Origin of the sequence: Microbacterium sp. JZ37, from assembly GCF_035188445.1 — a bacterium.
Classification (GTDB): domain Bacteria; phylum Actinomycetota; class Actinomycetes; order Actinomycetales; family Microbacteriaceae; genus Microbacterium; species Microbacterium barkeri.
The window spans coordinates 281,967-339,027 of the sequence record NZ_CP045253.1 but is presented as its reverse complement, the minus strand read 5'-3'; the positions used below and the strand labels follow the sequence as shown (position 1 = coordinate 339,027).

Annotated in this window: 49 protein-coding genes (2 of these 49 only partly in view); 14 read left to right on the top strand and 35 right to left on the bottom strand. The window is 72.2% G+C overall.

Annotated elements, in window-relative coordinates; all coding sequences use genetic code 11:
* Positions 1-1,221, top strand: partial view of a family 78 glycoside hydrolase catalytic domain gene (locus GC092_RS01560; protein WP_324013689.1) — the 3' end only. Its footprint begins 1,392 nt before the window's first position; the window shows 1,221 of its 2,613 coding nt (coding positions 1,393-2,613); the start codon falls outside the window, past its left edge; it ends in the stop codon at positions 1,219-1,221.
* A 31-nt stretch (positions 1,222-1,252) separates the two neighbouring features.
* Here GC092_RS01560 and GC092_RS01555 read toward each other — a convergent pair whose 3' ends face one another.
* Genes GC092_RS01555 through GC092_RS01545 form a run of 3 tightly spaced genes read right to left on the bottom strand, consistent with a single transcriptional unit; the run spans position 1,253 to position 3,061 of the window.
* Positions 1,253-1,720, bottom strand: a complete 468-nt coding sequence (locus GC092_RS01555) for a hypothetical protein (protein WP_324013688.1) — start codon at positions 1,718-1,720, stop codon at positions 1,253-1,255.
* Between the two features lie 34 nt (positions 1,721-1,754).
* Positions 1,755-2,666, bottom strand: a complete 912-nt coding sequence (locus GC092_RS01550) for a sugar phosphate isomerase/epimerase family protein (RefSeq protein WP_324013687.1) — start codon at positions 2,664-2,666, stop codon at positions 1,755-1,757.
* Complete coding sequence (locus tag GC092_RS01545; RefSeq protein ID WP_324013686.1) at positions 2,663-3,061, bottom strand: C-glycoside deglycosidase beta subunit domain-containing protein; 399 nt, start codon at positions 3,059-3,061, stop codon at positions 2,663-2,665. Before GC092_RS01545 ends, GC092_RS01550 begins: the two co-directional genes overlap by 4 nt.
* 88 nt (positions 3,062-3,149) lie before the next feature.
* Between GC092_RS01545 and GC092_RS01540 the strand changes: the two genes are divergently transcribed.
* Positions 3,150-3,605, top strand: coding sequence for a nuclear transport factor 2 family protein (locus GC092_RS01540; RefSeq protein WP_324013685.1), 456 nt, complete (start codon positions 3,150-3,152; stop codon positions 3,603-3,605).
* 192 nt (positions 3,606-3,797) lie between these two features.
* Here the strand turns inward: GC092_RS01540 and GC092_RS01535 are convergent, their stop codons facing one another.
* The 5 genes from GC092_RS01535 to GC092_RS01515 form a co-directional block, all read right to left on the bottom strand.
* Complete coding sequence (locus tag GC092_RS01535; RefSeq protein WP_324013684.1) at positions 3,798-5,351, bottom strand: GMC oxidoreductase; 1,554 nt, start codon at positions 5,349-5,351, stop codon at positions 3,798-3,800.
* Entirely contained in the window at positions 5,348-6,907 is a 1,560-nt protein-coding gene (locus GC092_RS01530) for an MDR family MFS transporter (protein WP_324013683.1), read from the bottom strand. Before GC092_RS01530 ends, GC092_RS01535 begins: the two co-directional genes overlap by 4 nt.
* A gap of 146 nt (positions 6,908-7,053) precedes the next feature.
* Positions 7,054-7,971, bottom strand: a complete 918-nt coding sequence (locus tag GC092_RS01525) for an alpha/beta hydrolase (RefSeq protein ID WP_324013682.1) — start codon at positions 7,969-7,971, stop codon at positions 7,054-7,056.
* A 1-nt stretch (position 7,972) separates the two neighbouring features.
* Entirely contained in the window at positions 7,973-8,728 is a 756-nt protein-coding gene (locus tag GC092_RS01520) for a hypothetical protein (protein ID WP_324013681.1), read from the bottom strand.
* Positions 8,725-9,765, bottom strand: coding sequence for a Gfo/Idh/MocA family protein (locus GC092_RS01515; protein ID WP_324013680.1), 1,041 nt, complete (start codon positions 9,763-9,765; stop codon positions 8,725-8,727). Before GC092_RS01515 ends, GC092_RS01520 begins: the two co-directional genes overlap by 4 nt.
* 103 nt (positions 9,766-9,868) lie before the next feature.
* Here GC092_RS01515 and GC092_RS01510 point away from each other — a divergent pair, with 103 nt between their 5' ends.
* The 4 genes from GC092_RS01510 (at position 9,869) to GC092_RS01495 (ending at position 14,240) form a co-directional block, all read left to right on the top strand.
* Positions 9,869-11,134 (top strand): ROK family protein, encoded by a 1,266-nt coding sequence (locus tag GC092_RS01510; RefSeq protein ID WP_271172990.1) that lies wholly within the window; start codon positions 9,869-9,871, stop codon positions 11,132-11,134.
* Between the two features lie 66 nt (positions 11,135-11,200).
* The gene (locus tag GC092_RS01505; protein WP_324013677.1) at positions 11,201-12,085 is read left to right on the top strand and encodes a ThuA domain-containing protein; all 885 of its coding nucleotides are present in this window, start codon (positions 11,201-11,203) and stop codon (positions 12,083-12,085) included.
* Entirely contained in the window at positions 12,082-13,455 is a 1,374-nt protein-coding gene (locus GC092_RS01500) for a restriction endonuclease subunit R (protein ID WP_324013676.1), read from the top strand. Before GC092_RS01505 ends, GC092_RS01500 begins: the two co-directional genes overlap by 4 nt.
* A gap of 11 nt (positions 13,456-13,466) precedes the next feature.
* Entirely contained in the window at positions 13,467-14,240 is a 774-nt protein-coding gene (locus tag GC092_RS01495; protein WP_324013674.1) for a nuclear transport factor 2 family protein, read from the top strand.
* Positions 14,241-14,307: 67 nt separating this feature from the next.
* Here the strand turns inward: GC092_RS01495 and GC092_RS01490 are convergent, their stop codons facing one another.
* The 20 genes from GC092_RS01490 to GC092_RS01395 all read right to left on the bottom strand — a co-directional run bounded on the left by GC092_RS01490 (position 14,308) and on the right by GC092_RS01395 (position 38,713).
* Entirely contained in the window at positions 14,308-15,309 is a 1,002-nt protein-coding gene (locus GC092_RS01490) for a sugar phosphate isomerase/epimerase family protein (protein ID WP_271172994.1), read from the bottom strand.
* Positions 15,310-15,360: 51 nt separating this feature from the next.
* Positions 15,361-15,792 (bottom strand): C-glycoside deglycosidase beta subunit domain-containing protein, encoded by a 432-nt coding sequence (locus tag GC092_RS01485; RefSeq protein ID WP_324013671.1) that lies wholly within the window; start codon positions 15,790-15,792, stop codon positions 15,361-15,363.
* A gap of 11 nt (positions 15,793-15,803) precedes the next feature.
* Positions 15,804-16,838, bottom strand: coding sequence for a sugar phosphate isomerase/epimerase family protein (locus GC092_RS01480; protein WP_324013669.1), 1,035 nt, complete (start codon positions 16,836-16,838; stop codon positions 15,804-15,806).
* Positions 16,835-17,941: a sugar phosphate isomerase/epimerase family protein gene (locus GC092_RS01475; protein WP_324013667.1), complete on the bottom strand. Its 1,107-nt coding sequence runs from the start codon at positions 17,939-17,941 to the stop codon at positions 16,835-16,837. The genes GC092_RS01480 and GC092_RS01475 overlap by 4 nt, the downstream gene beginning before the upstream one ends.
* Entirely contained in the window at positions 17,938-18,336 is a 399-nt protein-coding gene (locus tag GC092_RS01470; protein WP_271172998.1) for a C-glycoside deglycosidase beta subunit domain-containing protein, read from the bottom strand. The genes GC092_RS01475 and GC092_RS01470 overlap by 4 nt, the downstream gene beginning before the upstream one ends.
* A gap of 100 nt (positions 18,337-18,436) precedes the next feature.
* The gene (locus GC092_RS01465) at positions 18,437-20,002 is read right to left on the bottom strand and encodes a c-glycoside 3-oxidase CarA (protein ID WP_324013665.1); all 1,566 of its coding nucleotides are present in this window, start codon (positions 20,000-20,002) and stop codon (positions 18,437-18,439) included.
* Positions 19,999-20,793 carry a TIM barrel protein gene (locus tag GC092_RS01460; RefSeq protein ID WP_324013663.1) on the bottom strand — a complete coding sequence of 265 codons (795 nt, stop codon included), beginning with the start codon at positions 20,791-20,793 and terminating at the stop codon, positions 19,999-20,001. Before GC092_RS01460 ends, GC092_RS01465 begins: the two co-directional genes overlap by 4 nt.
* A 99-nt stretch (positions 20,794-20,892) precedes the next feature.
* Positions 20,893-23,475 (bottom strand): type 1 glutamine amidotransferase family protein, encoded by a 2,583-nt coding sequence (locus GC092_RS01455; RefSeq protein WP_324013661.1) that lies wholly within the window; start codon positions 23,473-23,475, stop codon positions 20,893-20,895.
* Complete coding sequence (locus GC092_RS01450) at positions 23,472-25,601, bottom strand: glycoside hydrolase family 3 N-terminal domain-containing protein (RefSeq protein ID WP_324013660.1); 2,130 nt, start codon at positions 25,599-25,601, stop codon at positions 23,472-23,474. Before GC092_RS01450 ends, GC092_RS01455 begins: the two co-directional genes overlap by 4 nt.
* Complete coding sequence (locus GC092_RS01445) at positions 25,598-27,106, bottom strand: family 43 glycosylhydrolase (protein WP_324013659.1); 1,509 nt, start codon at positions 27,104-27,106, stop codon at positions 25,598-25,600. The genes GC092_RS01450 and GC092_RS01445 overlap by 4 nt, the downstream gene beginning before the upstream one ends.
* Positions 27,103-27,939, bottom strand: coding sequence for a carbohydrate ABC transporter permease (locus tag GC092_RS01440; RefSeq protein WP_271173004.1), 837 nt, complete (start codon positions 27,937-27,939; stop codon positions 27,103-27,105). The genes GC092_RS01445 and GC092_RS01440 overlap by 4 nt, the downstream gene beginning before the upstream one ends.
* 1 nt (position 27,940) lies before the next feature.
* Positions 27,941-28,915: a carbohydrate ABC transporter permease gene (locus GC092_RS01435; protein ID WP_271173005.1), complete on the bottom strand. Its 975-nt coding sequence runs from the start codon at positions 28,913-28,915 to the stop codon at positions 27,941-27,943.
* A 26-nt stretch (positions 28,916-28,941) separates the two neighbouring features.
* Positions 28,942-30,231, bottom strand: coding sequence for an ABC transporter substrate-binding protein (locus tag GC092_RS01430; protein WP_271173006.1), 1,290 nt, complete (start codon positions 30,229-30,231; stop codon positions 28,942-28,944).
* Between the two features lie 176 nt (positions 30,232-30,407).
* The gene (locus GC092_RS01425; protein WP_324013658.1) at positions 30,408-31,700 is read right to left on the bottom strand and encodes an ABC transporter substrate-binding protein; all 1,293 of its coding nucleotides are present in this window, start codon (positions 31,698-31,700) and stop codon (positions 30,408-30,410) included.
* 159 nt (positions 31,701-31,859) lie between these two features.
* The gene (locus tag GC092_RS01420) at positions 31,860-33,335 is read right to left on the bottom strand and encodes a C-glycoside deglycosidase beta subunit domain-containing protein (RefSeq protein WP_324013657.1); all 1,476 of its coding nucleotides are present in this window, start codon (positions 33,333-33,335) and stop codon (positions 31,860-31,862) included.
* A 130-nt stretch (positions 33,336-33,465) separates the two neighbouring features.
* On the bottom strand, positions 33,466-34,479 hold the full coding sequence (locus tag GC092_RS01415; RefSeq protein WP_282978854.1) for a sugar phosphate isomerase/epimerase family protein: 1,014 nt from the start codon (positions 34,477-34,479) through the stop codon (positions 33,466-33,468).
* 17 nt (positions 34,480-34,496) lie between these two features.
* Complete coding sequence (locus GC092_RS01410; RefSeq protein ID WP_324013656.1) at positions 34,497-35,579, bottom strand: Gfo/Idh/MocA family protein; 1,083 nt, start codon at positions 35,577-35,579, stop codon at positions 34,497-34,499.
* Positions 35,569-36,681, bottom strand: a complete 1,113-nt coding sequence (locus GC092_RS01405; protein WP_282978855.1) for a Gfo/Idh/MocA family protein — start codon at positions 36,679-36,681, stop codon at positions 35,569-35,571. Before GC092_RS01405 ends, GC092_RS01410 begins: the two co-directional genes overlap by 11 nt.
* A gap of 38 nt (positions 36,682-36,719) precedes the next feature.
* A complete protein-coding gene (locus GC092_RS01400; RefSeq protein WP_324013655.1) occupies positions 36,720-37,484 on the bottom strand; it encodes a sugar phosphate isomerase/epimerase family protein in 765 nt (254 codons plus the stop codon).
* 176 nt (positions 37,485-37,660) lie between these two features.
* Positions 37,661-38,713 carry a substrate-binding domain-containing protein gene (locus tag GC092_RS01395; protein ID WP_271173013.1) on the bottom strand — a complete coding sequence of 351 codons (1,053 nt, stop codon included), beginning with the start codon at positions 38,711-38,713 and terminating at the stop codon, positions 37,661-37,663.
* A gap of 155 nt (positions 38,714-38,868) precedes the next feature.
* Between GC092_RS01395 and GC092_RS01390 the strand changes: the two genes are divergently transcribed.
* The 3 genes from GC092_RS01390 to GC092_RS01380 all read left to right on the top strand — a co-directional run bounded on the left by GC092_RS01390 (position 38,869) and on the right by GC092_RS01380 (position 42,616).
* Positions 38,869-40,344 (top strand): sugar ABC transporter ATP-binding protein, encoded by a 1,476-nt coding sequence (locus tag GC092_RS01390; protein WP_324014824.1) that lies wholly within the window; start codon positions 38,869-38,871, stop codon positions 40,342-40,344.
* Positions 40,341-41,351 (top strand): ABC transporter permease, encoded by a 1,011-nt coding sequence (locus GC092_RS01385; protein ID WP_324013651.1) that lies wholly within the window; start codon positions 40,341-40,343, stop codon positions 41,349-41,351. The genes GC092_RS01390 and GC092_RS01385 overlap by 4 nt, the downstream gene beginning before the upstream one ends.
* Before the next feature lie 86 nt (positions 41,352-41,437).
* Positions 41,438-42,616, top strand: a complete 1,179-nt coding sequence (locus GC092_RS01380) for an ROK family transcriptional regulator (protein ID WP_324013649.1) — start codon at positions 41,438-41,440, stop codon at positions 42,614-42,616.
* Positions 42,617-42,984: 368 nt separating this feature from the next.
* On the opposite strand, the gene GC092_RS01375 is transcribed toward GC092_RS01380, so the two are convergent.
* A complete protein-coding gene (locus tag GC092_RS01375; protein ID WP_324013648.1) occupies positions 42,985-45,204 on the bottom strand; it encodes a beta-glucosidase family protein in 2,220 nt (739 codons plus the stop codon).
* 105 nt (positions 45,205-45,309) lie between these two features.
* Here GC092_RS01375 and GC092_RS01370 point away from each other — a divergent pair, with 105 nt between their 5' ends.
* On the top strand, positions 45,310-46,284 hold the full coding sequence (locus tag GC092_RS01370) for a LacI family DNA-binding transcriptional regulator (RefSeq protein ID WP_324013647.1): 975 nt from the start codon (positions 45,310-45,312) through the stop codon (positions 46,282-46,284).
* A gap of 3 nt (positions 46,285-46,287) precedes the next feature.
* Here the strand turns inward: GC092_RS01370 and GC092_RS01365 are convergent, their stop codons facing one another.
* On the bottom strand, positions 46,288-47,100 hold the full coding sequence (locus GC092_RS01365; RefSeq protein WP_282978863.1) for a M56 family metallopeptidase: 813 nt from the start codon (positions 47,098-47,100) through the stop codon (positions 46,288-46,290).
* Positions 47,101-47,111: 11 nt separating this feature from the next.
* Positions 47,112-47,471 (bottom strand): BlaI/MecI/CopY family transcriptional regulator, encoded by a 360-nt coding sequence (locus tag GC092_RS01360; RefSeq protein ID WP_271173019.1) that lies wholly within the window; start codon positions 47,469-47,471, stop codon positions 47,112-47,114.
* Between the two features lie 164 nt (positions 47,472-47,635).
* Here GC092_RS01360 and GC092_RS01355 point away from each other — a divergent pair, with 164 nt between their 5' ends.
* The 4 genes from GC092_RS01355 to GC092_RS01340 are packed head-to-tail and all read left to right on the top strand — an operon-like array spanning position 47,636 to position 54,735.
* The gene (locus tag GC092_RS01355) at positions 47,636-49,213 is read left to right on the top strand and encodes a cytochrome ubiquinol oxidase subunit I (RefSeq protein ID WP_271173020.1); all 1,578 of its coding nucleotides are present in this window, start codon (positions 47,636-47,638) and stop codon (positions 49,211-49,213) included.
* A gap of 20 nt (positions 49,214-49,233) precedes the next feature.
* Positions 49,234-50,271, top strand: a complete 1,038-nt coding sequence (gene cydB / locus GC092_RS01350) for a cytochrome d ubiquinol oxidase subunit II (RefSeq protein ID WP_324013642.1) — start codon at positions 49,234-49,236, stop codon at positions 50,269-50,271.
* Positions 50,268-53,768 (top strand): thiol reductant ABC exporter subunit CydC, encoded by a 3,501-nt coding sequence (cydC, locus tag GC092_RS01345; protein WP_324013641.1) that lies wholly within the window; start codon positions 50,268-50,270, stop codon positions 53,766-53,768. The genes cydB and cydC overlap by 4 nt, the downstream gene beginning before the upstream one ends.
* Before the next feature lie 40 nt (positions 53,769-53,808).
* Positions 53,809-54,735: a GlxA family transcriptional regulator gene (locus GC092_RS01340; RefSeq protein WP_416383301.1), complete on the top strand. Its 927-nt coding sequence runs from the start codon at positions 53,809-53,811 to the stop codon at positions 54,733-54,735.
* 7 nt (positions 54,736-54,742) lie between these two features.
* Here GC092_RS01340 and GC092_RS01335 read toward each other — a convergent pair whose 3' ends face one another.
* From GC092_RS01335 to GC092_RS01320, 4 genes are all read right to left on the bottom strand, one after another.
* A complete protein-coding gene (locus GC092_RS01335; protein WP_324013640.1) occupies positions 54,743-55,738 on the bottom strand; it encodes a PHP domain-containing protein in 996 nt (331 codons plus the stop codon).
* A gap of 242 nt (positions 55,739-55,980) precedes the next feature.
* Entirely contained in the window at positions 55,981-56,499 is a 519-nt protein-coding gene (locus tag GC092_RS01330) for a DUF1697 domain-containing protein (RefSeq protein ID WP_324013639.1), read from the bottom strand.
* On the bottom strand, positions 56,496-56,837 hold the full coding sequence (locus GC092_RS01325; protein ID WP_324013638.1) for a hypothetical protein: 342 nt from the start codon (positions 56,835-56,837) through the stop codon (positions 56,496-56,498). The genes GC092_RS01330 and GC092_RS01325 overlap by 4 nt, the downstream gene beginning before the upstream one ends.
* Positions 56,838-56,959: 122 nt before the next feature.
* A protein-coding gene (locus GC092_RS01320) for a TetR/AcrR family transcriptional regulator (protein ID WP_324013636.1) crosses the window boundary here: on the bottom strand, positions 56,960-57,061 show its 3' portion. 489 nt of this gene lie beyond the right edge of the window; 102 of the gene's 591 nt are visible here — the last part of the coding sequence; its start codon lies off the right edge, out of view; its stop codon occupies positions 56,960-56,962.

Sequence of the window (57,061 nt, the reverse complement as noted above, 5' to 3'; positions counted from 1 at the left end):
ACGGGCGACCTGATGGCCTTCGCGCCGACCGCCGCGTACCTCTACGACACGTCGGGGATGCTCACGGGATGGCTCGCCGACCTCGCCGCCGACCAGCACGACGACGGCAACGTGCCGGTGTACATCCCGTGGGCCGACGTCGACCCGAACATGCCGCCGCTCGGGGCCGAGGCCGGCTGGGGCGACGCCGCGACGGTCGTGCCGTGGACGCTCTACGAGCGCTTCGGCGACGTCGAGATCCTGCGCCGCCAGTGGGGTTCGATGACCGGATGGGTCGAGGCGCTCGCCGCGCGGGCGGGCGACGCCCTCGACTTCTCCAGTGGAGGGTTCTCGTTCGGCGACTGGCTCGACGCGGCGGCGCCCGACGACCAGCCGTGGGCTGCGCGCCTGCCGTGGCAGGCGGTCGCGACCGCGTACCTCGCGCTGTCGGCGCGCATCCTCCGCGACGCCGCCGCCATCCTCGATCGCCCCGAGGACGAGGCGCGCTACGCGGACCTCTTCGCCCGCACGGCGGCGCGCTACCGCGACGAGTACGTCACCCCGACCGGGCGCGCGGCGTTCCCGTCGCAGACCGCGTACGCCCTGGCCATCCGCTTCGGCCTCCTGCTCCCCGAGCAGGAGGAGCACGCAGGAGAGCTCATGGCCGCCCAGGTCGCCGCCGACGGTTTCGCGATCGGCTCGGGCTTCCTCGGCACGCCGCACGTGCTCGACGCGCTCGCCGACACCGGTCACGCCGCGACGGCGTGGCGGCTCCTCCTGCAGACGGAGTGCCCGTCGTGGCTCTACGCCGTGACGATGGGGGCGACCACCGTCTGGGAGCGCTGGAACTCGATGCTCCCCGACGGCTCGATCAACCCGGGCGAGATGACGTCGTTCAACCACTATGCGTTCGGAGCTGTGGCCGACTTCCTCCACCGGCGAGTCGGCGGACTCGCTCCGGCAGCGCCGGGCTACCGCCGCATCCGGGTCGCGCCGCTTCCGACTCCCGAGCTCACGTGGGCGCGCACCGCGCACGAGACGCCCTACGGTCGCGCGGAGGCGTCCTGGACTCTCGAGGACGACGCCTTCGCCCTCGAGGTCGTCGTCCCGCCGTCGACCGAAGCCGAGATCGTGCTGCCCGACGGGTCAGAGCCGACGATCGTCGGCTCGGGGACGCACCTGTTCGCGTGCGCGTTCACCGCCGGTGAGGCGGCCGCGGTGGCCGCGTCGTTCACGGGCTAGCGGCGGCCCGGCGTCCGGCGGGCGGAGCATCCTACTTGGCGGAGCGCCTCGCGCGGGCGCCCCGCCGCGCGGAGAACCGCACGATGAGCGCGAGCGCCAGGGCGGAAGCGGCCATCGCCGACCAGCCGATCGCGGAGACGGCGGCGAGCGACGCCGCCATGCCGACGCCCGCGGCGAGCATGCCGAGGGCGAAGAGGAGCCCGAGCGCGCCCGCGCCTCGGCGGAGCGCGCGGCCGATGAGCCAGCCGGCGACGAGGATGGGCCCGGCGACCGAGATCGCCGCGACGCCGATCGCCGTCGGCATGATCCACGCCTGGCCGGTGAGGCTCGCGTAGATGAGGGCGCCCGCGCCCGCGCCGAGACCCGCCGCGAGCCAGATGCCGAGCCACAGGGCGGCGCGCCGCGGCGGTGCGATCCGCTTCGGGCGGGCGGGTGCCGTCGCGCGCGCGGCGCGGGCCTCAGTCGGACGGGTCTCCTCGAGTGCGATGCGGGTGCGCATGACTCGAGGAGACCATCCGAACCTCAGACGACGCTCAACGCGCCGCGGCCTGGCGCTCCGCCGCGAGCGCGCGGATGAGCGCGTGCTGGCGGCGCAGCTGATCCGAGGCGCGGTACGGGTGCTTGTGGCCCTCGTACTCGCTCGACAGCCAGCCCGTGTAGCCCGATTCGAGGACGACGTCGATGATCTCGGCCCACGGGATGTGGTGGTCGACGAGGTCGTCGTCGATCTCGTGGAACTTCGCCTGGAAGTACACCGTGTACGGCATGACGTCGCGCAGATCGGAGACCGGCACCACGGGCACGACGGGGAACGCGGGCACGCCGCCCGTGCCGAGCTGCGACGTGATGCCGGGCTCCTCGCGGCGGAACATGCTCTTCTGGAACACGCCCGTGTCGATGAGCAGTCCGAAGTTCTCGGTGCCGGTGCGCTCGATGAACGCGATGTACTCGTCGACAACGGGCGACTTGATGACCGACGGCCAGTGGATCTCGGGGCAGATCGTGATGCCGAGGTCGTGCGCGAGGTCGAGGTTGCGCTCGACGGCCTGGTCCCAGATCGGATCGACCTGGAGGTCGCTCGTCACGACGCCGATCTTGGGGCGCACGAACGAGAACCCGAGCGTCGCGGCGAGACGCAGGTCGAGCGCGAGCTGCTCGGCGCCCTCCTCGACGGTCATGCCGCGCCCCGGGAACCGGCGCGTGTCGAGCCAGGACCCGTACAGCGTCGGCGTGAGCCCGAGCTCGGCATTGCGGGCGTGCCACGCGTCGATGAAGGCCGTGGATGGCTCGGGGTAGCTCTCGACATGGCCCTCGCCGAGGATCTCGATGCCGGTCGCGCCGAGATCGGCGATGTCGCGCGCGCAGTCGTCGAGGTCCATGACGACGCCGAAGTCGCCGGTGTAGCTGTAGACCGAGACGCCCAGCTGGAACGGGATGGCGCTCATCGGACGATCACCGCCTTCCGGGTCGCGGTCCAGGCCTGCGGCTGGAGCTCTTCGGGGATGTACGACATGCGCATGCGCAGGGTGAACGAGACGTCGTGGACGCCCGGCGCGAGGCCGCCGTCCTTCGCCACCGTCAGCACCGCCGCGTGCTCGAGCGGCCAGCGGACATCCGTCGACTCCCGCAGCTGCGCGAACGAGTACTCGCCGCTCGGGAGGCCCCACGTGATCTCGGAGGCGCCGAATTCCTCGCCGTCGACGACGAGCGTGGGCTCCTCGAGCAGGTTCGCCCAGACGCCGCGGTAGTAGGGGCTGCGCACCCGCAGCTGGAATCCGGTCGGGCGGTCTCCGCCGACGTTGCGGAATCCCTTCGACTGGATGAGGGATTTCTCGAGCATCCTCGCTCCTCTCGCGCCCCGTCGTGGGGCTCACTTATGTCGAGAATAGTCATAAGATCGCAGGAAGCCAACATTGAAAGGATCCGCAATGACGCCATCCGATGCCGACGAGCTCCGCGCGCGCAATCGCGCGGTGGTCGAGGCCTTCTTCTCATCGAACCTCGACAATCCCGAGGAGCGCATCGCGCTCTGGCACCACGACGGCGTCAAGGAGCTGCCCTTCGCACCGCGCGAGCTGCCCAAGACCCGATGGGAGGGGCGCGACGAGATCGTGGCGAACACGGTCAACAACGCCGGGATGTTCGCGAACTGCGTGCACCAGGACCTCGAGATCTTCGCGTGCGAGGATCCTGCGCTCTTCTTCGTGACGAGCCGGATGGTGCCGGAGGCGACGTTCCTGGGCGAGCCGTACCCGCAGTCGTTCGTGCATCTCCTGCGCGTCGAGGACGGCAGGATCATCCTGCAGCGCGAGTACTTCGACTCGGGCATCCTCGCCGAAGCCGAGCGCGCCGCTCGCGCGAAGGGGCGCACGCCGATGGTCTGAGGGGCCCGCTCGGGCGCCTCGGCCGTCGCCGCGTTTCGCGGCGAACCGGGCGCGGATCGACGCAGGACGCGGCAGGAGCCTGGGACTCCTGCCGCGTTCCGCGTCCAACGGATGGCCGTCTGCCGCGTTCCGGGGCGAACGGCAGGCGAACACGCACGCCGGCCGACGCCCCCCGCATCGGCCGGCGCGGTCTTACAGGCGCGTCGCGGCGTCCTGGGCAGCCCGCACGGCGAGCGCAACCGACATGAGCGTCGGATTCATCGTCGTCGCGGTCGGGATCGTGCCGTTGCCGCCGACGTAGAGGTTCTCGAAGCCCCACACCCGCGAGTGCGGGTCGGCGACCGAGGTGCCGTCGTCAGCGACGCCGAGCCGGGTGGTGCCCTGGTAGTGCAGGCTCGACCCGTTGGGCATGAGCCGCGGCTCGGCGATGAAGACGCCGAGCCCCTCGCCGATGCGGCGCAGGCGCTCGGTCGCGTCGGCGATCTCGGCCTCCTCCTCGGGGCCGAGCGCGTACTCGATGGTCATGTTCGGCAGCCCGCGGTAGTCGAGCTCGTCGTCCGAGAACGTGACGCCGTCCTCGAAGCGCGGGCGCTTGCGCATCCCGTAGCCCATGTTGACGTAGCCCCACCGGTTGCCGGCGTGCGGATGGCTCTCATCGAGCGGGAAGGGCGGCTGCTCGGCGTACATCACCTGCAGGGAGTACGGATGGCCCGGCTCGGCGAACGGGATGCGGTTGACGGCGGCGACGGGGTCGACGGGGTTGGCCGCGCGGCGCGCGAGCTCCGCCTCGAGATCGGCCTCCGAGGCGAACCGCGACATCTGATCGCCGGACAGCGCGACGGTCGAGATGACGACCGGGTGCTCGGTGAGGTAGCGGCCGAGTGCGCGCGGCCGGATGCCCGACGCCCACAGCAGCTGCGGGGTGCGGAACGCGTCGGCAGCGACCACGACGAGGTCGGCCTCGACCGTCGCGGTCTCGCGGGTGCGGAGGTCCTCGACGACGACCCCGGTCGCGCGCGCGCCGTCGACGACGATCTGGCGCACGAGCGACAGGTCGCGCAGCTCGAAGCGCGCCGCGAGCGGGGAGCCCGGGTCGGCGAGCGGGCCGAGCACGACGTCGGCGCCGGCCCAGCGGACCGTGCCGTCGGGCTGCGGGTCTCCCGCGACCGGCAGCGTGCTCGGCGCGGGGTCGGATCCCGCTGCCTCCTCGAGCAGCGAGCGGATGGCCGCGCCGACGGCCGAGTCGGCGAACGCCGCGCTCTGCACGTGCAGGAGCTCCTCCGCGCGCTGGATGAGCGCATCCCACTCCGCGTCGTCGATGAAGTCGACGCGCTCCGAGCCGGAGGGGCGGGGCGTCGCGCACGTCCAGTGGGCGCCCATCCCGCCGACGTTCGTCGACGCGGCGGCCGCCGGGAAGGTCGGGGCGTGCGCGGCGCCCTCCCCGCCGAAGTCGAGAAGATGCGTGCCCTGGCGCGCCGTGAACATCCCCTCGACGACCGTTCCGGCGGGGATGCCGAGCGACTCGCGCAGGGCGCCCGCCTGCGGGCCCTGCGAGAGCTCGCGCGCCCGCGCCTTCTCGTCGGGCGACGGGATGTTGCGCACGCTCTCCCCCGGCACGGCGGTGAGCTGCGGACCGGCCTCGAACATGACCACACGGGCGCGCGGATGGCGCTCGAGCAGCTCGCGCGCGAAGGTCGAGCCGATGGGTCCGCTGCCGACGACGGCGATGACGGGCTGGTCGTTCATGGAGTCTCCTCGCGGGATGAGGCGGGGCCGCCTGCGGCGGCCTGGGGGATCGGATGGCCGCGCCCGACGAGGCGGGTCGGCTCTGCGGCGGGCGGATGGGCAGGGGCGTGCTCGTCCGAGAGGCGCCCGGCAGGCAGGAGGAGCGCGATGACGAAGCCGAGGAGGTAGACGAGCGCGAGAGCGCCGAAGACGGGCCCCATGACGTCGCCGTACGCGCGGGCGACGGCGTCCTGCACGGCCGCGGGCGCCGCGTGCACCTCCTGCGGCGTGAGCGCGGCGACCTCGGAGACGAGGGCGGCGGCCACGCCCGCGCCGATCACGCCTCCGACGATCGCGGTCGCGACCGTGGAGCCGATCTGGCGGACGAGGTTGACCGCAGCGGTCGCGGCCCCGGTCGCCGAGCGCGGCGCCGAGCTCTGCGCGACCGCGACCACGAGGCTCATGAAGAGGCCCGTGCCGATGCCGACGAGCGCCATGAGCGCCATCGGCACCCACAGCGGCAGCCCGAGCGGGAGGACCGCCATCGCTCCGAGGCCGAACGACGCCAGCAGCGGACCGGCGATCGCGAAGCGCCGGTAGCGCCCGGTGCGCCCGACGAGCCATCCGCTGAACAGGCTCGACACGAGCATCCCGAACACCGTGGCGATCGGCACGAGACCCGAGACCGTCGCGCTCGTGCGGTACGCCATCTGGAAGAACGTCGGAAGGTACGCCGTGACCGAGAAGAGCCCGACGCCGATGACCGCGGAGAGAGCGGTCGACGCGGCCATCCGGCGGTCGGCGAACAGGCGCAGCGGAACGAGCGGGTGCGATGCGCGGAACTCCACGAGCACGAAGACCGCGAAGCCCGTCGCCGACAGCGCTGCGCACGCGAGGCCGGCGCCGAGCGCGGCGGGGTCGCCGAGCCAGGTGACCGCGAGCACGAGCGAGACCATGGCGACCGCGAACGCGAGGGCCCCGGCGACGTCGATGCGCCCCCGCTCCGCCCCGCTCTCGACGTGCGGCAGCGCGAACGCCGCGAACGCGAGCGCCGCTCCGCCGAGCGGCAGATTGATCCAGAAGACCCACGGCCATCCCCACGTGTCGACGATCACCCCGCCGAGCACGGGGCCGGCGAGGATCGCGACCGGGAAGGCCGCGCCGATGACGCTCATGTACCGCGCGCGCTGCCGGGGCGTCGTCACGTGCGCGACGATCGTCTGCGACATGAGGTGGAGACCCGCCGATCCGACGCCCTGGACGACGCGTGCGACGATGAGCGCCGTCATGCCGGGGGCGAAGCCGCACGCGAGCGACGCCGCGAGGAACACCGCGAGCGAGACGAGGAAGACCAGGCGCGGGCCGATCATGTCGCCGAGGCGGCCGATGACCGGCATGAGCACCGTGCTCGCGAGCGTGTAGGCCACGATGATCCAGCTCATCTGCGCGAGCGCGTCGAGCTCGCCGGCGATCGTCGCGAGCGAGGTCGAGACGATGGTGTGGTCGAGCGCGCCCAGGAACGACACGACGAAGAGCGCGCCGACGAGGAGTCGGATGCGGAGCGGAGAGAGGTTCATCAGCGGATGGCCCGTACGACCGGGCTGTCGACTCGACCTGGTGTGCCCCGTCGGCCTCGGCGCCGACGGGAACGAGCCCTCGCGGGCCCCGATGTCCCTGCCAGCATATCAGCTTCAGTAGAAAAGCTGCATAAGTAGGTCGAAAGTCATCCTTGGCGTGCGTGCAGCCAGTCGCTCATGACGTCGAGGGTGCGGAGCGCACCCGCGTCGCCCGGCTGGTCGATGTGACCATGCGCGGCGCCCGGCTCCACATGCAGCTCGACCGTCCCTCCGGCCGCGCGCACCGACCCGGCGAACGCCTCGCCGGATGGCCGGAGCGCGTCTCGCTCGCAGACGACGACGAGCGCGGGCGGGTATCCCGCACCGCTCCCCTCGCCCGGGAACGCGTGCGGATCGCTCAGGGCGTCGACGGAGCCCGCGAAGTTCAGGGCGAGCTGCGCATGGGGTGATGCGGGATCGAGCGGCACCCCCGGGTTCGCGCTGTTCGCGTGAAGCGCAGGGTAGACGGCCAGGAGCCCGCCCGGCAGGGGCCCCTCTGCGCCGTCGCGCACACGCGCGACCACGCCGACCGCGAGGTTGCCGCCCGCACTCGCCCCGCCGAGCACCAGTCGATCAGCCGGGAGCCCCAGCAGGGCGGGCGCGGAGCGCCAGGCCGCGAGCACATCGTCGGAGGGCGCGGGGAAGTGCGCCTGGCCGAGGCATTTCGTGTAGTCGACGGCGAGAACCGGGATCCCGCGTGCCGCGAGCTCCCTGGCCACCCAGTTCGACTCCGGCATGTCGAGGTGCCCGCCGATGAACCCGCCGCCGTGCACCCAGAGGAGCGCGACGCGCGCTTCCGCCCCGGGGCGCCGGTAGAGCCGCACGGGCACGCCGCCCTGCGGGCCGTCGACGGTGTGCTCGACCGTCTCGATCCCGCGCAGATGCGGGAACCGCCGCTCGAGCGACGCCGTGTCGATGTCGGGGCGCGGATCCTCCGGCTCCCCGTGCTCGGCGAGCCATCGGATGGCCTCGCGCACGGGGAGGCGCCGGAAGTCGGGCAGGCCGGCTGCCTCGGTGTCGCTCATGTCAGTTCCCTTCGGAGAGGACGGCGCGCACGCGCTCGTCGTGCACGAGGTCGGAAAGGTCGGTCGCCCCGCCGTGCACCGCGCGCCGCAGGGCAGCTCGCGCGGCGGACTCGCGCCCCCGAGGGAGCACGAGCTCGCCGTCCGCCGAGGCGATCCGCACGTCGACGCCGCGGGGATCGACGCGCACCTCGACCCGCTGCTCGCCGAGCGTCCGCGCGACGATCGCCGGATGGCCCGAGGTCGCGCCCGCGAGGAGCGTCACGGGGACCCCGTGGGGCGTCGCCAGGAGGGCGAGGACGCCGGCCGAGCTGCGCGTGCACGCGGACGGCACGAGAGGCCCTGCGAGCACGCGGCCCCAGCCGATCGCGTCGCGGAGCCACTCCGCCGCCGCGTCGATCGGCAGAGCCGCCTCGACGACGACCGCGCGAGCCGCGGCAGCCGCGCGGGACGCCTGGTCCGGCAGCGGGCGCAGCCGCTCGCGCTCGACCGCGCACTCCGCTGCGCCGAGCACGTCGAGCGCCTCGGCCGGAACGGACACCGGCTCGGCGACGAGCGGCGACGTCGAGCGGCTGCTCCGTGCGAGAGCGTCGCGCAGCCGCGAGACCCATCCGTCGGCGCCGTCGACCACGACCACCCCCGCGCCCCCGGGCTCCGCGGTGGCCCCGCGGCCGGGACCGACCGTCAGCGGCAGCTCGATCGCGGCGACCCGGAAGCGGTCAGCGGACTCCCGCGCGGACGCGAGGTCCACGCCGATCATGCGGCGCTCCGCACGGCGTCCGCGACCGCATCCGCGAGATCGATCGCGTAGTGCGCGTCGGCCGCGATCTCGTCGTACTCGACGGGCGCGTCGCCATCCAGCGCGGCCGCGAACGCGCGCCAGAGCGCGACATAGCCGTCGTCCGCGGCGCGCGGATGGCGGATGAGCCGGCCGTCGTCGTGCCGGATCCGCACCTCGGCGGAGCCGTCGTGCACGAAAGACGGCGGGAAGTCGATCTCGACGCCATCGCCCTCGGTCCGGATGGAGACGCGCCACAGCGCCTCGGCGCCGTCGGGCACCATCGCCGTCGCGAGCTGCACGAGCACGTCGCCCGCGCGGAATCCGATCGCGTATCCGATCGGCGGCACGGGCCGTGCGAACACGACCTCGTCGAGGCGGGGCGCGAGATCGCGCAGCAGCGGGGCGTCGTGGATCGCGAGGCCGAGGACGAGCTGGCGGAGGACCGCCGCGGCGAAGCCCGTATCCGACCAGTCGGGCGCCGAGCGCGCGGGCGCGGCCACGCCGCGGTCCGCGAACTCGGTCACCGCGGCGTGATAGCGGTCGTTGGCCGGCAGCGACACCGTGACGGAGATGCTCTGAACCCGTTCGCGCCGTGCGATGAGGAAGTGCTTGGCGCGCCCCCATGCGGGGTCGTGGAGGTGATTCGTCCCCACGATGAGCGCGACCCCGGCCTCGCGGCAGGCGCGCAGCACCGCGTCCACCTCGCCGTGCGCGAGAGCGAGCGGCTTCTCGCACAGGACGCCGCGCTTGCCGGCCGCGACCGCCGCGAGAACCTGGCCCGCATGACGCTCCGGCGGCGACGCGATCACGACGACCTCGACGGCCGGGTCGGCGAGCAGCTCCTCGGCGCTCGAGGAGGCGCGGGCTCCCAGCGGTGCCGCGATGGCGGCTGCGCGCCCGCTGCCCGCGTCCGCGACGTGCACGACCGCGAAGCGATCGCCCAGGCGAGCGAGGGTGGGGACGTGGAGCGCTGCCGCGCCCGGGCCCGCGCCGATGATCCCGACTCCTGTGGGCATGCGACCTCCTCGTCGTGCGCACTTACGTTAAAAGTACACGTAAGTTTCGGCGCGATCGACAATAGATCGCGCGATCTCGCGGGCACTGTGCCAGAATCCGAGGATGGCGAACCAGTCCACCCTCCGATTCGGGGCCCAGACCGACGAGGTCACGAGCCTGCTGCGGATCGTCAACCTCGTCCGGACCGGCGAGGCCACCACGCGGCCCGAGATCGGCCGGCTGACCGGACTCGGGCGCGGCGTCGTGTCGCAGCGCGTCGACCGCGCGATCGAAGCGGGCTTCCTCGAGGACGCCGAGCTGGGCCCGTCCTCCGGAGGGCGCGCGCCCCGCGTGCTGCGCTTCCGATCCGAGCAGGCGCGCATCCTCGTGTGCGCCCTCGGCGCCCTGCACATCCGCGTCGGCGTGACCGATCTCGACGGGCGCGTGATCGCCGACGATCACGCACCGTGGGACATCACACGCGGGCCGGACGCGACGCTCGACGCCGCGATCGAGATGGCCGAGACCGTGCTCGCGCAGACGGGGGACGCCCCGATCTGGGCCGTCGTCGTCGGCGTCCCCGGGCCCGTCGACTTCAGCTCGGGGCGCCCGGTCGCTCCGCCGATCATGCCCGGCTGGAGCGGATTCGACGTCCGAGCGCGCTTCGAGGAGCGGTTCTCCGCGCCCGTGTGGGTCGACAACGACGTGAACCTCCTCGCGCTCAGCGAGCGCGACCGCCGCCGTGCGCAGAACGTCGACCTCATCTTCTGCAAGATCGGATCCGGCATCGGCGCCGGGCTCCTCTCGCAGGGGCACCTCCACCGCGGCGCGAACGGCGCGGCCGGCGACATCGGGCACGTGCGCGTGCTCGGCTCGGAGGAACTGTGCCGGTGCGGCAAGATCGGCTGCCTCGAGGCCGTCGCGAGCGGATGGGCGCTCATCCGCGACGCGCAACGCGCGGTGGCGGAGGGCGACGACGGAGCCCTCGCCTACTTCGTCAAGAACGACGAGGAGCTCACCCCGGAGCACATCGCGATCGCAGCCACCCACGGCGATGCGCTCGCGATCTCGCTCATCCAGAAGTCCGCACGCGTCGCCGGGGAGTCGATCGCGACGCTCGTCAACATGTTCAACCCGGCGGTGATCGTCATCGGCGGTGCGATCGCGTCCGCGGGCGAGGTCTTCCTCGCGGAGGTGCGCCAGCGCGTGTACGAGCTCTCGCTGCCCCTCGCGACCCGCGACCTGCAGATCGTGAACTCCGCGAACGACCCGACCGAGCCCATCCGCGGCGGCGCGCAGCTCGCGATCGAGCAGCTGTTCGACGCGACCTTCCCGCGCTGGTTCGCGGACGGCCGGCCCACCATCCAGGGGGTGCTCGCCGCGGCCTGAGACCGCTTCTTACGAAAAACGACGGAAGTGTGTATCTTCTGGGTCTAAGTCACACGAAGGAGTGTCATGACCCCGAAGCCCATCCGCACGCTCATCGTCACCGGGATGACCGACGTCCACCACGACTGGCGGAAGACCACTCCGGCCCTCGTCGCGCTGCTGGAGTCGACCGGGCGCTTCGATGTCCGGGTCTCCGAGGAGTTCCGGGGTGCGACCGCCGAGACGCTGCGCCCATACGATCTCGTCGTCCTCAACTACTACGGGCGGCGCGACCCCTGGCGCGACGTGCCCGAGGAGCGCTTCGGCGAGGAGACGGAGCGCGCGCTGTTCGACTTCGTCGCCTCGGGCAAGGGCCTCGTCGCCTACCACCCGACCCTCGCGGGAGGCGTCGGCTGGGATCCGGAGTACGAGCGCCTCCTCGGCGGCGTGATGCGCGAGGACACCTCGCGGCGGGCGCCGAACAACGACTTCCTCCTCCGCACGGCCGAGGCGCACCCCATCACGGATGGATGGCCCGCCGAGTTCCCGCACTACGGCGACGACCTCTACGTCGGCCTGCGCTGGCCCGAGGGTGTGCGGAAGACGATCCTGCTCACCGGCTGGGACAACCCGCTGCGCTACACCCAGGTGCCCGCCCAGTGGCGCGCGCTGCCGGGCATGGGCGAGGAGCACCCCGTCGCCTGGACGGTCGAGTACGGCGCAGGCCGCTCGGCCTCGATCGGCATCGGCCACGACGTCGCGGCGATCGGGCACCCCGCGTTCCGCGCGCTCTTCCCGCGAGCCGCCGAGTGGGCGGCGACCGGGGAGGTGACCATCCCCACGCCCGAGGATCTGGGCGAGCCCGTCGAGGGCGGCGACTGGTGGCCGACGACGCTCGAGCCGATGGTGCGCCGCATGTTCGACGAGTGGGTCGCGGCGGGCGAGCCCGCGACGCAGAAGGGCGGCGCATGACGCTCCCCGTGCTCCGCGACGACGCGCTCGTCTCGGATCGGGAGGGGTTCGCCCTGCGCCTGTCGCTGCCGTGGATCCGCTCGCTCCCTCTGTCATCGCTTCAGGACCTCGCGGTCTCGGTCGACGGAGAGCCGGTCGGCGCACGGGTGCGCGAGGGCCATCCGGAGTGGTGGTTCCTGCAGGACCGCGTCGAGGTGGTGGTTCCGGGGCCGCTTGCCGACGGCCGTCACGACGTCGAGGTCGCGTTCTCGCTCCTCATCCCCTATCTCCCGGGCGCCCCCGGCCATCCGCTCGTGCTGCCGTTCCGCGCGCGGCGGGTGCTCGAACTCGATGCGGCGCCGTCCGCTCCCTCCCCGGCCGCGGCGCCGCGCGCGCCGGAGCGGACGGCCGCGGCCGCGGGCCGATGGACGCTCGCCGCGAGCGCCTTCAACTGGACGCCCGAGGTCATCCGCGCCGAGCGCTCGGCGCCCGACATCGCCGTCGCGATCGCCGCCGAGGGCACGGCCGACGTCCTCGAGGTCGAGCTCGGGCAGTCCCTCCGATCGTTCCCCGCGCCATCCGCTGACGAGGCGGCAGGGCTCGGCACGCGCATCGCCGACGTGGGCGGACGGGTCAGCATCGCCGGAGCGAGCATCGACGACTGGACCGGCGACGGCAGGCGCCGATCGGAGGACGAGCGGCTCGCCTTCCTGCTGCCGCAGCTGCACGCGGCGCACGCCCTCGGCGCCGAGGGCGTGCGGCTGCCGATCGGGCAGGCCGGTGAGGGGCTGCTGCGCCGGCTCCTGCCGACCCTGCAGGAGCTCGACCTCACGCTCTACGAGGAGATGCAGGGGCACCAGACGCCCGAGCGCGAGGCCGCCGCGGTCGACGTGGTCGCCGCGATCGACGACCCGCACGTGCGCCTCCTCGTGGACATCAGCATGCTCATGCCCGCGCTCCCGAGGACCTACCTCGAGCGGATGTCGGCGCTGCCGGCCGCCCTGCACGCGCGGCTCCGCGAGGAGTGGCGCGACCCGAGCACCTCGGCGGCGGTGACGGCGGCCCTGCACGCGGGCGAGGTGCCGCCCGAGCTGCGGACCCTCTTCATGAACCTCATCGTGCGGTTCGGCCGGTCCGAGGCCGCCGTGCTCCGCCCCATCCTGCCGCTCGTCGGCGCCTTCCACCTCAAGTTCTGGGACCTCGAGGACGACGACGGCCGGGTCAGCGCGCCCATCCGCGACCTCGGGGCGCTGCTGCGCGGCTCGGACTTCCGCGGCACGCTCTGCAGCGAATGGGGCGGGCACGAGTGGCTCGACGACGACCCGACCGAGACGACCCGCGCCCACCTCGCGCTCGCGCGCGAGGCGCTGGGCGCACCATCCCCCGAGTGAAGGAGCTCACCATGGCCGAACCGACCATCCACGACCTCGCGGCGCAGGTCGCCGACCTGCGCGCGCAGCTCGCCGAGGCGCAGCGAACGGCGCAGGCCGCGCACGACCGCGGCGCGATCGAGAACCTCTTCAACAGGTACATGTACCTGCACAACGCGTTCCAGGACGAGCAGATCATCCCGCTGTGGGTGAAGCGCGGCACCGAGGGCATTCGCGCGCGCTACACGAACGCGGGGCAGTACACCGACTACGACAGCGTCATCCGCTACCACCAGGGCCGCCCCGCGCCGGTCGGCAAGCTCATCCTCCATGCCACGACGACGCCCGTCATCGAAGTGGCCGCGGACGGGAAGACGGCGAAGGGCGTGTGGCTCATGGCCGGAACGGAGTCCGGTCTGACCGACGTCGAGGTGGCGAAGGAGAGCCCGGAGTACATGTACTCGCCCGGCCTCGTGGCGGGCAAGCGGGTCTGGGCTCACTGGGTGTGGTGCAAGTACGCGATCGACTTCCTCCGCCAGGACGGCGAATGGCGCATCTGGAAGTTCCGGTGCTACGAGCTGGCCCGGGCTCCGTTCGAGGAGAACTGGGTGAGCTTCGGCGAGAAGAACCAGCACGCCTTCGACCTCGACCTCATGTACTTCGGCGATGACGGCAAGCCCGTCTTCATGCCTCCCGCCGACGAGCCCGTCCCCGAGAGGAACCACCCGTACAGCCCGTCGACGCGCCAGAAGCTCGAGCCGGTGCCGCCCGTCCCGCACGCGACCTTCGAGGACACCTTCGCCTGATCCCTCCCCCCGCGCAGAGAGCCGCCCCGGAGCCCGTGACGGGCTCCGGGGCGGCTCTCTGCGGGCGCTACTTCGTCGAGAACGCCGCGTCGAACGACGCAGCGGGCGGCGTGATGGCGTTGAGCTTGCGCACGAACGCGAGCGCCTCGGGAGCGCCCTGCAGACGGTCCATGCCCGCGTCCTCCCACTCGACGCTCGTCGGGCCGTCGTAGCCGATCGCGTTGAGCGCGCGGAACAGCGGCTCCCAGGGCACGGCGCCGTGGCCCGTCGACACAAACGTCCAGCCGCGCCGCGGGTTCGCCCACGGCAGGTGCGACCCGAGCACGCCGTTGCGTCCGTCGAGGTTCGTCACCGACTCCTTCACGTGGACGTGGAAGATGTGGTCGGCGAAGTCGAGCACGAACGCCACCGGGTCGAGCTGCTGCCACATGAAGTGCGACGGGTCGAAGTTGATCCCGAAGCCCGGACGGTGCCCGATCGCCTCGAGCGTCGCCTTGGCCGTCCAGTAGTCGTAGGCGATCTCCGACGGATGCACCTCGAGCGCGAAGCGGACGCCGACCTCCTCGAACACGTCGATGATGGGGTTCCACCGGTCGGCGAAGTCCTGGTAGCCGGCCGCGATCATCTCGTCGCTCGCCGGCGGGAACATCGCGACGTACTTCCAGATGGACGACCCCGTGAAGCCCGTGACGGTCTTCACGCCGAGCTTCGCCGCGAGGCGCGCGGTGTTCTTCATCTCCTCGGCCGCCCGCTGGCGCACGCCCTCAGGATCTCCGTCGCCCCAGACGACGTCCGGGAGGATGTCGCGGTGGCGCTGGTCGATCGGGTCGTCGCAGACCGCCTGGCCCTTGAGGTGATTCGAGATCGTCCACACCTTCAGCCCGTGGCGCTCGAGCGTGTCGAGCTTGCCCTGGACGTAGGCGTCGTCATCCCAGCGCCACGGATCCAGGTGGTCGCCCCAGCAGGCGATCTCGAGGCCGTCGTAGCCCCACTCCCCCGCGAGGCGGCACACCTCCTCGAACGGCAGGTCGGCCCACTGGCCCGTGAACAGCGTGATCGGTCGCGCCATCGCGAACTCCTCCCGATTGTCGTTGATTACAACTTACTCGCGGACCGGTGGTCAGGCCAGCACGAGCTCGCGCTCGACCGGCACGCGGTTGGTCACATACCGGCCGGGCCCGCCGTCGACCCCCGGCGCGATCTGCATGTAGAGCAGGCGCATGGTCAGCACGACCTCGACGGTGATGCGCTCCCCTGCGGCCGGCACGCCGCCGTCGAGGACGCCCTCGAGCGGGATGACGATCTCAGGACGGTCGGCGACGAACCAGAGGGTGTCCCACTGGTCGGGCAGCTCCGCCACGGTGTACGAGCGCCCCTGCAGCTCGAAGCGCAGCGTCTCCTTGGGGATCACGACGCCGTTGACGGTGACGTCGACGTCGTCGACGGCAGACAGCCAGAGGCTGCGGTACCACGGCAGCTGGATCGAGACGGCGATGCCGTCGTCGCGGCGCGTGACGTCCTTCTCCGAGAACAGGGAGTTGTGAGTGGCCATGTCGTCTCCTCCTAGACCGTCGCCGCCGCGACGGATTCCTCGATCGCGCGGCGCATGAGCGCGTGCTGCTTCCGGACGAGGTCGATCGGGTCGGCCTCGCCGAGGTCGGAGAACGCGTGGCCCTCCCACTCGCTGGACAGGAAGCCCTCGTAGCCGCCCTCGACGAACTGGCGCACGATGCGGGGGATGTCCATGGCCGGCTCCTCGCCGTCCGCCCCGATGTCGTAGAACTTCGCGTGCACGTGGAAGATCTGCGGCATGATGTCGAGCCACTCCTCGGGCGGCACGAGTCCGTGCATGTTGAAGGCGAGGCGCGTGAAGGGCCCGAACCGGAGGAAGTCGAAGCCCTCCGCGGTGAGGAAGTCCTCGAACTCCTGATTGCGCACGTGCATGGGCAGCGGCTTCCGCCAGATCTCGTCCATGACCGGGAAGTACTTCTCGGGCATGCCCATCGTCCGCAGCGTGCGCAGGAGCGTCGGCGACAGGCTGTGCATGGTCGATGAGAAGTCGGCCGTGAACCCGAGGCGCTCGGATCCGAGCTCCTCGTACATCGCGCGGATCTCGAGGATCTTCGGATCGTTGGGGCCCTGCGGTGCGTGGATCTCGTAGCCCAGGCGCTGGTCGTACTTCTCCGCGAGCGGCAGGAGGCGACGCAGCAGCTCCTTGCCGGCCGAGCGGATGACGATCCTCCGGAATCCGAGCGTGTTCGCCGTGGCGAGCTGCCGCGAGAAGAAGTCGAACTCCTCGTCGGGGGTCATGTCGCGATCCTTGCGGCGGCCCATGTCGAGGTTCGTCCCGACCGCGCTCGGCTCGAGCTCGTGCTTCTCGAGCGTGTCGAACCAGAGCCTCGTGAACTCGGCGTCGACATCCGGGTAGGTGCGCAGGAGCTGCGCGATGTTGAACTCCACACCCGGCCCGATGCCGTTCTCGGCGACGGCGGCGATCAGCGTCTCGGGCGTGTACAGCCCGGCGGCGAACTCGCTCGTCATCGAGTACAGGGTGGTTCCGAGGCGGATGCCGGTGCCGGCGATGCCCTCGCTCGTCATGCGCGCACTCCTTCCGTTCGAGGCAGCCACGCTGCCAGCTGGGTCCGCGCCTGCGCGGCCTCCGTCACCATGCGGCTGCCCGCGGCCTCCGCCGCGGAGCGCTGCACGGCCTGCTCGCCCGCGATGATCTCGAAGGGCGACTGCCAGTGGTTCCAGTGCCAGCCCTCGTACTCGCTCGAGATCGCGCCGTTGTAGCCGTTCTCGACGAGGAGCGTCACGAGATCGCGGACGGGAACCGACGGCTCCTCGCCGTTCTCGTCGATGCCGAAGAACTTGCCGTGCACGTGCTTGATCCACGGCATGATCTCGAGCCAGTCGTCGACGCGGGCAGGGCCGAACAGGCCCGTGCCGTTGATGCCGAAGTCGATGCCGAACTCGGGCTGCCCGTGCTGGGCCGCGAGGCCGATGAAGCGCCCGAAGCGCTGTCCGTGCTCGGCCTGGTCGGCCGGCGGCCCCTGCTCGTAGAACGCGCTCCACAGGTCGACGACCTCGCCGAGCAGCTCCTCCGATGCGCCGCGACGGCGGTACGCCTCGATGAGCGACGGCGCGAAGCCGGTCACGGTGGCGCCCCAGTCCATCGTGAACCCGAGGAACGGCGAGCCGACCTTCTCGTAGCGGTCGCGCAGGGCGAGGATGCGCGGATGGGAGGCGTACTGGTCCGCGTGCACCTCGAGCGCGAGCGTCACGCCGTGCTCCTCGGCGATGGGAGCGAGCGCCTCCATCGAGTCGGGCGTGATCGAGATCTGCACGCGCGCGATCGGGAAGCCGAGCTTGGCGGCGGCGAGGATCTGCCTCCGCATGTACGCGATGAGCTCGTCCTGGTCGAGCAGGCGGTCGCGGTGGATGCCGATGTCGGCGTTGATCGCGAGCGAGGTCGTGACGAGGCCGGTCTCGGCGACGAGATCCCGGAAGCGGCCCGCGAACGCGTCGTCGACCTCCGGGAAGCCGCGGAAGCTCGAGAAGCCGATGATCTCGAGACCGGGGCCGTAGCCTTCGGCTGCGACCTTGCGGATGAGCCCTTCGAGGTCGTACTCGCGGCCATGGAACGCGCGCGTGAAGCTGTAGAGGGTGACGCCCTGGATGGGCGCGCCGAGGTTCGTCATGCGGCTGCCGCCTTCATGGTCTTGGCGTCGCGCTCCTCGATGTGGAGGGTCTCGTCGTCGCCGATGATGATGTACGGGATGTAGAGGGTGAGGCCCACCTCGACGCGGTGCTCCGCGTCGTCCGCGGGCACCGGGAGGTCGCCGGAGAGCACGGCGGAGTCGACGGGGAACCACCAGCTCTCGGTGTCGTCGACCATGTCGGCGAAGGTGCGCTCCTCGCCGTTGAGACGCCAGCGCAGCGAGTCGGCCGGCGCCTCGACGCCGTCGACCGTGAGCGTGGCGCCGGCGATGCACGACGCGGGCAATGCGCGGTACCAGGGGATGCGCACGTCGACCGCGACGCGCGCGCCGTCGGTCCTGAGCGTGCCGGGCTCGATGATGCGATCGGGGATCACGGATGTCCTCCAAGACGTCTTTGTCTGACTTCCGTCAGACTAATGCTTCTTTTCTACCTAAGTCAAGGCCTGGTGGGGCCCGGAGCCCCTCACGGCGGTCTCAGCCTGCGGCCACGGCTCCCGAGACCCGCTCGGATGCCGTCTGCGGGCTGAGCCTCTCCGCGATGCGGCGAGCGCCGCGCACCGCGAGCGCCACCGCGGTCAGCGTCGGGTTGCACGCCGTGGCCGTCGGGATGACGCCGTTGCCGGCGACGAAGAGCCCCGGCACGCCCCAGACCTCGCTGTGCGGGTCGCACACGGAGGCGCCGTCGTCCGCCGCGCCCATCCGCACCGTGCCCTGGTAGTGCAGAGACGACCCGAGGGGCATGACGAAGGGGCGGTCGTCGAGCGGCTCCCCGACGGCCTTCCCGAGTCGGACGATCTCCCGCTTCGCGCGCTCGATGACCGCGCGGTCGCGATCGGTGAGGGTGTAGTGGATGCGCATGGCCGGCATCCCGTACGCGTCGACCCGGGAGTCGTCGAACGCGACCCGGTCGGAGGCCTGCAGGTCCTTCGCGCAGAAGAGCCCGAGCCCGACGATCGATCCCGGCACCACAGGGTCGTCATCCGCGAGCGGGATGGGCGACGCGTCGAGCTGCATGATCTGACCATGGAAGGGCAGGTCGTCGGTGAACGGCACCCAGCTCACGCCGCTCGTCTCGCTGAGAGCGCCGTCGCCGCCCTCCCGGGTCGCGGGCGCCTCGACGTCGCGCAGACGCGACGCGAAGACGATCTGCGCCTGGTCGTTGAGATAGCGGCCGAGGGCCTCGGGGCGGATGCCGGACGCCCAGAGCACCTGCGGCGTGCGCAGCGCGTCGGCCGCGACGACGACGAACCGGGCGGCGATCCGATGCGTCTGCCCGTCGCGGAGGTCGCGGACCTCGACACCCGACGCGCGGCCGTCGGCGACGAGCACGCGCGTGACGAGCGACTCGTCGTGGAGCGAGAACCCGCGGTTCGCGCGCGTGACGTCGCCGAAGACGACGTCGGATCCCGACCACACGAGGCGCCCGTCGTCGCGACGGTGCACGGCCAGCGGCATCCGCTGCACGCGGCGGTCCGCTGGCCGCTCCGCGTCGACCTCGGCGGCCAGGCGCTCGCGGACGAGCCCGGAGAACGGCGCAGCGTCGAAGGCGTCGGAGGTGACGCCCAGGAGGCGCTCGCTCTCCGACAGCAGCTCGTCGAGGGCGCCGTCCTCGTCCAGGAAGCCGATGCGCTCGCTGTCGCCCGGGCGCGGGCACGCGGCGGTCCAGTGGGCCCCCATGCCCCCGACGTTGCTCGAGAACGCTGCCACCGGGAGGCCGTCCTCGCCGTCCTGGGCGTAGCCGTCATCGAGCAGGTAGGTGCCGGCGCGGGCGCGCCGCTGCCCCGCCTTCACCGCCCCCGGGTTCGTGACGGTGGCGGTCTCCGCCGCGGGACCCTGCGAGCGCACCTGCGCGCGGGCGCGCTCAGCGTCGTCGACGATGTTCTTGACGTGCGCGCCGGGCGGGTCCGACACGGTCGGCCCCACCTCGAGCATGGCGATCCGCGCCCCCGGCGCGCGCTCGGAGAGGATCCGCGCGTAGGCGGCGCCCGTGGGCCCCGAGCCGACGATGACGACGTCGACCTCGTTCGGGTAGCGGCTCATGCGCGGGCCGCCGCTTCGACGATGCGCCGCACCGATGCGGACGACTCGACCGTCGGGTAGTACTCGAGCCCGATCGGGCCGTCGTACCCCGACGTGCGCAGGATGCCGAGGCGCTCCTCCCAGTCGAGCTCGCCCGTTCCCGGCTCGCCGCGCCCGGGGGCGTCGGCGAGCTGGACGTACTTCACGAGGTCGCCCGCGCCCGCGAGCTCCGCCGCCATGTCCTCGCCCTCGACGGCCGAGTGGTAGATGTCGTAGAGGACGCCGAACGCGGGCGAGTCGACGCCGCGCGCGACGTAGGCGGCCTCGGAGGTGCGGTCGAGCAGCGAGCCGGGGTGGTCGACGCGCACGTTCACCGGCTCGAGCACGAGCGTGACGCCCGACCCGTCGATCTGCGCGATCGCCGTCCGGTAGATCTCGATGAGCTTGTCGAGCTGGACCTGCCGCTTCCAGCCGCCGAAGCCCGTCCCGCTGCCCACGACGATGCGCGGGCATCCGAGCGCACGCGCGATCTCGACGCCCTCGTCGAGCTTGCGGAAGAACTCCGAGTGGTCCCACGGCGGGATCATGAACTGCGTGCGCGGCTCGGCGAGCTGCGCGGTCAGCTGCGTCCCCGTCTCCTCGAGCGCGGCGCGGAGAGCCGGGATGTCCTTGGGCTTCGCGGGCACGTCGACCCCGGTCGGCCCCCACATCTCGACGGCGTCGAACCCGGCCGCCGCCGCCGCGCGCACGCGCTCCGGGTAGTCGCCGGCCTCGGTGAAGAGCAGTTCGATATTCGGTGCGAGCTGGTACATCGGTCCTCCTGGATCAGAACATCGGGTGGTCGTGGACGGCATGCACGGAGGCGCCGCCCCCGTGCTCGACGATCCGGCCGTCCTCGAATCGGCGGGTGCTCATCGGGCCCCCTCGATCACGACGGGTCCGAGCAGGCCGGTCGGCTCCTGCGCGGCCCATGCCGAGAAGAAGTCGGGCTGCTCCTTCGCGAGCGTGTTCACGACCTCGACGACGAGCTCGTCGTCGCCCGTGAGGACGCCCGCCGGCACGTCGTAGCGGTAGGGCGGCGCGACCCGCACTCCGAGATCGGCCCCGTTCACGAACACCTGCGCGACCTCGTGAGCCTCGCCGAGGTCGATCACGGCGGGCGCGGATGGCGTATGCCCGAGGACGCGGGTCGTGTAGCGGATGGTCCCGCTGAAGCGGGGCAGGAGCCCCGGCCGGTCGAGCGGGACGAGGTCGTCGATGCTCCGCCACGCCTCGAAGGCGGGGTAGGCGAGAGCCGAGGCCGTCTCGATGCGCCAGGGCCCCGGGACGGGCGATGGCGTGGCGCGCTCGCGCAGCGGCGCGACGGGCATCCCGGCCCACGCGGCGGGATCGCCCACGATGAGGAGCGCGGTCTCCCCCGGGGCGAGCGTCACGTCGATCGCGACCTCGTCCGCTCCGCCCTCGTGAGCAACCGCGCGGAGCGCCCCCGTCCACGGGTCGACGGAGACCGCCTCGCCACCGCGCGGAACCGCGACGCGCACCGGGAGCGTGGCGCGGACGCCCTCGTTCATGAGCATGACGACATCGGCGGCGCCCTGGTCGACACGATGCACGCGGAGCTCGGGGGCAGGCGCGTCGACGCGCACGGCGCGCGCGGTGCGCTCGGCGACGGCGGCCGCGAGCCCCGCCTGCGCGACGGGCGCGAAGGCGCTCTGCAGAAAGCGCGTGTCGCCGTCCGCGACCGCCGGCACCTCGTCGACGAAGAGCACAGGGAGGCCGTCCTGTGCGAGTCGCTGCAGTGTCCGCGCCGTCGAATCGGGCAGCTGCGCGCTGCCCGGGACGACGAGCACGTCGTAGGCCTCCTCGTGGACCCGCAGCGCGCCATCCGCGACGACCGCATCGTGGAGCGCGTCGGCGGGCACGATGTCGGCGTCGATCTGCGCCTCCGCGAGCAGGCGGACGGGGCGCTCCGCCGGCATCGCCCGCCCGAGCCAGTCGGCCTCGGCGGGGTACAGCACCGCGGCGGGCGCGATGTGCCGCCCGCCCGAGAGAAGGTGGCTCACCCGGTTCGTGTACGCGCTCAGCACCGCCTGGTGGCGGTACTGGGGATTGCGCCCACGCGCGAAGAAGTGCGGCGGGCAGTCGAGGTCGGGGTACTCGGCCGGCGAGTACGCGTGCGGCACGATGTGCGTCACGCCGCGGACGAGGAGGTGGGATGTCACCCACGCCTGATGCCGCAGGCCGAACGACCAGCCGTACGCGCCGAATGCCTCGCACATCGAGCGACCGCGCTTGAGCGGGTCGATGTGCGCGGCCGACGACGCGAGCTTCGCGAGACCGAACTGGAAGAACTCGCCGTCGCCCGCGCCGGCCATGTTCGCAAGCGGCCCTCGGCCGAACCCCGGCACGACCTGCGCGCCGATGACGTCCACGCCCGCCATGTCCTGCCCGGCCATCGCGCGGAAGTAGTGGCCGGCGCCGGGGCCGAGTCGCATGTGCGCGCCGTTGTCCTCGACGACGTGGCCGATGTGCTCGACGCCGTGCGCACGGCACCACTCCCCGACGGGCCGCGCGAAGCTGCGCTCGTAGAGGCGCGTGAGGGCGTCCATGTACGCCAGGCGCGTCCGCGTCGCCCCATCGCCGTCCCACCACAGCAGGGGCGCGGCGAGCGGATCGAGGCCCAGGTCGGGGTGCCACGGCAGGACGACGCCCGGCTTGCCGACCGTCGAGGTGAAGTCGAACGTCTCGCGGTCGTTGTAGAACCCGGGCTCGTCGGTGAAGAAGCCCGCGATGACGCCCCCGAAGTCGTCGGCGTACCGCGCGTGGATGGCCTCGTGCACGGTGTCGAGGAGCAGGCGCGTCGCATCGGCGTCGATGTAGGAGAGGTGGTCGCGATGCCGCTCGCTCGCCCCGTCGGACACGACCGACACGAAGAACACGCGCCAGTGCCCTTCCGGCACGTCCCAGAAGACGCGGCCGTCGGCGATGCGCTCGGTGAGGTCGATCGGCTCTCCGATGAGCGCCTCGCCGCCCTCCTCGCGCCGGTAGGCGACGACGCGGACGAGCTGGCCTGGATCCCACCCCGCCTCGGGGCCGAAGAACTTCCGCCGGTCGACGATGAACGACGCTCCGCGGGCGGGCCCGACCGCGTCGGTGTGCCGCTCGGCGAGGAACCGGCGGCGCCGCTCGGCGGGCGCGCCTTCGAGGGCGCCCGCCGCATGGCCGGTCGGGAACGTGTCGTCGTCGAAGAACCAGACCCTGAGCCCGCGCTCGCGCGCCACCTCGAGCACGGCGTCGACGTCGCGCCACCATCCGTCGCCCAGGAACTCGGGGTGCGGCCGCGCCTCGAGGATGACCGCGCCGATCCCCGCGTCGGCGATGCGGTGCGCCTCCTCGACGATCGTCTCGACCGGGCCGCCCTTCTGCCAGAACAGCGGCATGATCGCGTTCGGGACGACGCCGTCGACGACGTCGCGGAGCTGCGGGAGCGTCATGACGCCTCCTCGAGCACGATCCGCGTCCGCACGGCGGACACGCCGTCCTCCACGGCGAGCTCGAAGCCCCCTGGCTCGATGACGAACCGCTCGTCGTCGGTCCAGAAGCCCAGGTCGGACGCCTCGAGCCGGAAGGCGACGCGCGCCGCGCCTCCGGAGGGGACGGCGACGCGCTCGAAGCCGCGCAGACGGCGGACCGGCTGAACGACGCTCGCGCACTCGTCGCTCGCGAAGAGCAGGACGACGTCATCGCCGTCGTGCACGCCGGTGTTCCGGACGCGCACCGACACGAGCCATCCGCCGTCGTCGCGGACGACCTCCAGATCGTCGAGGGCGAAGGTCGTGTAGGACAGCCCGTGGCCGAACGCGAACCGCGGGCCGAGCGGCAGATCGAGGAACTTCGACGTGTAGTGGTCGTCGGTGTTGTTGGGGCCGAGGATGGTCTCGTCATCGACCGCCGCGGGGTCGAGGAGTTCGCCCCCGGTCCGCGCGGGTCGTCCCGTGCGCTCGTGGTCGTGATGGATCGGGATCTGCCCGACGGCCCGCGGGAACGTCATCGGCAGCCGGCCGCCCGGGTTCACGCGTCCGGAGAGGGCGCCCGCGATGGCCGGTGCCGCCTGCGTGCCGAGGTGCCAGGTGCACAGCACCGCGTCGACGCGCTCGATCCAGTCCTCGACGACCAGGGGCCGCCCCGTGTGCAGCACCACGACGACACGGGCACCCGCGTCGGCGAGGGCGTGGATGAGCCGCGTCTGCGCGGCCGGGAGCGCGATGTCCGCCCGCGACGCGGCTTCGCCCGAGAGCCGGCTCGGCTCACCCGCCGCCACGATGACGAGGTCGGCATCGGCTGCGCGCGAGACCGCCTCGGCGATGTCCTCGTCGGAGCCGGAGAGGAAGCCAGAGCCGGCCGCCTCGACCCAGTCGACCTCCGGGAGCTCCGCGGCGAGCGCGTCCGCGAGGGTCGATGTCGCCGGCGCGGCGAAGTGCTGCACCCATGCGCCCAGGTGATCGAGGCTCCGGGCGTACGGCCCCGTGACGAGGACGCGTCCCCGCGGCGCGAGGGGCAGTGCGCCCTCGTTCCGCAGGAGCACGATGCAGCGCTCGGCGGCCGACCGCGCGGCGGCGAGCGACTCCTCGGTCGGCGCGAGGATCTCCGCCTCCTCTCGGACGAACGGATCGTCGAGGAGCCCGAGCCGCTCCTTGAGCGACAGGATGCGGCGCACGGCGTCGTCGACGCGGTCCGCGTCGACCTCGCCGGGCGCGAGCAGGGCGGCGCCCCTCGCGTCGACGAGCTCCGCTCCCCCCATGACGATGTCGACGCCCGCCTCGATCGCCTGGCGGATCGCGTCCTTCTCGGTCTCGGCGACGCCGTGGGCGACGAGCTGCGCGACCCCCTCGGCGTCGCCCACGACGAGGCCCTCGAACCCCCACTCGCCCTTGAGCACCCCGGTGAGCAGCGGCGCATTGGCGTGCATCGGGCGCCCGTTGAGGGAGGTGAACGCCGCCATGACCGTATCCGCGCCGGCGTGCGCTCCCGCGCGGAAGGGCTCGAGGTACACGTCGCGCAGGCGTCGCCGGGAGACGTCGGCGGTGTTGTAGTCGCGTCCGGCCTCCGCGGCCCCGTAGGCCGCGAAGTGCTTGAGGCAGGCCGCGACACCCTCCGCGCGGTAGGCGCGCGCCTTGACGGCGCCGAGCGTCGAGGTGAGGAGCGCGTCCTCGCCGAAGCCCTCGACCACGCGGCCCCACCGGGGGTCTCGGGTCACATCGACCATCGGGGAGTAGGTCCAGTTCACGCCGCCCGAGCGCGCCTCGCGGGCCGAGACGCGGGCGTCCGCGGCGGCGACGGCGCGGTCGAACGACGCGGCCTGCGCGAGCGGAGTGGGGAAGATCGTGCGCTGACCGTGCACGACGTCGAGCGCGATGAGCAGCGGGACGCCGCCGGACTCGACGGCCGCGCGCTGAAGCTGATTGGTCTCGCGTGCCGATGCGGGCCAGAAGAGCGCGCCGATGCCGCGCCGTGCGAGCGCGGTCGCCTCGCCGAGATCCCGACGCCACACGATCTGCATCTGGGCAAGCTTCTGCTCCCAGCTGAGGCGAGCCAGCAGTGCCTCGACGCGGGCGCTCATGACGCCTCCCGCACGCGGTAGCGGAACCCGCGGAAGGTCGCGGCGCCGTCTCCGGCCGCGAAGAGGGCGGGTCGGAGGCTCTTCAGGTCCTGGAGGGTCGCCGAGTGGGCTCCCTCGACGTCGTAGCGCACGCCGTGACGGCTCCACTCCTCACCCGGACGGCGGAACCATCCGGTCACGATGTGCTGATCGTCGACGAGGCGCAGCTGGATGATCGAACCCGGCTCGACCTGCTCGCGGCGGTGCGTCCGGATGCCCCCGGCATAGCTCGCGAGCGTCCGCCCGTCCCAGCTCATGCCGTAGAACATCCGCCGGTTGAACCAGAGGAGGAGCCCCGCCTCCGTGCCGTCCGGCACCTCGATCTCGACCTCGATCTCGAACGCCCTGTCCATCGCCCACGTCGTGAGCGGCGACGCACCGGCGGGCGACGCGCCCTTGCCCCGCAGCACGAGCCCTCCATCGAAGCGCACCCGGTCGAGCTCGTCGCGACCCGGGTCGTCGAACACCCACCGCTCGCCCCACGCGGGCTCCGCGAAGTCGTCCGACGGCGCGGGAACCGCGTGGGGCCTTCCGGGCGCGGGCTTCGGAAGCGGGGCGCCGAGGTCCTCCGCGGGCGCCACCGGCCATCCGTCCTCGGTCCACTCGATCGGCTCGAGGAGGGCCTGGCGTCCGAGTGTGCGGAAGCGGCGCGCGTAACCGTGCGAGACCATCCACCAGCGGCCGTCTCGGCCCTCGAGGATCGTCGCATGCCCGCGCGACCACCACGCCTCGTCGTCCGACCGTGTGCGAGCGATCGGATTGCCGGGGGCGTTCTCCCACGGGCCGAGCACCGACCGCGAGCGCGCCACGATCACCATGTGTCCGGTCGCCGGTCCGCCCGTGCCGCCCACGGCGCTGACGAGGTAGATCCATTCGCCGCGGCGGAAGAACTTCGGCCCCTCCAGCGCGTAGGACTCCGTGATCCACTCATCCGGGTACTGCCACCCGTCATACGCCTGCTCGAGCGGCGTCACCGCCGTGAGGCCGTCGGCGGAGAGGCGGCAGCGGCGGATGCCGTTCACGAAGAGGTACCGCTCTCCGTCTTCGCCGACGACGTGACCCGGATCGATGGCACCCGAGATGCCGGTGAAGACGGGCGCGCTCCACGGGCCCTCCGGGTGATCGGCGTGCACGACCCAGACCTGCGCGTCGTCGATCCGCGCGTCGCCCCACGCGCTCGGGATGAACGGGAAGTAGATGAAGTACCGACCGCCGTGCTCGACGAGGTCGGGCGCGAACACGGTGCTCAGCGGATGCTCGAGCGCCGTGCCCGCGAACGACCAGGAGACGAGATCCTCCGAGCGCCAGAGCGCGAGCCCCGGTGAGGCGTCGAAGGACGAGCAGGTCAGGTAGTACGCGTCACCCACGCGCAGGACAGAGGGATCCGGACGGTCGCCGGGCAGGATCGGGTTGCGGAACGTCCCGTCGCCGAGGTCGGCGGGCGTCCGCTGCAGGGAGGCGCTCATCCCTTGAGACCGCCCGCGAAGCCCTGGATGAACTTCTTCTGCGCGACGAGGTAGAACGCGAGGATCGGGATCATCGAGACGAGCACGATCGCGAAGATCTTGTTCCACTGCGACACGAGCGATCCGATGAAGTAGTACATCGCGACCGGCAGGGTCTGCGCGTCGGATCCGCCGAGGAAGATGAGCGCGGTCATGAAGTCGTTCCACACGATGAGACCCGTGAGGATGGCGACCGTGCCGGTCGCGGGGGCCATGAGCGGGAGCACGATCCGGAAGAAGATCTGCGTCCGGGTGGCGCCGTCGATCGCGGCGGCCTCCTCGTACTCCGTGCCGAGGCCGCGGAAGAATCCCGCGTAGAGGAAGATCGCGAGCGGCAGCATCATCCCCGTGTAGAGGATGATCATCCCCCACAGCGAGCCGGTGAGCCCGATCGCGCGCGCCCCGATGTACAGGGGCACGGTGCCGAGCTGCGCGGGCAGGATGATCGCGATGAGGAAGAGGTAGTAGGCGCCCTTCGTCCACCGCTGCGTCGAGCGCATGATGACGTACCCGGTCAGCGAGCCGAGCAGCACGAGGCCGAGAATCGCGCCGAGGGTGAGGACGACCGAGTTCACGAGCCCGGCGAGGATGTTGCCCTGCCCCTGCGCGGCGAACAGGTCGACGAAGTTGGCGAGCTGCGGCGCCTCGGGGAGCGCGAGCGGCGAGGAGCGGAAGACCTCCTCGTCGGTCTTCAGCGCGGTGGAGACGAGGAAGAAGAACGGCAGCAGGAACACGAGCGCGAGCACCCAGATGAGCACCTCGCGGACCGCGGTGAGCTTCGTGTAGCGGAACATGTCAGTCCTCCTTCTCCTGCGTCACGCGCTGCTGGATGATCGCGAAGACGAGGATGATCGCGGTGAGCACGAGGGCGAGCGCGGCGCCGTACCCGAACTGGCCGAGCGAGAACGCCTGCTTGTAGACCTCGGTCGCGAGGGTCTCGGTGGCGCCGGCGGGGCCTCCGCCGGTGAGCGCCATGATCTGGTCGAAGATGCGGAGGCCGTTCACGAGGCCGAGCGTGGTCGCGATCGCGACGGCGGGGCGGATGGCCGGGAGCGTCACGTGCCAGAACCGCTGCCACAGCGTGGTTCCGTCGATCGTCGCGGCCTCCTCGATCTCGACCGGGACCCCCGCCAGGCCCGCGGCGTAGATGACCATCGAGAAGCCGGTCTGCTGCCAGACGATCACGATGAGGATCGTCCAGATCGCGAACGTCGGGTCGCCGAGCCACGCGCGGGCGAGGTCGCCCATCCCGATCGCCGTGAGGAACGCGTTGAGCGGTCCGTTGAAGTCGAAGATGAACTTCCAGATGTAGGCGACGGCGAGCGGGCTCAGCACCACGGGCATGAAGAAGAGCGTGCGGAGGATGTACCGCGTCTTGAGCAGCCGGTTGAGGGCGACGGCGAGCGCGAGACCCAGGACGTTGGTGAGGATCACCGAGCCGAACGCCAGGAAGAGGGTGTTCCCCAGCGCGAGCATCTTCGAGGGGTCGCCGAAGATGCGCTCGAAGTTCGCGAAGCCGACGAACTCGAACGAGCCGAGGCCGGTCCAGTCCGTGAAGGCGAAGAAGCCGCCCGCGATCGTCGCGGCGTAGTGGATGCCGAGCACCATGAGGATGCCCGGAAGGGCCCACCACCAGTGCCCGAACGTCAGCAGGCCGGGGCGGCGGGGCCGCGCCTTCGGGCGCAGCCCCCGCCGCTTGCCGCTTCGGGGGACGACGACGGCCTCCGTCGCCGATTCGTCGGCTGTGTCGTGCTGCAGCATCGCGGTCATCGTCCTGTCCCTCGCGTCCGGCCGGGTCACTCGCCCCAGGCCGTGTCCATCTCGGTGAGCACCTGCTCGACCGTCTTCTGACCGGTGAGGAGACCCTGCACGCCGGCGCCGAGGGCGTCGTACACGGCGGGGTTCGACCAGTCGGAGTTCGGCAGCGGCACGAAGTCGCCCGCGGCGAGCATGTCGGCCAGCGGCTCGAACGCCGTGCCGGTGAAGTCCATCTCGGCGTAGCCCGTGATCGGGAGCGTGCCCGACTCCTCGGCGACCGTCTCCGCCTGCGCGGGCTCGGCCATCCACTCGAGGAACGCCTTCGCCGCGTCCTTGTTCTTCGACGACGCCGGGATCGAGTACGAGTAGGTCGAGCTGGCGTAGCCGAACGCGCCGTCGGCCGCGTCGGCGGGCGGGAACGTCTGCGCGACGAAGGTCGCCTCGCCGCCCGCGGCCTCGCCGAGGTCGCGCGCGACGCCGCTCGGGCCGAACATCGCGCTCGACGTGCCCTGGACGAGCCCGTTCGTGATGGCGTCGAAGCCCGCGCCCTCGACACCGGGCTGGAAGCACCCCGCGTCGTTCATGTCGACGATCGCCTGGAGCGTCTGCTGCCATCCCTCGCTGTCGGCGAAGGTGACCTCGCCCTCGGCGCGCTGCGTGTTCCAGTCGGGGTCCTCGGCGTACACGCGCGTCGCGGCGATCGCCTGCGCCATCATGCCCGCGTTCGGCGGGATCGAGCCGGCCACGACGAAGTACGAGCCGCCCGCCTGGGCCGCGGTCTCGCACGCGTCGAGCACGCCCTGCCAGTCGGCCGGGTACTCCGTGATGCCGGCGGCCTCGGCGGCCGTCTGGTTCACGACGACGCCCGCGGGGGCGATGTTCAGCGGCTGCCCGTACACGGCGCCGTCGACGACGAACTGGTGCTCCGAGCCGTCGGGGATGAGGCTCGTCGCCGTCTCGCCGAGCGGCTCGAGGAGCCCGGCCTCGGCGAGCGGGACGATGCTGAAGGACTGGCCGTTGCCGGGAGCGGAGAGGAAGATGTCGGAGGCGTTGCCGCCCTGCAGCTGGGTCCGGATCGTCGTGTTGTAGCTCTCGCCGGGCAGCTTGTCGATCGTGATCTCGACGTCGGGGTTCTCCTCCATGTACTGCTCAGCGAGGATCTCGTACGGGGTCTTCGCCTCGTTCGAGACGGGGAACGCGAGCGAGAAGCTCTGGCCGTCTCCCGCGCCGCCGCCGGCGGAGGTCGAGCAGCTCGCGAGCACAAGCGCTCCGATCGCCGCGGTTCCTGCGAGGGCGCCTGCCCGGATGATGCGACGCTGCTGTGTCATGTCGTTGCCCTTCTGACGTCGTCGTCGAGTGCTGCGGCTCCCGCCCAGGTGCGGGGCCCCCTTCAGTATCGACCACCTAGGTCGAAAACACACATAACTAATTTCGATATCCGACATAAGCCGGTGCGGACAGGGGATCGGCGGGCGCTTCCGCCCGCCGATCCCCCTGTCGCAGGTCAGTCGCCCCAGGCCGCGTCCATGTCGGCGAGGACGGCGTCGACCGTCTTCTGGCCCGTGAGCAGCCCCTGCACGCCGCTCGAGAGCTTCTCGTAGACCTCGCCCTTCCAGAACGCGTTCGGGAGCCCCGCGTAGTGGCCGGACTGCAGGAGATCCGCCACGGGCTCGTAGATCGTGCCCGTGAGGTCGAGGCCCTCGATGCCGGAGACGGGGAGCTCGCCGGAGAGCTCGGAGAAGCGCTCCGCCTGCTCGGGCTGCGCGAGCCACTCGAGGAACTCGGCGGCCGCCTCCTTGTTCTCCGACGCCGCGTTGATCGAGATCGTGTAGTTCGAGCTCGCGATGAGGTACGGGTCGCCGCCGTCAGCGGGCGGGAAGGGCTGGATGGCCCACTCCACGTCGGGCGCGGCACGGCCGATCTCGACGGCCGACCCCGACGGGATGAAGCTCCCGAGCGAGGTGCCCTGCGCGAGGCCGTTCGTGATGGCGTCGAAGCCGGCGCCCTCGGCGCCGGGCTGGAAGCACCCGGCGTCCTTCATGTCGAGGATCGTCTGCAGCACGTCGTGCCATCCGTCGCTCGCGGCGAAGGTCACCTCGCCTGCGGCGCGCTGGTCGTTCCAGTCGGGCGTCTCGGCGTACACGCGCGTCGCGGCGATCGCCTGAGCCGTGAGGCCCGCGTTGGGCGCGGCGGCGCCCGCGAGCACGACGAGCGACGCGCCGTTCTCGGCGACCTCGCCGCAGGAGGCGAGCAGCTCGTCCGTCGTCGCGGGGAAGTCGTCGAGCCCCGCCTCCGCGGCGGCGGTCATGTTCACGACGAGCGTCGAGAGGGTGAAGTCCATGGGCTGCCCGTAGACCTCCCCGTCGACCGTGAAGAGCGCATCGGCGCCCTCGGGCACGAGACCGGCCGCGGTGTCGCCGAGCGGCTCGAGGAAGCCGGCCTCGGCGAGCGGGACGACGCTGCGGGGGTCGCCCGATCCCGGGGTGGTCTGGATGACGTCGGGGGCGTTGCCGGCCTGCAGCTGCGTGCGGAGCGTCTCGCCGTAGCTGTCGTTCGGGAGCGGGTTCGTCGTGATGGTGACGCCGTCGTGCGCCTCCATGTACTCGTTCGCGAGGGTCTCGTAGGGGCTCTCGAGGTTGTTCGAGGTGGCGTACATGAAGCTGAACTCGACGGACTCTCCCCCGTCGTCGCCTCCGTCGCCCGAGCCATCCGAGCCGCCCGCGCATCCTGCGAGGAGGATGAGGCCCGCGGCGGGGATGGCGATCGCGGCGAGCCGCCGCGTGGAGCGCTGTGTCATGATCTGGCCTTTCTGACATCGTCGTCGGAAGTGCAGGGACAGGAGCTCGGGTGCTCCTGTCCACAGCATGACCGCGTTACGTCAGAAAGTCACATAAGTGTTTCCGATGCGGGTTATCACCCGCGTGGAAGCCGCTGGGCTCAGTCGGGCTGCCCGCGCTCAGGCGGGCTGCGCGGCGCGCATACTCGCGCGGATGAGGTCGTGCTGGCGCCGCACGAGGGCGAGCGGGTCGACCTCGCCGAGCTCGGCGAACGCGTGGCCCTCCCACTCGCTCGACCAGAAGCCGCGATAGCCGCCCTCCACGAACACGCGCACGAGCTCGGGGTAGTCGATCGCGGGCTCCTGGCCGGCTTCGTCGATGTCGTAGAACTTGGCGTGCACGTGCAGGATCTGCGGCATGATGTCGGCCCACTCCCGCGGGTCGACGTGGCCGTGCATGTTGAAGGCCAGGTGGGCGAACGAGCCGAGCCGGCCCGGGTCGAAGTCGCGACCGCGCAGGTACGCGATGAACTCCTCCTGCCGTGCGCGCATGGGCTCATCCGTCGCCCAGATCTCCTGCAGCCGCGTGACGGCCTCGTCGTCGAGGCCCGCGCGTCGCACGGCGCGCACCAGCGTCGGCGACATCGCCCGCATCGTCGCCGAGAAGTCGGCGACGAAGCCCAGCAGGGGCGAGTCGAGCTCGGCGTAGAGGTCGCGGATGCGCAGCACCTCGGGGGCGTTCGGCCCGGAGGGCGCGTGGATCTCGTACGCGAGACGGAGGTCGAGCTCCTCGGCCACGGGCAGCAGCCGACGCAGCAAGTCGGGCTTGGCCGACTGGATGCGCACGAGCGGGAAGCCGAGGCGCTTCGCGCCGCGGAAGAGCAGCTCGGTGACCTCGAACTCCTCATCGGGCGTCATGTCGCGGTCGCGTCGACGCCCCATGTCGAGGTTCGCGCCGAACGAGCTCGCCTCGAAGCCGTGCCGGTCGAACGCCGCGCGCCACGCGCGCTCGAACTCCTCCGACACCCGCGGGTAGGTCGGCACCATCTGCGATGCGACGATCTCGATGCCCGGCCCGATGCCGAGCTCGGCGACGCGATCGAGCAGGCCGTCGAAGTCGTACCAGCCGGCCCGGAACTCCGCGCTCGCGGAGTACAGCGTCAGGCCGAGACGGAACGGGTCGTCATCGGATCGCTCGGGCGCCGGCGGCACCTCGAGCTCGAGGCCGACGGGCGCGGCGTCGCGGTCGGTGGCCGTGAGCGTCAGCTCATGGTGCACGACGTTCGGCACGTACAGCCCGGGGCCGCCATCCTGCCCCGGCGCGATCTGCATGTAGGGCAGGCGCAGCTCGCCGTGCAGCACGACCTCGTGCGTCTCGCCGAGAGCGATCGGCGCCTCACGGCGGACGATGAGAAGCGGATGGTCCTGCAGATACCAGAGGACGTCGCTCTGCTGCGGGAGGTCGGCGATCGCGTAGCGCGTGCCGTTCAGCTCGAAGGCGAGATCGCTCTCGGGCACCTGCTCGCCGTCGACCGTGAGGGCGAGGCTCGTGACGGAGGACAGCCAGAGGCTCCGGTACCACGGGATGGTGAGCTGGAGCGCCGCTCCGTCGGGGTGGACGCGGAGGCTCGCGGCATCGAGCAGACCGTTGGGCATGGCGACTCCTTCGTCGGCGGATTCGTATACGCCGAGAGTAGACCTACTTTAGCCTCTTTTCAACATAAGCCCGGCGGAGCACACGACGGCGCCGCCCCGGAACCCCGGAGCGGCGCCGTGCCGGATGCGTCTACTGGTTGCTGAACGCGGCGTCGAACGACGCCTCGGGGAGCTTCCACAGCAGCGAGCGGATGTAGCCGACCGCCTCGGCTGCCCCGTGCAGCCGGTCCATCCCGGCGTCCTCCCACTCGATAGAGATCGGGCCGTCGTAGCCGATCGCGGCGAGCGCGCGGAACGCGTCCTCCCACGGGATGTCGCCGTGCCCGGTCGAGACGAAATCCCACCCCCGCCGCGGGTCGCCCCAGGCGAGGTGCGACCCGAGGATGCCCTGCCGACCGGATGCCCGGCGGATCCGCGTGTCCTTGCAGTCGACGTGGTAGATCCGGTCGGCGAAGTCCGTGATGAAGGCGACCGTGTCGACGCCCTGCCAGGCCATGTGCGACGGGTCCCAGTTGAACCCGAAGGCCTCGCGCCGGTCGATGGCCTCGAGGGTCCGGACGCTCGTCCAGTAGTCGTAGGCGATCTCGGAGGGGTGCACCTCGTGCGCGAACCGCACGCCCTCGGCGTCGAACACGTCGAGGATCGGGTTCCACCGGTTCGCGAAGTCCTCGTAGCCCGCGTCGATGACGTCGGCGGGAACGGGCGGGAACATCGCGACGTAGGGCCAGATCTTCGATCCCGTGAAGCCGACGACCGTGTCGACGCCGAGCTTGCGCGCGACGCGGGCGGCACGCTTCATGTCCTCGGCCGCGCGCCGGCGCACGCCCTCGCCATCGCCATCCCCCCACACGTAGTCGCGCAGGATCGCCTGATGGCGGAAGTCGATCGGGTCGTCGCACACGGCCTGCCCGGCGAGGTGGTTCGAGATCGCCCACACCTTGAGCCCGTAGCGGTCCAGGATGTCGAGACGCGACTGCACGTACGCGTCGTCCTCGTCGGCCCGCTGCAGATCGAGGTGGTCGCCCGACGCGGCGATCTCGAGCCCGTCGTAGCCCCACTCGGCCGCGCGGCGCGCGAGCTCCTCGAACGGCATGTCGGCCCACTGGCCGGTGAACAGCGTGACGGGATGGCGCGCCTCGGCCATGGATCCTCCTCCGGTCGTCATGCGTCGACCGGCGTCTCGACCCACGCGCCCGTGCGCGCGGACTCGACGACGGCCTCGGTCAGCTGCGCGGCGCGCAGGCCGTCGCGGAACGACGGCAGCCCCTCGGGCTCCGCCCCCGCGGTCGCGGCGTATGCGTCCGACACGAAGGCGTTGAACGCGTCCTGATACCCCATCGGGTGACCCGAGGGGACGCGGCACAGGCGCGCGGCGTCGGGGGCGAGCAGGCCCTCCTCGCGCGGGAGCAGGAGCGAGCCGTCGCGCCGGCCGATCCACAGGTCCTCGGGGCGCTCCTGCTCGAAGCGGTAGGCCGCATCGCCCGTGTGCACCTCGAGCACGAGACCGTTCTTGCGACCGGCCGCCATCTGGCTGACGAGCGCCGTGCCGGGTGCCCCTCCCGAGAGCTGGAACAGGACGGCGGCGATGTCCTCGTTCGCGACCGGATGCCCCGCGCGCTCCTCGAAGACGGTGCGGGTGAGCGCGCTGAGCTTCACGACCCGCTCGCCCGTCACGAACTCGAGGAGGTCGAACAGGTGCGAGCCGATGTCGGCGAACGCGCGGGATGCGCCGCCCTCCGCGCCGGCTCGCCAGTTGCCGTCCTCGGCGCCCAGCAGCCAGTCCTGGAGGTACGCCGCGTCGATCGAGAGCACGGCCTCGCCGCTCTCGGCGATGCGGGCGCGCGCCTCGCGGACCATCGGGTGGTAGCGGTAGACGAACGGGACGGCGCCGACGAGACCCGAGCCGGCCTGCGCCTCCACGAGGCGGCGCGCGTCGGCCGAGGTCGTGGCGATCGGCTTCTCGCACACGACGTGCTTGCCTGCCGCGAGCGCCGCGAGCGTCTGCTCGGCGTGCTGCGCGTTCGGCGTGCACACGTGCACGACGTCGACGTCATGGTCGTCGAGGAGCGCGTCGTAGCCCGAGAAGGCGTTCTCGATGTCGAGGTCGGCCGCGGCAGAGGAGGCCCGCTCGGCCGACGAGGAGCTGATGCCGCGCAGTCGGGCGCCAGCAGCCCGCGCGGCCCGGCTGTGCACGCGGGCCATGAACCCGCCGCCGACGAAGCCGGCTCCGATCTCAGAGCTCATAGGGCGTCCAGTCCGCGGGGATCGGCGCGGGGCGCTCGATCCGGCTCTCGACCGCGACCGTCTCGCCGGTCTCGATGGACCGCTCGATCGCGATCATCGTCTCGAGCACGTGCAGGCCGATCTCGCCCGACGCGCGGTGCGGGCGGTCCTCCCGGATGGCGCGCACCATGTCGATCACGCCCAGACCGCGGCCGCCCACGACGCCGTCGCTCTCGAGCTCCTCCCACTGCTGCTCGCGCGGGTCGCCGCCCGCGCGGATGATCCGCAGCGGCCCCTCGAACATGTTCGGGTCCGGGATCGAGAGGGTGCCCTCGGTGCCGGTGATCTCGACCACGCCCATGCGCATGAGGGGCGACTCCCAGCTGAAGATGCTCGAGCTCGTTCCGCCGCCTTCGAACTCGAGGTTCGCGTTGACGTGCGTCGGGACGAGCACGGGGAACTCCGCCCCCGCGCGGTCGCCCGCGACGACCGTGCGGGTGGGCGTGCTCGTGAGACCGAAGGCCGAGGCCTTCGCGACCGAGCCGAACACGTTGACGAGCGTCGTCAGGTAGTACGGGCCCATGTCGAAGACCGGTCCGGCGCCGGGCAGGAAGAAGAAGTCGGGGTTCGGGTGCCACTTGTCGGGGCCGAGGCTCATCATCGCCGTCGACGCGCCGATCGGCTGGCCGATCTCGCCGCGCGCGATCGCCCGCAGCGCGCTCTGCACGCCGCGGCCGAGCACCGTGTCGGGGGCGATGCCCACGCGCAGGCCCTTCTCGGCGGCGCGCTTCACGAGGCCCTGACCCGAGGCGAAGTCGACCGCGATCGGCTTCTCGCTCCACACGTGCTTGCCGGCGTCGATCGCCGCGAGCGACACCTCGGCGTGCACCGCCGGGATCGTCAGGTTGACGACGAGCTCGACATCGGGGTGCGCGAGGATCTCGTCGGGCGAGCCCGACACCGGCACGCCGTGCTTCTCGGCCTGCGCCTTCGCGCGCACCGTGTCGATGTCGCCGACCGCGACGACCTCGACGTCGGGGAACTGGGCGAGGTGCTCGAGGTAGGTGTCGCTGATCATCCCCGCGCCGATGAATCCGACGCCGACGGGGTGGTGTCCGCTCACGGGACGCTCTCTTTCTCTCTGGTTCGGGATGGCGGCTGTCACGCGCCGAGCAGCGCGCGGGTTCCCGCGAGGCCCTGGGCGATGCCGTCGAAGATGTCGCCGCGGTACTCGTCGAACTCGACGACGAGAAGCTCGGCCGCAGGCGCGGCGGCGAGCACGGGCTGCCACGCGATCGCGCCCTGTCCCGCAGGCAGCTGGTCCTCGCGGTCCTTGCTCAGCGCGCCGTCGACGAGGGGCGCGTCCTTGATGTGGAGCTGCCGGACCCGGTCGCCGAGCGACGTGAGCAGAGCGGGCACGTCCGCACCGCCGACGGCGGCCCAGTACGCATCGACCTCGAGGCCGACGTCGGCCGGGAGGGCGCCGGCGAGGACCTCGAGGGCCGTCTCGCCGTCGAAGACGTTCTCCACCTCCCAGAAGTGGTTGTGGTAGCCGAACGCGAGGCCGTACGCCTTCGCCTTCTCGGCGTGCGCGGCGAGCTCGTCGGCGATGCGGAGGACCTCGTCGCGGCTCGTCCAGCGCTCGGGCGCGATGAACGGGTCGATGAGCGTCTTCACGCCGAGGGCCTGCGCGGCCTCGAAGAACTGCTCGGGCTCGCCGCTCGAGAGCACCGCGTGCGCGGTGGGAGCGGTGAGGCCGTGCGCGGCGAGGCCCGCCTCGAGCTGCGCGCGCCACTCGACGATGTTGAAGAGCTCGATCCGCTCGAAGCCGATCTCGGCGGCGCGGGCGAGTGCGGCACCCGCATCCTCGGCCACCGCCTCTCGGATCGTGTAGAGCTGGAGCGCGATGGCGGGGGCAGAGGTCATGTGACTCTTCTCTCGACGGTGAGGTCTCGGGGGATGGCGCGCTCTCGCAGGCGCGTCCCCGACGGTATCAGGACTTCCGTCGATCAACAAGCAAAAGTTGCGTGTTCACAGACAGAGGAGGAGGCGCCCGCCTCCCCCGCGGGCGCCTCCTCCTCGGCTCTTCCGGGCTCGCCCCGTCAGGACTCGAAGGCGAGGTCGATGAACTCCTCGACGTTGTCCTTCGTCACGACGGGCGCGTCGAGCACGATCCGATACGGCACGCTCGGCGTGACGAGATCGCTCATCGTCTTCTCCTGCGCGACGAGACGCGCGAGCGCGATGCCGTCGGCCGCCTGCGTCGAGGGGTAGATGACCGTCGCCTTGATGACGCTGTCGTCCGCCTCGATCCGCTCCATCATGTTGACGCTGCCTGCGCCGCCCACGAGGAAGAACTCGTCGCGGCCCGCGGCCTCGATCGCGGCCATCACGCCGACGCCCTGGTCGTCGTCGTGGTTCCAGATCGCGTCGATCTCGGGGTTCGCCGAGAGCAGCTGCGAGGCCGCCGCCTCGCCGCCGGCCACGGTGAAGTCGGCGGCCACGCGGGCCGACACCTCGAGACCGCAGTCCTCGAGGGCGTCGGCGAAGCCCTGCGACCGGTCCTGCGTGAGCGGGAGGGAGTCGATGCCCGCGATCTCGGCGACGACCGCGTCGCTCTGCCCCTCGAGCTCCTCGCAGATGTAGGTGCCGGCGCTCACGCCCATGCCGTAGTTGTCGCCGAGGATGGTGACGCGCGAGGCGAACGTGCTCGAGAACTCCCGGTCGACGTTGATGACCGGGATGCCCGCCTCCATCGCCTGGATCGCGACCTCGGTGAGCGCGGCGCCATCCGTCGGGAGCAGGACGATGGCGTCGACTCCCTCGTTGATGAACTGCTCGACCGCCGCGATCTGCTGACTCGCGTCGTTCGTGCCCTCCGCCTGCCGCAGCTCGACGTCGCCGAAGCTCTCGGCCGCGGCGAGCGCGCCGGAGTTGATCGCGCCCAGCCAGCCGTGATCGGCCTCCGGCCCCGACCATCCGATGACGACCGTGTCGCCCTCCTCGGCGTTCTCGTCGCTCGTCGTGCCCTGGTCGACGACGTCGCCCTCGCCCTCGTCGCCGTCGCTGGTGCACCCGGCGAGCAGGCCGATCGTCGCGAGTGCCGCCATCCCCGCGACCGCAGCGCGTCCTGCGCGCGTGCGCACTGTGCCCATGTCTCCTCCTTGAAACGTGATGCAGATGCGGTCAAGCTAACAGCCTTGCGGACGCCTGTACAGGTTCTGACTCATCGACAGCAGAAGCCCCGCGGTGTTAGGTTTCAGCCGTGATCAAAGACGACCACGCCGCGTCATTACTCTCGGTCCGCGGAATCGAGAAGAGCTTCGCGGGAGTGCAGGCCCTGCGCGGGGTCGACCTGGACGTGCTCCCGGGCGAGGTGCACTGCCTCCTGGGCCAGAACGGCGCAGGGAAGTCCACGCTCATCAAGACCCTCGCCGGCGTGCACGAGCCCGACGCCGGCGAGATCCGCTGGAACGGCGAGCCGATCGCGATCACGAGCCCCCAGGCGGCGATCGATCACGGCATCGCGACGATGTACCAGGAGCTCGACGTCGTCGACGATCTCACCGTCGCCGAGAACATCTTCCTCGGGCACGAGCTCGCGCGCGGCGGCGTCACCCGGCGGCGCGATGCCGCCCGCGAGACGCGCCGGCTGCTCGAGCGCCTCGGTCACGCCGGCATCTCGCCGCACGCGGAGGTCGGCTCGCTGAGCGCAGCGGGCAAGCAGATCGTGAGCATGGCGCGCGCGCTGTCGCACGACATCCGCCTCATCGTGATGGACGAGCCGTCGGCCGTGCTCGACGCCGAGGAGGTCCGCAACCTCTTCCACGTCGTGCGCGAGCTGACCGCCCAGGGCATCGCCGTCATCTACATCACGCACCGGCTCGAGGAGATCCGCGCGATCGGCGATCGCATCACCGTCCTCAAGGACGGCCGCAGCACGGCCAGCAACCTCTCCGTCGCCGACACCCCCACGGCCGACCTCATCCGCCATATGACGGGCCGGACGGTCGAGAACGTCTTCCCGCCCGCGACGCCCATCGCGCCGGACGCGCCGGTGCTCCTCGAGGTCGAGGGACTCGGCTTGGCCGGCGTCTTCGACGACGTGTCGTTCTCCGTGCGCGCGGGGGAGATCGTGGGCCTCGCAGGGCTGGTCGGCTCGGGTCGCTCGGAGATCCTCGAGACGGTCTACGGGGCGCGGCGAGCGACCGCGGGCACCGTGAAGCGGGATGGCCGCCCGCTGCCGCGCGGATCGGTCACGGCCGCGGTGAAGGCCGGGATGGGCCTCAGCCCCGAGGAGCGCAAGTCGCAGGGGCTCGTGCTCGGCGAGCCGATCTTCCGCAACATCACGCTGTCGACGTTCCCTCGCATCGCGCGACGGGGCGTGCTCGACGAGCGGGCCGAGCGCCGCGTCGCGAGGGAGCAGATGGACGCCCTCGAGCTGCGGCCCGCAGACCCCGACCGTCCGGCGGCCACGCTCTCCGGCGGCAACCAGCAGAAGATCCTCCTCGCCCGATGGCTCGTGGAGGACAGCCGGGTTCTGCTGCTCGACGAGCCGACGCGCGGTGTCGACGTCGGCGCCCGTGCCGAGATCTACGGGCTCATCCGGCGGCTGGCCGCGTCGGGGACCGCGATCGTCATCGTCTCGAGCGAGATCCCCGAGGTGCTCGGCCTCGCCGACACCGTGCTCGTCATCGGCGACGGGCGCGTGCTCGATCGTCTTCCCGCATCCGACATCGACGAGCACGGCGTGCTCGATCTCGTCATGAAAGGAGCCGCCGCATGAGCGTGCAGAGCCCCGCCGCCGAGCCGCAGGCCTCGCCCCTGCGGCGCATCTTCTCGGGATCCGTCGGACGCAACCTCGGCCTCGTGCTCGCGCTCCTCGCGCTCGTCGTCGTGGGGGCGATCACGGCGCCCGGGACGTTCCCGACCTTCGACAACGCGCTCGTCATCCTGCGCCAGGCATCGATCATCGGCGTGGTCAGCATCGCGATGACCTTCGTCATCATCGCGGGCGGGATCGACCTCTCCGTGGGCGCGGTGGTGGCACTGGCCTCGGTCGTGGCGACGCTCGCGGCCGTGCAGGACCTCGCCGGCTCGGTGCACTGGACGCTCATGATGCTCATCGCGCTCGTCGTCGGCGCCGCAGCCGGCCTCATCAACGGGGTCGTGATCGCGTATGGCAAGGTCGTGGCGTTCATGGCGACGCTCGCGATGCTCGTCGGAGCGCGCGGCCTGGCCGAGCTCCTCGCGAACAACCGCACGCTCATCGTGTCGGATCGCGACTTCATCCGCGCGCTCAACATCGACATCCTCGGCATCGACATGCTCATCTGGATCTTCGCCGTCGTCGCCGCGGGCGGCTGGTTCCTCCTGAACCGCACGACCTTCGGCCGCCGCACGGTCGCGATCGGCGGCAATCGCGAGGCCGCGCGCCTCGCGGGCATCGCGGTGAAGCGGCACACGATGTGGCTCTACGCGCTCAGCGGGCTGGCCGCCGGCGTCGCCGCGATCATGCTGCTCGGCCGCACGACAGCGGGCACCTCGACGCACGGCTCGCTGTGGGAGCTCGATGCGATCGCCGCGGTCGTCGTCGGCGGCACGCTTCTCACGGGCGGCCGCGGCACGATCACCGGCACGGTCTTCGGCGTCCTCATCTTCGCGACGCTCAGCAACGTCTTCGTGCAGAACAACCTGTCCTCGTCGACGCAGGCGGTCGCCAAGGGCGTGATCATCGTCATCGCGGTGCTGCTCCAGCAGCGCTTCGCCGGGCGGCCGTCGCGCAGCAGCTGACGCGGCTTCCGCCGACACCGGCACGTAGGATGACGGATCACGGCAGAAGTCGGCCGACTTCTGCCGGCGCGAGAAGGTGAGTGCGCATGTCCGATAGCCCGACGGGGCGCGCCGACGTCGGCGACCTCTTCCAGCTGCTCCGCGACGGCGTGCCGCGCACGCGCGCCGAGCTCGCCAAGTCGACGGGGCTCGCGCGGTCGACGGTCGCCGCGCGGGTCGACGAGCTCATGCGCATGGGGCTCATCACGGCGGTCGCCGACGCCGTCTCCACGGGCGGACGCCCGCCGTCGCAGTTCGCGCTCAACCCGTCCGCGAAGGTGGTCGTCGCCGCCGACCTGGGCGCGTCGCATGCGAACGTCGCGATCACCGACCTGACCGGCGCCATCCTCGCCGAGGCGAGCGAGCGCGTCGAGATCGCGCAGGGCCCCGAGGTGGTGCTCACGTGGCTCGTCGAGTCGGCGCAGCGGCTTCTCGACGAGACCGAGCGGTCGTCGGCCGACGTCGCCGCGATCGGGATCGGCCTGCCCGGCCCGGTCGAGCACTCGACCGGGCAGCCCGTCAATCCGCCGATCATGCCGGGATGGGATCGCTTCGACGTCCCGGCGTGGGTGCAGCGGCACTTCCCCGTCACGGTGCTCGTCGACAACGACGTCAACATCTCGGCGCTCGGCGAGCGCGCGGTCGCGTGGCCGGGCGTCGACCACTTCCTCTTCGTGAAGGTCGCGACGGGCATCGGCGCGGGCATCGTGTCGGATGGCCGGCTGCAGCGCGGAGCGCAGGGCATCGCGGGCGACATCGGGCACGTGCGCGTGGCGCGTGGCGTCGACGTCCCGTGCCACTGCGGCAACCACGGGTGCCTCGAGGCGCTCGCGTCGGGGCCCGCGATCGCCCGCACGCTGCGCACCCAGGGCGTCGAGGCGCACACGGGCGACGATGTCGTCGCGCTCGTCAAGCACGGCAGCCTCGAGGCCATCCAGGCGGTGCGCCAGGCCGGGCGCGACATCGGCGAGGTGCTCACCGCGTCGGTCAGCCTCCTCAACCCCTCGGTCATCTCGATCGGCGGGTCGATGGCGCGCGTGAGCGAGCACCTCATCGCCGGGGTGCGCGAGATCGTCTACACGCGCTCCACCCCGCTCGCGACCGAGCACCTCACGATCGTGCAGTCGACCGCCGCGTCGAAGGCAGCCGTGATCGGCGCGAGCATCCTCGCCGTCGAGCACGCGCTCTCGCCCGCCGGCCTCTCGACGGCCTTCGCCCCGGCCTGACCGCCTGCCGGACGGCCGCCATCCGTCGGACCGCCGCCATCCGTCCAGGTCGCACTTCGCGTCCGAAAACCGGCCGTTTAAGGACACCAACTGCGACCCCGACAAAGGCCCATCTGCCCAGGTCGCAGTTGCCGTCCGAAAACCGGCCGTTTGAGGACGCGAACTGCGACCCCGACGAAGGCCCATCCGCCATCCATCCCTCCGGACCGCCGCCGTCTGTCCAGGTCGCAGTTGCCGTCCGAAAACCGGCCGTTTGAGGACGCCAACTGCGACCCCGACGAAGGCCCATCTGTCCAGGTCGCAGTTGCCGTCCGGAAACCGGCGGATTGAGGACGCCAACTGCGACCTGGGCCGGCCCTGGCGGCGACTCAGACCTGGGCGAGCAGCGCCTCGGTCGCGGCCGTCCCGTCGACCTCGCCGCCGAAGCCGAGCATCGTGCACAGCGGCATCGACTCCATCATCCGGCTGATCTCGGGGTCGGCGAAGATCGCCGCCGACGCGCCGCCGTGCGCCGCGAGCGCGCCTTCGAGCACGCCGCGACCGACCGGATGACGCTGCCAGTCGCCGATCGTCGACTCGAGGTCGAGCTCGGGCACGACCGGCGGCACGTCGAGCTCGATCTCGGTCGTCGCGACGATGTCGCGCGACGACGTGCCGACCTCGACCGTGAACGCGCCGGGCTCGACGGTCCAGCCCGTCTCACCCCAGAAGGCGAATGCACGCTCGTCGAGCTCGAGCCGCACGCGCGTCGACTCCCCCGCCGCGAGGCGCACCTTCCGGAAGGCGCGCAGCTCGCGCACCGGCCGGTCGACCGACGCCTCGGGGTCGCCGACATAGACCTGCACGACCTCGGCGCCGTCGCGCGCACCCGTGTTCGAGACCGTCACCTCGACCACGGCGTGCGCGCGACCCGCGTCGGGAACCGACACCGCGACATCCGTGAGCTCGAACGTCGTGTAGCCGAGCCCGAATCCGAACGGGAAGGCCACCTCGCGCTCGGTGCGGTCGTACCAGCGGTACCCGACGTAGACCCGCTCGCCGTACACGACCTTCTTCGGGCTGCCGGGGAAGTTCACGTGCGCGGGGTTGTCGGCAAGTCGCAGCGGGATGGTCTCGGCGAGGCGCCCCGCCGGCTCGGCGACTCCGAAGAGCACGTCGGCGGCGGCGGAGCCGGACGCCTGTCCGCCGAGCCACATCTCGAGGATGGCCGGGGCCCGGCCCACGATGCCGTCGAGCGAGACGACGGAGCCGTTCGAGAGCACCACCACGACGCGCTCGTTGACGGCGAGGACGGCGTCGAGGAGGTCGCGCTGCACGCGCGGCAGGTCGATGTGCGTGCGGTCGAACCCCTCGGACTCGTCCTCGGCGGGGAGCCCCAGGAACAGCACGACCGTGCGGGCGGCGCGGGCCGCCGCGACCGCCTCGTCGACGAGCGCGGCATCGGCCTCGCCGTCCAGGCGGAAGCCCGCGGCGAAGGACACGTCGCCCGCGACCTCGCGGATGGCGTCGAGCGCGGCGTCGAGGCGCGTGGGCTGGATGTGCGAGCTCCCGGCGCCCTGGTAGCGCGGCGACCGGGCGAACTCGCCGATCACGGCGATCGATCCCTCATCGGCCGACAGCGGCAGGATGCCGCCCTCGTTCGCGAGGAGGACGGTGCTCTCGGCCGCGATCCGGCGGGCGAGAGCGTGGTGCACGTCATGATCGACCGCGGGAGTCTCGCCCCGTGCCGCACGGAGGCGGTCGTGCACGGTCAGAATGCGCGACACCGCGAGGTCGATGGCCGCCTCATCGAGGTCGCCGCGGTCGAGCGCCGCACGGATGTCCGCGGCGTGGCGGGGGCCGGCCGCCGGCATCGTGAGGTCGAGACCCGCCGCGACGGCCGCGGGCGGGTTGCTCACGGCGCCCCAGTCCGACACGACGTACCCGTCGTAGCCCCACTCGTCGCGAAGGACGTCGGTCAGCAGCCACCGATGCTCCGACGCGTAAGTGCCGTTGATGCGGTTGTACGCGCACATGACGGTGGCCGGCCGGGCCTCCTTCACGACGCGCTCGAAAGCCGGAAGGTAGATCTCGCGCAGCGTGCGCTCGTCGACCTCGGCACTCACGCGCATGCGCTCGGTCTCCTGGTTGTTCGCCGCGAAGTGCTTGAGCGAGGCCCCGACACCCTGCGCCTGGAGCCCGCGGACCCATCCGGCGCCGAGCGCCCCGGCGAGCAGCGGATCCTCGGAGAAGTACTCGAAGTTGCGCCCGCACAGCGGCGAGCGCTTGATGTTGACACCGGGGCCGAGCAGCACGTCGACGCCGAGCGCCCGGCTCTCCCGTCCGAGCGCCTCGCCCATCTCCTCGAGCAGCTCGGGGTCCCACGTCGAGCCGGTCGCCGCGGCCGTCGGGAACGAGGTCGCGGGGTGGCTGTCGTTGATGCCGAGGTGGTCGGCGCTCCCCGTCTGCAGGCGGACGCCGTGCGGGCCGTCGGTGAGGACCGCCCCCTCCACGCCCGCGTGCTCGACACCGCGCGTGGTCCAGAACGAGTCTCCCGTGAGCAGGGAGATCTTCTCGTCGAGGGAGAGTCGGGAGACGGCTGCGTGCATCAGGGAGGCCTTTCTCGTCCGCGGCGACCTCGGCTCCGAGATCACTTACGCGCTTAAGTGTAGGGTTGAATGTATCGGGATCCTCCTCGGAAAGCAAGGACGCCCATGACCACCTCCCGACGAGCCGGCCGCGTCACCGCCGCCGATGTGGCGCGCGCGAGCGGCGTCTCGCGCGCCACCGTGAGCTACGTCCTCAACGACACCCCGGGCCAGACGATCCCTGAGCCGACGCGCCGCCGCGTGCTGCAGGCCGCCGCCGACCTCGGGTACGTGCCGAGCGTGCACGCTCGCGCGCTGGCATCCGGGAGCACAGGGATCGTCGTGATCGACACGAGCACCATCCCGCCGGGCGAGCTCGTCGCGACGGCGACCCGCACGCTCTCGAGGGCGCTCGTCGAGCGCGGATACGTGCCGGTGGTGAACCAGTACACGGGCGCCGACGCCGGCGGCGAGGTTCTCGTGACGCTCGCGCAGCGCCTGCACCCGACCACCGTGCTCGCGCTCGGGGAGCTCTCCGACGACATCATCCGACGCATCCGCGAGGCCGGCGTCGCGCGGGTCTTCGCCACGCCGTCGAGCGCAGGGATCCGCGACATCGCGGAGGTGCAGGTCGCGCACCTCGCCGGCCGCGGGCACCGCTCGGTGGCCTACGTCGCGCCGCCCGAGCCCGAGCTCGCGGGCCTGTCGGAGCTGCGGCTGGCCGGCGCCCGCACGGCTGCCGCACGGCACGGGGTCGTGCTCACGGCCATCCCCCTGCTCGATCAGGAGCCGCTCGCCCGTGAGCTGCGGCGCCTGCGCAACGAGGGCGTCACGGCCGTCGCCGCCTACAACGACGAGGTCGCGGTCGGCGTGCTGGGCGCCGCTCGCCGCGCCGGCATCGCGCTTCCCGATGAGCTCGCGGTCATGGGCATCGACGACCTCCCCGTCGCGCGGCGCACGTTCCCGCAGCTGACGACCGTCGCCCAGGGCGACGTGGCGGACGCCGACGTCGACCTCGCGACGATCGATGCGATCCTCGCGGGCGAGCAGCCCGTGCTCCCCCGCACGGCGCCGCGGGTCATCGTGCGCGAGTCGGCGTAGGCCCTACGCCGCGAGCCGGCGGAAGCGGTCGCTCACGCGCGTGGAGCCCGACACGACCTCGGCGCCGGAGACACCCGTCGCACCCACGTGCAGGATGGCCCGAGCCAGGACCTCGTCGCGCACCTCGCGGCGCGCATGGTCGTCGGCGAGCATCTCGACGAGCGCCGCGACCTCCGCCTCGGCGAGGGCCGCGATGGGGAACCACGGCAGCGCGGCACGCCATGCCCGGAACGCGAGCAGCAGCAGGTCGTGGCGCTGCTCGACGTGCGCGCGCTCGTGCGCGATGACGGCGACGAGCTCGTCCGGGTCGAGCCGGTCGAGGAGCCCCTGCGACAGGACGGTGACCGAGCCGACGCCGCGCGGCAGGCAGTAGGCGACGGGGACGGCGTCGTCGAGCACGCGCGTGCGGGCGCGGGTGGGGTGCGGCGACGTCAGCATGTCGAGGAGGGCGTGGTGGCGCCGCCGCTGCCGGACCACCTGCGCGATCGTCACGCCGAGGTGGGCGAGCAGGTACACCGTGAACGCGGCGGCGGGCACGAGCGCGAGAAGCGGATGGCCGGGGGCGACCGCATATCCGGCGAGCGCGAGGGCCGCGATCATCGACAGTCCACCCGCGAGGCCGATCGCCTGCCACAGGAGCAGCGCGACGACGGGAGCCCGCATGGGCCACGCCGCGCGGGAGAACGCGACCGGAACGGGCCACGCGAGGGCGAGGGCGAAGAGGCCGAGGACGACCGCTCCCCACACGATCGTCTCGTGGGGGATGACGAGGGCGCCGTCGAGCCCGGATCCGACGACGGCTCCGATGCGCGTCACGGGCGGCTCGATCAGACCCCGCCGCGCAGGAGCTTGCGCAGCACCGCCGCGTCCTCGTCGGAGACCCCGCCCACGAAGCGCTCGAGCACGGCCATCCGGTCGGCCGACTCGCCGAGCACCTCGTGCATGAGCTCCGCGACGTGGTCGGCGCGCGAGGCGACGGCCGTGTAGCGGTGCGGGCGCACCGATCGGTCGGAGGCCACGAAGCCCTTCTTCTCGAGACGGGACAGCACGGTCAGCAGGGTCGTCGCGGCGAGCGCGCGCCCCTGATCCTGCTCGAGCTGCTCCTTGACGTCATACGCGGTCATGGGCATCTGCGCGTCCCACACCGCATCCATGACGGCGCGTTCGAGTTCGCCGAGCGTTCCCATGCGCACCTCCTCGCCTCGTGTCGCGGCCGCGCCATCCGACCGCCTGCGCCAATTCTACCCCCGGTCGAATTTCTTCTATGCTCTGTCGAACTAGTTCTACACGGCGTAGAATTGGTTCCGGCCGGACGCGGCGTCCGGCCCACACCTCCCGAAGGAGAACGCGCGTGGACGTCCTCGACATCGCCCGCTGGCAGTTCGGCATCACGACCGTCTACCACTTCCTCATGGTCCCGCTCACGCTCGGGCTCGGCATGACGGTCGCCGTGCTGCAGACCGCGTGGGTCCGCACGGGCGACGAGCGCTTCCTGCGCATGACGAAGTTCTGGGGGAAGCTCTACCTCATCAACTTCATCGTCGGCGTCGCGACCGGCCTCGTGCAGGAGTTCCAGTTCGGGATGGCCTGGAGCGAGTACTCGCGCTTCGTCGGCGACGTGTTCGGCGCCCCGCTCGCGCTCGAGGGCCTGCTGGCCTTCTTCGCCGAATCGACCTTCCTCGGGATCTGGATCTTCGGATGGGGTCGGCTGCGCAAGGGGCTCCACCTCGCCGCGCTGTGGTGCGCGGTGATCGGCTCGTGGGCCTCGGCGTACTTCATCATCGTCGCGAACTCGTGGATGCAGCACCCCGTCGGCGTCGAGCTCGGTGCCGACGGCCGCCCCGTCATGACCGACATCTGGGCCGTCCTCACGAACAACACCGCGATCGCGGCCTTCACCCACACGATCTTCGGTGCGCTCGTGGTCTCGGGGATGTTCCTCCTCGGCCTCTCCTGGTACCACCTCTGGCGCCGCCGCCACGACGGCATCGACACGGTCGGCGCCGACGGCCGCGTGGTCGTCGGGCGAGCGGATGTCCCCGGTCGCGACGAGAAGGACCACGGCGTGTGGCTGTGGTCGCTCCGGATCGGCGCGGTCGTCGCGATCCTCGGGTTCGGCGGCACGGTGCTGACCGGCGACATCCAGGGCAAGCTCATGTACGAGCAGCAGCCGATGAAGATGGCCGCCGCCGAGGCGGCCTGCCACACCGGCTCGGCCTTCTCGGTGCTCTCCCTCGGCGACCCGGGCTCCCGCGACTGCTCCGACGTCATCACGCTCATCGAGGTGCCCGGCGTGCTCGGCTTCCTCGGCACCGGCGAGTGGGGCGCCGAGATGCCCGGCATCAGCGACCTCGAGCCGCAGTACGTCGACCAGTACGGCGAGACGATCCCCGACGACGCGCTCTACGGCGACCGCGCGGGCAGCGAGGTCGAGTACGTGCCCGTCATGTGGGTGACCTACTGGGGCTTCCGCCTCATGATCGGGCTCGGCGGGATCGTCGCGGCGGCCGCGGTCGTCGCGCTGTGGCTGACCCGCAAGGGCACGGTCCCGCGCTCGCCGTGGATCATGCGGCTCGCCCTGCTCGGCATCCTCGCGCCGTTCGCGGCGAACATCGCGGGCTGGATCTTCACCGAGATGGGCCGCCAGCCGTTCGTCGTGGCGCCGAACCCCGACGCGACCGGCGTCGACGGGGTGTTCATGTTCACGGCGGCGGCGGTCTCGCCCGGCGTCACCGCGGGCGAGCTCCTCTTCTCCGTGATCGCGCTCGCCTCGGTGTACGCGGTGCTCCTCGTCGTCGAGCTCTTCCTCCTCACCACGTACGTGCGCGGAGGCGTCGCGAGCGCGATGCCCGAGCTGTCCCACCCGCGCGACGACGACCATCCCGACGACGACGCGCAGCGAGACGACGTGCTCGCGTTCGCCTACTGACCGACTGCAGAGGAACCCCCATGGACACGCTCCCCGTCTTCTGGTTCATCGCGATCGCCATCCTGTGGACCGGCTACCTCCTGCTCGAGGGATTCGACCTCGGCGTCGGGATGCACATGATCCTCGGCACGCGCGACGACCGCGATCGCCGCGTCATGCTCAACACGATCGGCCCCGTGTGGGATGGCAATGAGGTGTGGCTGATCACGGCCGGCGCGGCGATCTTCGCGGCCTTCCCGCACTGGTACGCGTCGCTCTTCTCGGCGCTCTACCTCCCGCTCACGATCATGCTGCTCGGCCTCATCGTCCGCGCGGTCGGGATCGAGTACCGCGGCAAGGTCGCGACGGCGCGCTGGGCCCGCATCTGGACCTACGGCATCGGCGTCGGCTCGATCGTCGTCGCGTTCTGCGTCGGCGCAGCGCTCGCGCTCACGTCGACCGGGCTCCCCCTGAACGAGAACGGCGATCGCGTCGGCGGGCCGTTCGTCTGGCTGACCCTGCCCGCGATCGTGGGCGGTCTCGCGGTCGTCGGCTTCGCTCTCGCCCACGCGGCGACCTTCCTCGGGCTCAAGGCGGATGGTCCGGTGCGCGAGCGCGCGGGGCGCTTCGCCGCGCGCTGGGCGCCGCTCTGCCTCGTGCCCGCGGCCGTCTGGGCCCTGTGGGTGCAGCTCGCCCACGGCGGGACGCCCCTCTCGTGGGCGCTCGTCGGCCTCGCCGTGGTCGCCGCGGCGCTCGGATGGGCGAACGCGCGCCGCCGCCGCGAGGGGCGGGCGTTCCTCGGCTACGCCGGCTTCGGCCTCTTCGGCGCGGGCGCGATCTTCGCGGGCATGTTCCCGCGCGTCCTGCCGTCGACGGTCGACTCCGCCTTCGACCTCACGGTCTGGAACGCGGCGAGCGGCGAGTACACGCTGGGGGTCATGACGGTCGTCGCGTGCGTGGGCCTTCCGGTCGTGATCCTCTACCAGGCGTGGAGCTACTGGATCTTCCGCAAGCGCGTGACGCCGGGCATGATCCCCGACGCGCACGTCGTGCTCCCCGCGGCCCTGCGCGCGCGGTGACCGCCCCCGCGGCCCGCGCGCGGGCCATCCGCGAGCCCGGCATCGATCCGTGGGCCATCGAGGCCGAGCGCGCGGCAGCGGCCCCCGGGTTCCGGCGGCCGGACCTCGGCCCCGTGCCGCGCGCGCGCCTCGTCGCGCTCGGCGTGCTCGCGGCGCTGCGGGCGGTCGGCCTCGTGCTCATCGCCGACGCGGTCGCCCGCGGGATCGGCGGCCTCGCGACGGGCGGCCTCGATGCCGCGGGCATCCGCGCTGTGCTCGTCGCAGGTCTCGCGGGCGCGCTGCTGAGGGCCGGCGCGGAGTGGGCGACCTCGGTCGCGGCGCGCCGCATCGCGTCGGACGTCAAGCGCGACCTGCGCGCGCGGCTCTGGCGCCGCATCGCCGCGGGCGACGTCGACGGCGGCGGGACCGCCGTCCTCGCCGCGGACGGGCTCGACGACCTCGACGACTACTGCGTGCAGTCGCTGCCCGCGCTCATCGCGGCCGCGGTCGTGCCCCTCATCGTAGGCCTGCGGATCCTCGGCGCCGACTGGCTGAGCGCCGCGGTCGTCGTCCTCACGGTGCCGCTCGTGCCCCTGTTCATGATCCTCATCGGCCGGCACACGCAGCAGCGCACCGACGCGGCGCTGTCGGCGCTCACCCGTCTCGCCGATCACCTGGCCGAGCTGGCGCGCGGCCTTCCCGTGCTCGTCGGGCTGGGCCGGGTCGAGGAGCAGACCCGCGCCCTCGACGGCATCCAGGGCGCCTACCGTGCGCGCACGCAGGAGACGCTGCGCTGGGCGTTCCTGTCGGCGCTCGCGCTCGAGCTCATCGCGACGATCTCGGTCGCGATCGTCGCCGTGTTCCTGGGGCTCCGGCTTCTCGACGGGACGATGGAGCTCGAGCCGGCGCTGCTCGCCCTCATCCTCGCGCCCGAGTGCTACGCGGCGCTGCGCGAGGTCGGCACCGCGTTCCACGCCTCGCAGGACGGCCTCGCCGCGCTCGAGCGCGCGAAGGCGCTCCTCGCGCGCCCGCTCGCGCGCGACATCCGCTCGCGGGGGCGCGCGGAGCCCGCCGCGACATCCGCCCCTTCCCCCTCGCCCACCGCAGGACAATCCGCCGAGATCAGGGCGCGGATGCCCGAATCGTCCTGCTCTCGACGGAATCCCCTGCCCCCGGTGCGGCTCGAGGACGTCGCCGTGCGGTACGCGGGGCGCGATCGGCCCGTGGTCGAGGGGCTGAACGCCGACCTGTCGGGCATCGTCTCGGTCGCGGGGCCGAGCGGCTCGGGCAAGTCCACGCTGCTCGCCGCGCTGACGGGGACGCTCCCCGCGGACGCCGAGGTCACCGGGACGATCACCGGGGCGGATGGCGCCGGCTGGGCCCCGCAGGCCGCGCGCGCGTTCGCGGCCACGCCCCGGGCGGAGCTCGCGCTGCACGGTGCGCCGGACCCGGAAGCCGCTCTCGCCGAGCTCGGTCTCGCGCACGTCGCCGAGGCCGCGATCCCCGAGCTCAGCCCCGGCGAGCTGCGTCGTCTCGCGGTCGCGCGCGCCCTCGCCCGGGTCGACGCGGGCGCGCGGCTGCTCGTGCTCGACGAGCCGACCGCGCACCTCGACCGTGCCGCGGCGGAGCGCGTGCGCGCGGCCATCCTGCATCGCGCCGCGCGGGCGACGGTCGTGCTCGCGAGCCACGAGCCCGAGACGCTCGCCCTCGCGACGATGACGGTTCCGGTCGGCGGAGCCGCCGCCCCGCACGCCCCGGCGACCGCCGCCCCGGCCAGCATGTCTCACTCGACGACAGAAACGGGCGCCGTCACCCGCAACAACCGAGACATGCATGAAGCGGCCTCCGCCCCGGCCGGCCCGGCGAATGGCACAGCGGATGGCCCGGCGGATGGCGTCACGCTCGCGTCTCTCGTCCGGCCGCACCTCGGGGCGTGGGCGGGCGCCGTCGGGCTCGGCGTCATCGCGACCGGGCTGGGTCTCGCGCTCACGGCGGTCTCGGGATGGCTCATCGTCCGGGCGAGCGTCGAGGAGTACATCATGTACCTCCTCGTCGCGATCGTCGGCGTGCGGGCGTTCGGCATCGGGCGCTCCGTGGGCCGCTACGCCGAGCGCCTCGTGACGCACAGCGCGGCGTTCCGGACGGTCGACGACCTGCGGCTGCGTCTGTGGCGCGCGATCGCGGCGCGCGGCGCGGGCTCCCGCCGTCTCCTCGAGGGCGGGGCGCCCGTCGACTACCTCGTGACGCTCTCCGACGATCTGCGCGACCAGCTCCCCCGCGTCGTCGCGCCGCTCGCGATCGGCGTCCTCGTCATCCTCGGCGCCTCCGTCACGACCTGGTTCGTCGTGCCGCACCTCGCCCTGCTCGTCCTCGTCGTGCTCGCGGCGGCCGCCGCCGTCGCCGCCGCGCTCGCGATCGCGTCCGAGCGGGGGGCGGGCCGCGCACGCGTCGCCGCCCGCTCCGAGATCGTCCGCGGCACGTCGGCCCTCGCCTCGGCGTCCGCCGATCTCCGGGGGAACGGCGCCTCCGAGGCGGCTCTCGCGGAGCTCGACGCCGCCGCGGCGCGCCTCGCCCAGGCCGAGCGCCGCGCCGCCTGGGCCGCGGGGCTCGGCGGCGCCGTCGTCACGGCGGCGACGTCGATCCTCGCGTGCATGGTCGCGCTCCTCTCCCCCGCTTCGCCGGCCGAGCAGGTGTCGGTGATCGCGCTCCTCGCGCTCGCCGTGCTCGAGCCGATCGCGGGCCTCGTCACGGCCGCCCACCGGCTGCCGGCCCTGCGCGCGGTCGTGCGCCGCCTCGCGCCCGTGCTGCGGCCCGCCCCATCCGCGCCGTGGGGCGACGGCGCCCTCGCGGAGCCCGTCGCCTCGGTCGCGCTCGACGACGTCGCCGTCCGGTACCCCGGCACATCGCGCCCCGCCGTGACGGATGTCTCTGGCCGGGCCGCACGCGGACGCTGGCTCGTCCTCGAAGGCCCGTCGGGATCGGGCAAGTCGACCCTCCTCTCGGCGATCATGGGCGCCCTCCCCGTCGCGCACGGCGAGATCCGCGCCGACGAGGCGCCGCTCCCGTCGCTCGACGAGCGCGCCTGGCGCTCGCGTGTGGCCTGGTGCCCGCAGGACGCCTACGTCTTCGACTCGACGCTGCGCGGCAACCTCCTGCTCGCCCGCGCGCACGACGACGCGCCCGACGACGCGGCGCTGCACGACGCCCTCGCGCTGGCCGGTCTCGGCGCTCTCCTCGACGCGCTGCCCGACGGGCTCGCGACGCGGGTGGGAGCCGGCGGCTCCGCCCTGTCCGGCGGCGAGCGCCAGCGCCTCGCGGTCGCCCGCGCGCTCCTCGCGCGCGCCGACGTCATCCTGCTCGACGAGCCGACCGCGCACCTCGACGCCCCGACGGCCGCCGCGATGATGGCGGATGTCCGCGGTGCGACCGCGGATCGCGTCGTCGTGCTCGTGTCGCACCGGGCCGACGACCGTCGTCCCGATGACGCGGTCGTGCAGCTGGGGTCCGTGCGAGAGTAGTGCCGTGTCTCCCCCGCGGTCCGAGCTGCGCCGCGTCGCGGTGATCGTGCTCGAGGGCGCGAAGCCGCTCGACGTCGGCATCCCCGCGCAGGTCTTCACGACCCGCGCGAGCATGCCGTACGAAGTGCGCGTCTGCGGCCCCGCACCCGGTCTCGTCACGGGCGGCGACGGCCTCTCCTACCATGTCGCCCACGGGCTCGAGGCGCTCGAGTGGGCCGACATCGTCTTCATCCCGGGCTACCGCGCCCCCGACCAGGACGACCCGCCCGCGGCGGTCGTCGAGGCGCTCATCGCGGCCCACGCGCGCGGAGCGCGCCTGGCCGCGATCAGCACGGGGGCGTTCGCGCTCGCGGCGACCGGCCTCCTCGACGGACGCCGCGCGACCACCCACTGGCACTACACGCGCGCGCTCGCGCGCCGGCACCCGCGTGTCCGCGTCGACGAGAACGTGCTGTTCGTCGACGAGGGCAGCGTCCTCACCTCGGCGGGCGCGGCGTCGGGGATCGACCTGTGCCTGCACATCCTCCGCTCCGACCTGGGCGTCGCCGCGTCGAATCATGCCGCACGGCGGCTCGTCGCCGCGCCGTATCGCAGCGGAGGCCAGGCGCAGTACGTGCCGCGCAGCGTGCCCGAGCCCATCGGCGAGCGGTTCGCGGCGACCCGCGAGTGGGCGCTGCACCGCCTCGGCGACCCGCTCACCCTCGAGGTGCTCGCGCGGCACGCCGCGGTCTCGCCGCGGACCTTCTCGCGCCGATTCGTCGAAGACACCGGCTACACGCCGATGCAGTGGATCATGCGCGCGCGGATCGACCTCGCGCGCGAGCTGCTGGAGAGATCCGAGCGGAGCGTCGAGCAGATCGCGGCGGATGTCGGGCTCGGCACGGGAGCGAACCTCCGCCTGCACTTCCAGCGGATCCTCGGGACGACCCCGACCGACTACCGGCGGACGTTCACGCAGGGCGAGTAGCCCGCGCTCACGCGGTGCGCTCGAGCCACGCCCGCAGCCGCTCGAGGGGCCACGTCGTGACGATGCGCTCGGGCGGGACGCCCGCGCGCTCGGCCCGTTCTGCTCCGTAGTCGAGCAGCGAGAGCTGCCCGGGGGCGTGCGCGTCGCTGTCGATCGAGAACAGGCATCCCTGCTCGAGTGCGAGGGCGATGAGCTCGTCCGGCGGATCCTGGCGCTCGGGGCGCGCATTGATCTCCACGGCGACGTCGTGCTCGGCGCATGCCGCGAAGACCGCGTGCGCGTCGAACGCGGAGGGCGGCCTCGTGCCGCGTGCGCCCTCGACGAGCCGCCCCGTGCAGTGGCCGAGCACGCGCGTGCGGGGGTTGCGGATGGCGCCGAGCATGCGGCGGGTCATGCTCGCGGCGTCCATCCGCAGTCTCGAGTGCACGCTCGCCACGACGACGTCGAGGCGCGCGAGCAGGGCGTCGTCCTGATCGAGCGCGCCGTCGTCGAGGATGTCGACCTCGATGCCGCTCAGGAGCGTGAACCCCTCGTCCGAGAGCGTCGCGACGACCTCGAGCTGCCGCTCGAGCCGCTCGGCCGAGAGCCCGTTCGCCACCGTGAGGCGGGGCGAGTGGTCGGTGAGCGCGAGGTACTCGTGGCCCAGCCGCCGGGCCGCCGCGACCATGAGGTCGATCGGGGTGAGGCCATCCGACCAGTCGGAGTGGCTGTGGAGGTCGCCGCGCAGGAGGCCGCGGAGGGCGCTGCGGCCGGCGCCCCCTGTGCGCTCGCGCAGATCGGCGAGGTATGCCGGCACCTCGCCCGCGAGCGCTTCCTGGATGACGCGGAAGGTCGACTCGCCGATCCCCTGCCGACGCCGCAGCCGCGCCGCGTCGCGCAGCTCCTCGGGCGAGAGACCCGCCACGACATCGGCCGCGGTGCGGAACGCCTTCGACTTGTAGCGCGACGACCGCTCGCGCTCGAGCAGGTAGGCGATCTCGGTGAGCGCGTCGAGCGGGTCCATGGCTGCCAGTCTGCCGCGCGGGCTCGACACGGCACGGCCGCACGACGAGCAGGGATGGCGAGATCCTTGCGGACGCTGTCCATCACGCCGCTGTCGTCCGCGCGCCATCCGGGAGACGCTGTGAGGGTATTCGACGGGGCTGACGCTCGCACCGCCACCTCGTCCGCCATACCTTCCGAACGGGCCTGACGCACAGCGGGCCCGTTCGGCTGTTTCCGGGCCGGGCTCTCGCGTGCGGCGGCTCAGGCGACGATCTTCTCGACCGTCCGGATGTTCCGCGTCGTCGTCACGGCCTTCCAGCGCGGCTTGGCGAGCTCCTTCGCGAACGCCGTCGACACGCTCGCGCCCTTCGGCGGGTTCCAGTAGACGACGCCGGGGCCCTCCGCCACCGGATCGTCCGGGGCATCCGCCGCGAGCGCGAGCACGGCGTCGCGCGCCTCGCCGTCGGCGCAGAAGACGATGTACGGCTGGCGATCGGAGTCGGACGCATCGAACGGGAAGGCCGCGAGCGCGGCTCGCAGCTCATCGCAGGTGGCCAGCACGATCCACGCCTCGTAGCCGAACCTCTCCCCGAGCGCCCGCTCGATCCGCCGCTTGAGGGCGGCGCGATCCTCGTCGGCGGTGAAGCGCACGTTGCCGCTCGCGAGGAACGTGCGCGCATCCGTGAACCCCAGTTCGGCGAACAGCGCGCGCAGGTCGGCCGAGCGCACGGTGATGCCGCCCACGTTGACACCGCGGAGCAGGGCGACGAAGTCGGTCATCCCGCCTCGCCCATCACCCGGCGGGTGAGGGCCGTGACGTCCGAGTCGAGATGGTCGATCTTCGTGTGGACGGCGTCGAACCGCGCGTTCATCTCCGCCCGCAGACTGGCGAACTCGGCGTTCAGCCGAGCGTTGGTCGCGTCGAGGCGCGCGTTCGACGCGTCGAACCGCGCGTTCATCTCGCCGCGCAGACCGTCGATCTCACCGCGCAGCTCGCCGCGCAGGCCGCCGATCTCGGCGCGCAGGATGCGGGTGAAGTTCGTCGAGATGATCCCGAGCGTCGCGAACGCGAACGTCGCGAAGAGGGCCATGAAGACCCACACCTGCGGCTCGCTCATCTGCACTCCTCCAGTCTGAACCGACCCGACGACATTGTCACGAGCGGCGACCGGGAGCCGCACCTGTGGAGGTCGTCGGCGTCGCCACACCGCGAGGCGTGGCCTGTGCACGAGCCACGACCCTATGAGCCGACGAGCGACTCCAGAAGCGCGCGCACCGTGCGGACGACGAAGGCGCGTCGCGCCGCGACGCGCTCGGGGCGGTCGGCGGCATCGCCCACGTA

Bases quoted from the DNA above. Each gene is read 5' to 3' on its own strand.
- GC092_RS01555 (WP_324013688.1), bottom strand. From the start codon at position 1,720: ATGCGCACCCGCATCGCACTCGAGGAGACCCGTCCGACTGAGGCCCGC.
- GC092_RS01550 (WP_324013687.1), bottom strand. From the start codon at position 2,666: ATGAGCGCCATCCCGTTCCAGCTGGGCGTCTCGGTCTACAGCTACACC.
- GC092_RS01545 (WP_324013686.1), bottom strand. From the start codon at position 3,061: ATGCTCGAGAAATCCCTCATCCAGTCGAAGGGATTCCGCAACGTCGGC.
- GC092_RS01540 (WP_324013685.1), top strand. From the start codon at position 3,150: ATGACGCCATCCGATGCCGACGAGCTCCGCGCGCGCAATCGCGCGGTG.
- GC092_RS01535 (WP_324013684.1), bottom strand. From the start codon at position 5,351: ATGAACGACCAGCCCGTCATCGCCGTCGTCGGCAGCGGACCCATCGGC.
- GC092_RS01530 (WP_324013683.1), bottom strand. From the start codon at position 6,907: ATGAACCTCTCTCCGCTCCGCATCCGACTCCTCGTCGGCGCGCTCTTC.
- GC092_RS01525 (WP_324013682.1), bottom strand. From the start codon at position 7,971: ATGAGCGACACCGAGGCAGCCGGCCTGCCCGACTTCCGGCGCCTCCCC.
- GC092_RS01520 (WP_324013681.1), bottom strand. From the start codon at position 8,728: ATGATCGGCGTGGACCTCGCGTCCGCGCGGGAGTCCGCTGACCGCTTC.
- GC092_RS01515 (WP_324013680.1), bottom strand. From the start codon at position 9,765: ATGCCCACAGGAGTCGGGATCATCGGCGCGGGCCCGGGCGCGGCAGCG.
- GC092_RS01510 (WP_271172990.1), top strand. From the start codon at position 9,869: ATGGCGAACCAGTCCACCCTCCGATTCGGGGCCCAGACCGACGAGGTC.
- GC092_RS01505 (WP_324013677.1), top strand. From the start codon at position 11,201: ATGACCCCGAAGCCCATCCGCACGCTCATCGTCACCGGGATGACCGAC.
- GC092_RS01500 (WP_324013676.1), top strand. From the start codon at position 12,082: ATGACGCTCCCCGTGCTCCGCGACGACGCGCTCGTCTCGGATCGGGAG.
- GC092_RS01495 (WP_324013674.1), top strand. From the start codon at position 13,467: ATGGCCGAACCGACCATCCACGACCTCGCGGCGCAGGTCGCCGACCTG.
- GC092_RS01490 (WP_271172994.1), bottom strand. From the start codon at position 15,309: ATGGCGCGACCGATCACGCTGTTCACGGGCCAGTGGGCCGACCTGCCG.
- GC092_RS01485 (WP_324013671.1), bottom strand. From the start codon at position 15,792: ATGGCCACTCACAACTCCCTGTTCTCGGAGAAGGACGTCACGCGCCGC.
- GC092_RS01480 (WP_324013669.1), bottom strand. From the start codon at position 16,838: ATGACGAGCGAGGGCATCGCCGGCACCGGCATCCGCCTCGGAACCACC.
- GC092_RS01475 (WP_324013667.1), bottom strand. From the start codon at position 17,941: ATGACGAACCTCGGCGCGCCCATCCAGGGCGTCACCCTCTACAGCTTC.
- GC092_RS01465 (WP_324013665.1), bottom strand. From the start codon at position 20,002: ATGAGCCGCTACCCGAACGAGGTCGACGTCGTCATCGTCGGCTCGGGG.
- GC092_RS01460 (WP_324013663.1), bottom strand. From the start codon at position 20,793: ATGTACCAGCTCGCACCGAATATCGAACTGCTCTTCACCGAGGCCGGC.
- GC092_RS01455 (WP_324013661.1), bottom strand. From the start codon at position 23,475: ATGACGCTCCCGCAGCTCCGCGACGTCGTCGACGGCGTCGTCCCGAAC.
- GC092_RS01450 (WP_324013660.1), bottom strand. From the start codon at position 25,601: ATGAGCGCCCGCGTCGAGGCACTGCTGGCTCGCCTCAGCTGGGAGCAG.
- GC092_RS01445 (WP_324013659.1), bottom strand. From the start codon at position 27,106: ATGAGCGCCTCCCTGCAGCGGACGCCCGCCGACCTCGGCGACGGGACG.
- GC092_RS01440 (WP_271173004.1), bottom strand. From the start codon at position 27,939: ATGTTCCGCTACACGAAGCTCACCGCGGTCCGCGAGGTGCTCATCTGG.
- GC092_RS01435 (WP_271173005.1), bottom strand. From the start codon at position 28,915: ATGACCGCGATGCTGCAGCACGACACAGCCGACGAATCGGCGACGGAG.
- GC092_RS01430 (WP_271173006.1), bottom strand. From the start codon at position 30,231: ATGACACAGCAGCGTCGCATCATCCGGGCAGGCGCCCTCGCAGGAACC.
- GC092_RS01425 (WP_324013658.1), bottom strand. From the start codon at position 31,700: ATGACACAGCGCTCCACGCGGCGGCTCGCCGCGATCGCCATCCCCGCC.
- GC092_RS01420 (WP_324013657.1), bottom strand. From the start codon at position 33,335: ATGCCCAACGGTCTGCTCGATGCCGCGAGCCTCCGCGTCCACCCCGAC.
- GC092_RS01415 (WP_282978854.1), bottom strand. From the start codon at position 34,479: ATGGCCGAGGCGCGCCATCCCGTCACGCTGTTCACCGGCCAGTGGGCC.
- GC092_RS01410 (WP_324013656.1), bottom strand. From the start codon at position 35,579: ATGAGCTCTGAGATCGGAGCCGGCTTCGTCGGCGGCGGGTTCATGGCC.
- GC092_RS01400 (WP_324013655.1), bottom strand. From the start codon at position 37,484: ATGACCTCTGCCCCCGCCATCGCGCTCCAGCTCTACACGATCCGAGAG.
- GC092_RS01395 (WP_271173013.1), bottom strand. From the start codon at position 38,713: ATGGGCACAGTGCGCACGCGCGCAGGACGCGCTGCGGTCGCGGGGATG.
- GC092_RS01385 (WP_324013651.1), top strand. From the start codon at position 40,341: ATGAGCGTGCAGAGCCCCGCCGCCGAGCCGCAGGCCTCGCCCCTGCGG.
- GC092_RS01380 (WP_324013649.1), top strand. From the start codon at position 41,438: ATGTCCGATAGCCCGACGGGGCGCGCCGACGTCGGCGACCTCTTCCAG.
- GC092_RS01375 (WP_324013648.1), bottom strand. From the start codon at position 45,204: ATGCACGCAGCCGTCTCCCGACTCTCCCTCGACGAGAAGATCTCCCTG.
- GC092_RS01370 (WP_324013647.1), top strand. From the start codon at position 45,310: ATGACCACCTCCCGACGAGCCGGCCGCGTCACCGCCGCCGATGTGGCG.
- GC092_RS01360 (WP_271173019.1), bottom strand. From the start codon at position 47,471: ATGGGAACGCTCGGCGAACTCGAACGCGCCGTCATGGATGCGGTGTGG.
- cydB (WP_324013642.1), top strand. From the start codon at position 49,234: ATGGACACGCTCCCCGTCTTCTGGTTCATCGCGATCGCCATCCTGTGG.
- GC092_RS01335 (WP_324013640.1), bottom strand. From the start codon at position 55,738: ATGGACCCGCTCGACGCGCTCACCGAGATCGCCTACCTGCTCGAGCGC.
- GC092_RS01330 (WP_324013639.1), bottom strand. From the start codon at position 56,499: ATGACCGACTTCGTCGCCCTGCTCCGCGGTGTCAACGTGGGCGGCATC.
- GC092_RS01325 (WP_324013638.1), bottom strand. From the start codon at position 56,837: ATGAGCGAGCCGCAGGTGTGGGTCTTCATGGCCCTCTTCGCGACGTTC.